Annotated in this window: 46 protein-coding genes and 1 other RNA gene (2 of these 47 cut by a window edge); 26 read left to right on the top strand and 21 right to left on the bottom strand. The window is 42.4% G+C overall.

Annotated elements, in window-relative coordinates; all coding sequences use genetic code 11:
* The 18 genes from FPZ43_RS02565 to FPZ43_RS02480 form a co-directional block, all read left to right on the top strand.
* Positions 1 to 1,537: the 3' portion of an ABC transporter permease gene (locus FPZ43_RS02565; RefSeq protein ID WP_146380274.1), read on the top strand. The gene continues 926 nt to the left of window position 1, outside the view; 1,537 of the gene's 2,463 nt are visible here — the last part of the coding sequence; its start codon lies beyond the left edge, outside the window; its stop codon occupies positions 1,535 to 1,537.
* Between the two features lie 145 nt (positions 1,538 to 1,682).
* On the top strand, positions 1,683 to 4,049 hold the full coding sequence (locus tag FPZ43_RS02560) for an ABC transporter permease (protein ID WP_146380273.1): 2,367 nt from the start codon (positions 1,683 to 1,685) through the stop codon (positions 4,047 to 4,049).
* 74 nt (positions 4,050 to 4,123) lie between these two features.
* Complete coding sequence (recR, locus tag FPZ43_RS02555; protein ID WP_146380272.1) at positions 4,124 to 4,741, top strand: recombination mediator RecR; 618 nt, start codon at positions 4,124 to 4,126, stop codon at positions 4,739 to 4,741.
* A 4-nt stretch (positions 4,742 to 4,745) separates the two neighbouring features.
* Complete coding sequence (locus tag FPZ43_RS02550; RefSeq protein WP_146380271.1) at positions 4,746 to 5,588, top strand: glycosyltransferase family 2 protein; 843 nt, start codon at positions 4,746 to 4,748, stop codon at positions 5,586 to 5,588.
* Positions 5,572 to 6,387, top strand: a complete 816-nt coding sequence (locus FPZ43_RS02545; protein ID WP_146380270.1) for an SDR family oxidoreductase — start codon at positions 5,572 to 5,574, stop codon at positions 6,385 to 6,387. The genes FPZ43_RS02550 and FPZ43_RS02545 overlap by 17 nt, the downstream gene beginning before the upstream one ends.
* A gap of 178 nt (positions 6,388 to 6,565) precedes the next feature.
* Positions 6,566 to 7,555, top strand: coding sequence for an anthranilate phosphoribosyltransferase (gene trpD / locus FPZ43_RS02540; RefSeq protein ID WP_146380269.1), 990 nt, complete (start codon positions 6,566 to 6,568; stop codon positions 7,553 to 7,555).
* A gap of 2 nt (positions 7,556 to 7,557) precedes the next feature.
* Positions 7,558 to 8,178, top strand: a complete 621-nt coding sequence (locus FPZ43_RS02535) for a phosphoribosylanthranilate isomerase (RefSeq protein WP_146380268.1) — start codon at positions 7,558 to 7,560, stop codon at positions 8,176 to 8,178.
* A 2-nt stretch (positions 8,179 to 8,180) separates the two neighbouring features.
* A complete protein-coding gene (gene trpB, locus FPZ43_RS02530) occupies positions 8,181 to 9,362 on the top strand; it encodes a tryptophan synthase subunit beta (RefSeq protein WP_186461743.1) in 1,182 nt (393 codons plus the stop codon).
* 184 nt (positions 9,363 to 9,546) lie between these two features.
* The gene (locus tag FPZ43_RS02525; RefSeq protein WP_146380266.1) at positions 9,547 to 11,970 is read left to right on the top strand and encodes an ABC transporter permease; all 2,424 of its coding nucleotides are present in this window, start codon (positions 9,547 to 9,549) and stop codon (positions 11,968 to 11,970) included.
* A gap of 64 nt (positions 11,971 to 12,034) precedes the next feature.
* Positions 12,035 to 14,431: an ABC transporter permease gene (locus tag FPZ43_RS02520; RefSeq protein ID WP_146380265.1), complete on the top strand. Its 2,397-nt coding sequence runs from the start codon at positions 12,035 to 12,037 to the stop codon at positions 14,429 to 14,431.
* 56 nt (positions 14,432 to 14,487) lie between these two features.
* Complete coding sequence (locus FPZ43_RS02515) at positions 14,488 to 16,866, top strand: ABC transporter permease (protein WP_146380264.1); 2,379 nt, start codon at positions 14,488 to 14,490, stop codon at positions 16,864 to 16,866.
* Between the two features lie 48 nt (positions 16,867 to 16,914).
* Positions 16,915 to 19,281 carry an ABC transporter permease gene (locus FPZ43_RS02510; protein WP_146380263.1) on the top strand — a complete coding sequence of 789 codons (2,367 nt, stop codon included), beginning with the start codon at positions 16,915 to 16,917 and terminating at the stop codon, positions 19,279 to 19,281.
* 52 nt (positions 19,282 to 19,333) lie between these two features.
* Positions 19,334 to 20,482, top strand: a complete 1,149-nt coding sequence (locus FPZ43_RS02505; RefSeq protein WP_146380262.1) for an ABC transporter permease — start codon at positions 19,334 to 19,336, stop codon at positions 20,480 to 20,482.
* A 15-nt stretch (positions 20,483 to 20,497) separates the two neighbouring features.
* The gene (locus FPZ43_RS02500; RefSeq protein WP_146380261.1) at positions 20,498 to 21,745 is read left to right on the top strand and encodes an ABC transporter permease; all 1,248 of its coding nucleotides are present in this window, start codon (positions 20,498 to 20,500) and stop codon (positions 21,743 to 21,745) included.
* Between the two features lie 48 nt (positions 21,746 to 21,793).
* Positions 21,794 to 24,205: an ABC transporter permease gene (locus tag FPZ43_RS02495; RefSeq protein WP_146380260.1), complete on the top strand. Its 2,412-nt coding sequence runs from the start codon at positions 21,794 to 21,796 to the stop codon at positions 24,203 to 24,205.
* Between the two features lie 289 nt (positions 24,206 to 24,494).
* Positions 24,495 to 25,172, top strand: a complete 678-nt coding sequence (locus FPZ43_RS02490) for an ABC transporter ATP-binding protein (protein WP_146380259.1) — start codon at positions 24,495 to 24,497, stop codon at positions 25,170 to 25,172.
* 13 nt (positions 25,173 to 25,185) lie between these two features.
* Positions 25,186 to 26,532, top strand: a complete 1,347-nt coding sequence (locus FPZ43_RS02485; RefSeq protein WP_146380258.1) for a TolC family protein — start codon at positions 25,186 to 25,188, stop codon at positions 26,530 to 26,532.
* Positions 26,533 to 26,688: 156 nt separating this feature from the next.
* A complete protein-coding gene (locus FPZ43_RS02480; protein ID WP_146380257.1) occupies positions 26,689 to 27,294 on the top strand; it encodes a porin family protein in 606 nt (201 codons plus the stop codon).
* Positions 27,295 to 27,366: 72 nt separating this feature from the next.
* Here FPZ43_RS02480 and FPZ43_RS02475 read toward each other — a convergent pair whose 3' ends face one another.
* The 4 genes from FPZ43_RS02475 to FPZ43_RS02460 form a co-directional block, all read right to left on the bottom strand.
* Positions 27,367 to 28,626, bottom strand: a complete 1,260-nt coding sequence (locus FPZ43_RS02475) for a nucleoside permease (protein WP_146380256.1) — start codon at positions 28,624 to 28,626, stop codon at positions 27,367 to 27,369.
* A gap of 154 nt (positions 28,627 to 28,780) precedes the next feature.
* Positions 28,781 to 29,383, bottom strand: a complete 603-nt coding sequence (locus tag FPZ43_RS02470; protein ID WP_146380644.1) for a bifunctional nuclease family protein — start codon at positions 29,381 to 29,383, stop codon at positions 28,781 to 28,783.
* A 29-nt stretch (positions 29,384 to 29,412) separates the two neighbouring features.
* The gene (locus tag FPZ43_RS02465; RefSeq protein ID WP_146380255.1) at positions 29,413 to 30,390 is read right to left on the bottom strand and encodes an electron transfer flavoprotein subunit alpha/FixB family protein; all 978 of its coding nucleotides are present in this window, start codon (positions 30,388 to 30,390) and stop codon (positions 29,413 to 29,415) included.
* Positions 30,391 to 30,423: 33 nt separating this feature from the next.
* Positions 30,424 to 31,155, bottom strand: coding sequence for an electron transfer flavoprotein subunit beta/FixA family protein (locus FPZ43_RS02460; protein WP_146380254.1), 732 nt, complete (start codon positions 31,153 to 31,155; stop codon positions 30,424 to 30,426).
* A 76-nt stretch (positions 31,156 to 31,231) separates the two neighbouring features.
* On the opposite strand from FPZ43_RS02460, the gene FPZ43_RS02455 reads away from it, so the two are divergent.
* Positions 31,232 to 31,567, top strand: a complete 336-nt coding sequence (locus FPZ43_RS02455; RefSeq protein WP_146380253.1) for a tetratricopeptide repeat protein — start codon at positions 31,232 to 31,234, stop codon at positions 31,565 to 31,567.
* Between the two features lie 123 nt (positions 31,568 to 31,690).
* Here the strand turns inward: FPZ43_RS02455 and dnaB are convergent, their stop codons facing one another.
* Positions 31,691 to 33,244 (bottom strand): replicative DNA helicase, encoded by a 1,554-nt coding sequence (gene dnaB / locus FPZ43_RS02450; RefSeq protein WP_146380252.1) that lies wholly within the window; start codon positions 33,242 to 33,244, stop codon positions 31,691 to 31,693.
* A 283-nt stretch (positions 33,245 to 33,527) separates the two neighbouring features.
* On the opposite strand from dnaB, the gene rlmB reads away from it, so the two are divergent.
* Positions 33,528 to 34,301: a 23S rRNA (guanosine(2251)-2'-O)-methyltransferase RlmB gene (gene rlmB, locus FPZ43_RS02445; RefSeq protein ID WP_261380971.1), complete on the top strand. Its 774-nt coding sequence runs from the start codon at positions 33,528 to 33,530 to the stop codon at positions 34,299 to 34,301.
* A gap of 73 nt (positions 34,302 to 34,374) precedes the next feature.
* Here rlmB and FPZ43_RS02440 read toward each other — a convergent pair whose 3' ends face one another.
* A complete protein-coding gene (locus FPZ43_RS02440) occupies positions 34,375 to 35,460 on the bottom strand; it encodes a mannose-1-phosphate guanylyltransferase (protein WP_146380251.1) in 1,086 nt (361 codons plus the stop codon).
* Between the two features lie 242 nt (positions 35,461 to 35,702).
* Here FPZ43_RS02440 and recQ point away from each other — a divergent pair, with 242 nt between their 5' ends.
* Complete coding sequence (recQ, locus tag FPZ43_RS02435; protein ID WP_146380642.1) at positions 35,703 to 37,895, top strand: DNA helicase RecQ; 2,193 nt, start codon at positions 35,703 to 35,705, stop codon at positions 37,893 to 37,895.
* Between the two features lie 67 nt (positions 37,896 to 37,962).
* Here recQ and FPZ43_RS02430 read toward each other — a convergent pair whose 3' ends face one another.
* Positions 37,963 to 38,742: a hypothetical protein gene (locus FPZ43_RS02430; protein ID WP_146380250.1), complete on the bottom strand. Its 780-nt coding sequence runs from the start codon at positions 38,740 to 38,742 to the stop codon at positions 37,963 to 37,965.
* A 157-nt stretch (positions 38,743 to 38,899) separates the two neighbouring features.
* On the opposite strand from FPZ43_RS02430, the gene FPZ43_RS02425 reads away from it, so the two are divergent.
* On the top strand, positions 38,900 to 39,523 hold the full coding sequence (locus FPZ43_RS02425) for a 7-carboxy-7-deazaguanine synthase QueE (protein ID WP_146380249.1): 624 nt from the start codon (positions 38,900 to 38,902) through the stop codon (positions 39,521 to 39,523).
* A 38-nt stretch (positions 39,524 to 39,561) separates the two neighbouring features.
* Positions 39,562 to 41,466, top strand: coding sequence for an OmpA family protein (locus tag FPZ43_RS02420; protein WP_146380248.1), 1,905 nt, complete (start codon positions 39,562 to 39,564; stop codon positions 41,464 to 41,466).
* A gap of 338 nt (positions 41,467 to 41,804) precedes the next feature.
* Here the strand turns inward: FPZ43_RS02420 and FPZ43_RS02415 are convergent, their stop codons facing one another.
* Both FPZ43_RS02415 and lepA read right to left on the bottom strand, forming a co-directional pair.
* A complete protein-coding gene (locus FPZ43_RS02415) occupies positions 41,805 to 42,686 on the bottom strand; it encodes a bifunctional 5,10-methylenetetrahydrofolate dehydrogenase/5,10-methenyltetrahydrofolate cyclohydrolase (protein WP_146380247.1) in 882 nt (293 codons plus the stop codon).
* Positions 42,687 to 42,768: 82 nt separating this feature from the next.
* Positions 42,769 to 44,556 (bottom strand): translation elongation factor 4, encoded by a 1,788-nt coding sequence (lepA, locus tag FPZ43_RS02410; protein ID WP_146380246.1) that lies wholly within the window; start codon positions 44,554 to 44,556, stop codon positions 42,769 to 42,771.
* 75 nt (positions 44,557 to 44,631) lie between these two features.
* Here lepA and FPZ43_RS02405 point away from each other — a divergent pair, with 75 nt between their 5' ends.
* The gene (locus FPZ43_RS02405; RefSeq protein WP_146380245.1) at positions 44,632 to 45,495 is read left to right on the top strand and encodes a fructosamine kinase family protein; all 864 of its coding nucleotides are present in this window, start codon (positions 44,632 to 44,634) and stop codon (positions 45,493 to 45,495) included.
* Here FPZ43_RS02405 and FPZ43_RS02400 read toward each other — a convergent pair.
* The 5 genes from FPZ43_RS02400 to FPZ43_RS02380 all read right to left on the bottom strand — a co-directional run bounded on the left by FPZ43_RS02400 (position 45,492) and on the right by FPZ43_RS02380 (position 49,651).
* Positions 45,492 to 46,517, bottom strand: a complete 1,026-nt coding sequence (locus FPZ43_RS02400) for a hypothetical protein (protein WP_146380244.1) — start codon at positions 46,515 to 46,517, stop codon at positions 45,492 to 45,494. The two genes, FPZ43_RS02405 and FPZ43_RS02400, sit on opposite strands and share 4 nt — an antisense overlap.
* Positions 46,511 to 47,107, bottom strand: coding sequence for a hypothetical protein (locus FPZ43_RS02395; protein WP_146380243.1), 597 nt, complete (start codon positions 47,105 to 47,107; stop codon positions 46,511 to 46,513). The genes FPZ43_RS02400 and FPZ43_RS02395 overlap by 7 nt, the downstream gene beginning before the upstream one ends.
* An 84-nt stretch (positions 47,108 to 47,191) precedes the next feature.
* Entirely contained in the window at positions 47,192 to 47,713 is a 522-nt protein-coding gene (locus tag FPZ43_RS02390) for a DinB family protein (RefSeq protein WP_146380242.1), read from the bottom strand.
* A gap of 70 nt (positions 47,714 to 47,783) precedes the next feature.
* Complete coding sequence (locus FPZ43_RS02385; protein WP_146380241.1) at positions 47,784 to 48,518, bottom strand: EcsC family protein; 735 nt, start codon at positions 48,516 to 48,518, stop codon at positions 47,784 to 47,786.
* Between the two features lie 11 nt (positions 48,519 to 48,529).
* Positions 48,530 to 49,651 carry a hypothetical protein gene (locus tag FPZ43_RS02380; RefSeq protein WP_146380240.1) on the bottom strand — a complete coding sequence of 374 codons (1,122 nt, stop codon included), beginning with the start codon at positions 49,649 to 49,651 and terminating at the stop codon, positions 48,530 to 48,532.
* A 138-nt stretch (positions 49,652 to 49,789) separates the two neighbouring features.
* On the opposite strand from FPZ43_RS02380, the gene FPZ43_RS02375 reads away from it, so the two are divergent.
* Entirely contained in the window at positions 49,790 to 50,938 is a 1,149-nt protein-coding gene (locus tag FPZ43_RS02375) for a DUF3095 family protein (RefSeq protein ID WP_146380239.1), read from the top strand.
* Between the two features lie 56 nt (positions 50,939 to 50,994).
* On the opposite strand, the gene FPZ43_RS02370 is transcribed toward FPZ43_RS02375, so the two are convergent.
* The 6 genes from FPZ43_RS02370 to FPZ43_RS02345 form a co-directional block, all read right to left on the bottom strand.
* Complete coding sequence (locus FPZ43_RS02370) at positions 50,995 to 52,383, bottom strand: sigma-54-dependent transcriptional regulator (protein ID WP_146380238.1); 1,389 nt, start codon at positions 52,381 to 52,383, stop codon at positions 50,995 to 50,997.
* Between the two features lie 187 nt (positions 52,384 to 52,570).
* Positions 52,571 to 52,945: RNase P RNA component class A (rnpB, locus tag FPZ43_RS02365), an RNA gene on the bottom strand.
* Between the two features lie 49 nt (positions 52,946 to 52,994).
* Entirely contained in the window at positions 52,995 to 53,411 is a 417-nt protein-coding gene (locus tag FPZ43_RS02360) for a c-type cytochrome (RefSeq protein WP_146380237.1), read from the bottom strand.
* Positions 53,408 to 54,073, bottom strand: coding sequence for an SCO family protein (locus tag FPZ43_RS02355; RefSeq protein ID WP_146380236.1), 666 nt, complete (start codon positions 54,071 to 54,073; stop codon positions 53,408 to 53,410). The genes FPZ43_RS02360 and FPZ43_RS02355 overlap by 4 nt, the downstream gene beginning before the upstream one ends.
* Positions 54,070 to 54,480, bottom strand: coding sequence for a hypothetical protein (locus tag FPZ43_RS02350; RefSeq protein WP_146380235.1), 411 nt, complete (start codon positions 54,478 to 54,480; stop codon positions 54,070 to 54,072). The genes FPZ43_RS02355 and FPZ43_RS02350 overlap by 4 nt, the downstream gene beginning before the upstream one ends.
* Before the next feature lie 10 nt (positions 54,481 to 54,490).
* The gene (locus FPZ43_RS02345; protein ID WP_146380234.1) at positions 54,491 to 54,961 is read right to left on the bottom strand and encodes a DinB family protein; all 471 of its coding nucleotides are present in this window, start codon (positions 54,959 to 54,961) and stop codon (positions 54,491 to 54,493) included.
* 294 nt (positions 54,962 to 55,255) lie between these two features.
* On the opposite strand from FPZ43_RS02345, the gene FPZ43_RS02340 reads away from it, so the two are divergent.
* The gene (locus FPZ43_RS02340; protein ID WP_146380233.1) at positions 55,256 to 56,611 is read left to right on the top strand and encodes a GH1 family beta-glucosidase; all 1,356 of its coding nucleotides are present in this window, start codon (positions 55,256 to 55,258) and stop codon (positions 56,609 to 56,611) included.
* Here the strand turns inward: FPZ43_RS02340 and FPZ43_RS02335 are convergent.
* Positions 56,579 to 57,671: the 3' portion of a tetratricopeptide repeat-containing sensor histidine kinase gene (locus tag FPZ43_RS02335; RefSeq protein ID WP_146380232.1), read on the bottom strand. 1,058 nt of this gene lie beyond the right edge of the window; 1,093 of the gene's 2,151 nt are visible here — the last part of the coding sequence; its start codon lies off the right edge, out of view; its stop codon occupies positions 56,579 to 56,581. The genes FPZ43_RS02340 and FPZ43_RS02335 overlap by 33 nt on opposite strands.

The following is a 57,671-nucleotide window of genomic DNA, read 5'->3' as shown; positions in this document are numbered from 1 at the left end:
CTTCCTGCTGCTATTGGGATGCATCAACTTCATCAATTTAACTACCGCACAAGCAGGCCAACGAGCCAAAGAAATAGGCATCCGCAAAACAATGGGCAGCAACCGCCGCCAGTTAATCTTCCAATTTTTGAGTGAAACCTTTTTAATTACATTATTTGCTGTGATTATATCGGTTGCATTAACGCCGGTTATTTTAAAGCTATTTGCAGACTTTATCCCTACCGGCGTATCGTTAAGTTTTGTTCAGCAACCGGGCATAGCAGTGTTCTTACTAATCATGACAATTTTGGTTAGCGTTTTATCAGGCTTTTACCCGGCTTTGGTTCTTTCTGGCTACAAACCTGTCACTGTACTGAAAAACCAGGCTTACAATAGCAGCAGCAAAACGCGTAATGCTTACTTGCGCAAGGGGCTTACGGTAACCCAATTTGTGATAGCGCAGTTTTTTATAATGGCCACTATTTTGGTAACCAAACAGATACACTATGCGCTTACCAAAGATCTTGGGTTTAATAAAGAGGCTGTGCTTAACATAAACACACCATGGAAGTACAGCATGACCAATAAGTACGAAGTTTTCCGCAACAAGATAAGTTCGATACCTCAAATTGCCATGCTTAGCGTTGGTGGAGCAGCACCGTCATCAAATAATACCATGTCTACACAATTTAAATATTTGGACGGTAAAAAAGAGGTAAGCACCGATGTGCAGCTAAAGTATGCGGATAGTAATTACGCTAAGGTTTATAAACTTAAATTTTTGGCAGGCCGTAATTTAACCATTGCAGATACCGGCAAGGCGTTGATTATAAATAACACATATGCAAAAGTGCTTGGCTTTAAACAGCCGCAGAATGCAATTGATAAACTCGTAAAATACAATGATACACAACGACGCATTGTTGGAGTAGTGGGCGACTTCTACCAAAAATCGTTACATGATGCTATCAAGCCATTGGCACTTGTAGAACCGCAACGTTATAACAACCGTACCCTGCACCTTGCGCTTAAACCGCAAACAGCAGGTGGCAATGAATGGAAATTGGCCATCTCCCAAATGGAGAAATACTGGAAAGAGGTTTTCCCTGAAGATGAGTTTAAATACACCTTTTTTGATGAAAGCATAGCCAAGTTTTACACCAGTGAGCAGCAAACATCAAAATTGCTAACCTGGGCTACAGGGTTATCAATATTTATTAGCTGCCTTGGCCTGCTGGGTTTAGCAATTTACACAACCGGACAACGTACAAAGGAAATAGGAGTGCGTAAGGTGCTTGGCGCTTCGGTAGCGCAGATAGTAACATTATTATCAACCGAGATGGTGCTGCTAATTGTGCTCGCATTTGTTTTGGTTACGCCGGTTGCCTGGTGGGCAATGAACAACTGGATGCAAAACTTTACCGATCGCACACCAATTAGCTGGTGGATATTTGCGGTAAGTGGTTTCGGTATGCTTGCAGCAGCATTATTTACCCTTAGTTTCCAAACTGTAAAAGCGGCTATTGCCAATCCGGTTAGGAGCCTTAGGAGCGAATAGCATTAGATTACAAATATGCAAAAGCCGGTAAATAATCTTTACCGGCTTTTTGATTTACTGGCATTTACGGGCAAAAGTTAATAGATGTTAAAAATTAGGCAAGCCGATTTAATGTGCTGATATTGTAGCTATTAAACTGGTAGCTATGCTAAAAAATTACATTAAAACTGCCTGGCGAAATATAGTGCATAACAAAACAGCTGCCCTTATAAATATTGGCGGGCTAGCACTTGGCATGGCTGTTAGCTTTATGCTTTTGCTTTATGTATACAACGAGTGGAGTTTTGATAAATATCACCCCAAAAGCGACAGGCTGTACCAGGTCTTCAAAAACCAACCGTTTAGCGGCGAGATCCGCACAAAGGCCTTTACGCCACAAAAGCTTGCAGCTGTACTAAAAAAGGACTTCCCGGAAGTAGAAAACGTTGCCAGAATAAATGAGGCGAGAGATTTCCTGGTGGCTTATAAGAATAAGGCCATCAAGCTAAATACAGTAGCTGTTGACCCATCTTTGCTGCAAATGTTCAGCTTTGATGTCATTTATGGTAGCGATGCCACCGCTTTAAATGATCCGTCATCCATTATCTTAACGCAGTCGAGCGCTACTGCAATATTTGGCAAGCAAAACCCCGTAGGCCAGGTTGTAAAATTTGCCAACCAGTTTCCATTAAAGGTAAACGCAGTTATAGCAGACAATCCGCAAAACTCCAGCTTTACTTTTAAAGCTGTTATACCCTGGGCTGCCTTTATAGCACAAGCACCCTGGCTTAAAGACGAAAATTGGGATAATTATTCATATTTTACTTATGTGTTGCTGAAAAAAGGGGCAACCGCTGCGACGGTAAATGGCAAAATAGCCAACCTGATAGGAAAGCACTACGCGCCAGATAAAAATATTAAGCTTTTCATATATCCCTTTACACGCTTGCATTTATACGGCGACTTCGAAAACGGCATAAACGTGGGCGGCAGTATCCAGTATGTGCGGCTATTCCTGTTTTTGGCCATAGGTATACTATTTATTGCCTGTGTTAATTTCATGAACTTGTCAACCGCGCAATCGCAGAAACGTGCCCGCGAAGTTGGCGTTCGCAAAGCTATTGGTGCCGGTCGTGCAGGATTAATTGCGCAATTTTTAGGTGAATCTCTACTAATGGCAGTTTGCGCTTTACTTGTCGCAACTATACTTACCATTATATTTTTCCCGGTATTTGCCAGTTTGGTTGGCGTTGATTTACATATACCTTATACCAACTATTGGGTTTGGTTTGCTGCCGTTGCTATAACTATTATAACAGGCTTACTTGCCGGTAGTTATCCCGCTTTATTTTTATCGTCTTTTAACCCTGTTAAAGTATTAAAAGGGCAATTTGCAGGTGGTAAAAAGACGGTTTTGCCAAGGCAAGCGCTTGTTGTAATTCAGTTTACTTTTGCCATATGCCTTATCATTAGCAGCGCTTTTATTTACAGGCAAATACGCTTTATAGCCGACAGGCCAGTAGGCTACAATAAAAACGGACTTATTGAGATGCCTATTGACGGGGCAATGTTTAATAGTTTTGAAAGTTTCAGGCGTGATGCTATCGAAGCCGGGGCTATTACTAATGCCGCAGTTATATCCGAGCCCATTACCAACGTGACAGGTGCATCGTGGAACAACACGTGGCCGGGCCAGTTACCCGGCGAAGAAAAAACTCCTATTGATTGCTTTGGTGTTACTTATCATTTCATTGATACCTATCAATTGAAAATTACCGAAGGCCGCGACTTTTACAAAAGCAGGCCTTCAGATTCAACTGCTGTAGTGCTTAACAGGGCTGCTGTAAAACTCATGCGGCTTATAGAGCCCATTGGCAAAACCATAAACTGGATGGGAGCAAACAGGCAAGTGATAGGGGTAGTTGATGATTTTGTTTGGGGATCGCCTTATGCACCCGTAAAGCCAACCATCATTGGATTTATGAAAGATTGGGTGGGCAATATCGGCTTAAGGCTAAACCCGAAGGCATCTGTAGCGACAAGCCTTTCATCGCTACAATCAATTTATAAGAAATACAATCCCGAATATCCGTTCGACTATAGGTTTACTGATGAAAGCTTCAGCCATAAATTTCATAAGGAAAAGATTTTAGGTACTATGGCCGTAATATTTACCTGTTTGGCAATAGTCATATCCTGCCTGGGCCTCATAGGTCTGGCCACATTCTCTGCCGAGCAGCGCCGCAAGGAAATAAGTATTCGCAAGGTTTTGGGCGCCACTATATCCAACATATGGATAAAACTATCTTTTGAATTTATTTTATTGGTTTTTATAGCATTTGTAATCGGCTCTGCTATAAGCTGGTATGGCGTTAATAAGTGGCTATCGCAATATGCTTACCATACAAGTTTAAATGTTTGGGTATTTATATTAACGCTTGCAACAAGTTTATTAATCTGCATGTTTGCTGTTAGCTGTCAGGCCATAAAAGCTGCTATGGTTAACCCCGTAAAAAACTTACGAGCCGAGTAGGTTAAGTATCCTTTAGATGTAAGGTTGCGTAACTCCGGCCTCAACAAATGCCTTTAAATGCGTAAATTCGCACAATGAATTTTTCATCGAAGTTGCTGGAAGATGCCGTAGCAGAGTTTTCAAAATTACCGGGTATAGGGCAAAAAACAGCTCTGCGCCTTGTATTGCATATGCTTAACCGTGATAAGGAGGAAGTGCAGCGCTTTAGCCACGCAATAACTAAACTGCGTAATGAGATACAGTTTTGCGAAACCTGCCATAATATATCTGATCAGCAGGTTTGTGAGATCTGCTCATCGCATCGCCGCGACCACAGCATGATTTGCGTAGTTGAAGATACCCGCGACGTAATGGCCATTGAAAACACCAATCAGTACAACGGTGTATACCACGTTCTTGGCGGCCTGATATCGCCTATGGACGGTATAGGGCCGACCGATCTGCAGGTTGACTCTTTAATAGAAAGATTAAAAGATGGTACTGTTAAGGAAATAATTTTTGCGTTAAGCGCAACCATGGAAGGCGACACGACAATATTTTATCTTCATAAAAAAGTAAAACAGTTTAATATTAATATCTCAACCATAGCCCGTGGCATAGCGTTTGGAGGAGAGTTGGAGTATGTTGACGAAATAACGTTAGGGCGATCTATCGTGACACGTGTACCATACGAAAACTCAATCTCCGGCTAAGCTTATGAAATTATCGGTTATTATAGTAAACTACAATATGTGTGCGTCATTAAAACAGGCGCTATCAACTTTAGTTAGGGCATGCAAATTTATTGACAGCGAGATTGTTGTGATTGATGATGCTTCTACAGACAGGTCTCTGCAAATGCTTGAATCAGACTTTCCCGAAGTTGAAGTTATCCGTAATGACAAGAACATAGGTATTGCAGCCAGCCGAAACGTTGGTATTGAAAAAGCCACAGGAGAGTATGTTTTAATGGTCAGCCCGGACATTATTACCGGTAAAAAGACATTAGAAAGTATTATTGAATTTATGGATAGTCACCCGGAGGCAGGTGCTGCAGGTGTACGCATGTTAACGCCTCGTGGAGATTTTCTTAAACAATCAAGAACCGGTTTTGTACGCCCATGGGGTACCCTGTTAAAACTTACCGGCCTCGCAAAATACTTCACCAAATCTCGCCTTTATAAGTATGAGCTGGATGCGTGGGATGACGAAGATGATTTTGCAACTACCGAGGTAGATGTGGTTAACGGTTCGTTCATGATGCTTCGTAAATCTGCACTTCAGGAAACAGGCTTACTCGATGAGCGTTTCACCTCTTACGGGCACGATATTGACATTTCGTTCCGCATGCGTTTAGCCGGCTATAAAAATTATTACTACCCACGTACCTACATACTTAATTTCAGCAACAGCTTAAATCCTAAAATCAGCTGGAAACACATCAGGGACTTTTATGGTGCTATGATTATATTCGCGACGAAATACCTGTTTAAAGTTCCCGAGATAAAAATTCCGGGTATACCTCAGGTATTTGCCCCGACATATGAAGTTGAAAGATAAAGTTGTCATTATTACCGGCGCCTCTTCGGGCATCGGCAAATCATTAGCCTACCAACTGGCACATCACGGGGCAAATTTAGTTTTAGGAGCAAGGCAATTTGTTACTTTATGTGAAATTACGCAAGACATTGAAAAACAATTTGATGTGCGGGCTGTGGCAGTAGCTTGTGATGTTACAAAGGAAGATGATTGCGCAGCTTTGATTAAGCAAGCGACGTTAACGTTTGGGCATATTGATATATTAGTCAACAATGCCGGTATCAGTATGCGTGCGCTATTTAAAGATGCCGACGTACAAGTTCTGAAAAACCTAATGGACGTTAACTTTTGGGGAACAGTGTATTGCACCAAGTATGCCCTGCCGGAAATTTTGAAAAGTAAAGGCAGTATAGTTAGCGTATCATCAATTGCTGGCTACAAAGGCCTGCCCGGCCGCTCCGGATATTCTGCATCTAAATATGCTATGAATGGTTTTATGGATGCGTTGCGCGTTGAGAATTTAAAGACGGGCGTACACATCATGGTTGCCTGCCCGGGTTTCACAGCAACCAACATCCGTAACACGGCGCTAAATAATAAAGGCATGCAACAGGGCGAGAGTACGCTTGAAGAAAGTAAAATGATGTCGGCAGATGAGGTGGCGGGTAAAATTATCGATGGAATAATTAACCGCAAACGTACCATTGTTATGACAACGCAGGGCAAGCTAACTGCGTTATTAAGCAAATTTGCACCTGCTTTTTTAGACAAAATGGTTTACAACGTATTTGCCAAAGAAAAAAACTCGTTACTTAAATAATTAAACTGCTTGCATTTATTAAAAACAGTTTCCATATTTGCCGTACAAACAATGATGAACAAATTAAACAACAACTGGTGGTGGCTTAACGAAAATTCGTAAGGCATCCTCATTTTTTGTTTTTTATAATATTATACAGAAGGGTTGCCATACGGTAACCCTTTTTTATTGGTGTAACATGAAACAGATACTTAATCACCTTTTTGAACATAAAACATTTACCCGCGAACAATCAAAAGAGATCTTGAAGGACATTGCACAGGGTAAATTCAACAACTCGCAAATGGCCGCGTTTATGACGGCATACTGCATGCGCAGTATAACCGTGAATGAATTGGAAGGCTTTCGTGATGCAATGCTCGAGCTTTGCTTACCCATAGAGCTTGAGGCCGGCGAAGTTATTGACCTTTGCGGCACCGGCGGTGATGGCAAGGACACGTTTAATATATCAACCCTTGCATCATTTGTCGTTGCCGGGGCAGGTTACAAAGTAGCCAAACATGGTAATTACGGTGTATCATCTGGTTGCGGATCATCAAACGTGATGGAGCATTTGGGCTACCAGTTTACCAATGATACCGATAAGATCAAGTCATCTGTCGACAAAGCCAATATATGCTTTTTGCATGCACCATTGTTCCACCCGGCAATGAAAACCGTAGCACCTATCCGCCGTGAACTTGGTGTAAAAACATTTTTTAATATGCTTGGCCCGTTGGTAAACCCGGCCAAGCCCAAAAACCAGATGGTTGGCGTTTTCAATCTCGAGCTGGCAAGAGTATACGCTTATCTATACCAAAAGTCGGGTATAAAATATACCATTGTAAACGCGTTAGACGGTTACGATGAAGTTTCGCTTACCTGTGATTTTAAAACCTTCTCGGCCGAGGGTGAAAAGATTAACAGCATACAGGCGCTTGGCTTTGATAAGTTGAACGAAGATGAAATTACAGGTGGCCACACGGTCGTAGAATCCGCGGATATTTTCATGAAGGTGCTTAACGATGAAGCCACTACGGCACAAAGCAATGTTGTTTTAAGCAATGCTGCACTGGCTATCAAAACCATAAATCCTGACAAAAGCTTCGCAGATTGCTTTTATGAAGCTGAAGAAGCACTGATTAGCAAAAAAGCATTGCAAAGCTTTAAAACCCTGTTAGCTAACTAAGCATGAAGATTAAGGTTTGCGGTATGAAATATGCCGAGAATATAAGCCGATTAGAAGCGCTTAAAACAGATTACATGGGTTTTATCTTCTATGAAAAGTCGCCGCGCTTTGCAGCAGGTTTATCAGAAGATGTATTAAATGGTTTGTCAGCAGATATAATTAAAACGGGAGTATTTGTTAATGAAGATGCTGATGTAATTAGTAAGCTTATTTACAAGTATAAATTGGATGCAGTACAGCTCCATGGTAGCGAAAACCCTGCTTTTTGTGAATTATTTAAACACGAAGTACAGGTTATTAAAGCCTTTGGTGTCAATGATGACTTCGACTTCGATCAATTAAAACTCTATGTTGGCAAGGTCGACTATTTTTTGTTTGATACAAAAACCAGCGCTCATGGCGGGTCGGGAATTGTGTTTGATTGGTCGGTATTAGATAATTACACCATCGATGTTCCCTTTTTTCTTTCAGGTGGGCTAAGCGTTGAGAATATAGCAGATATTAAAAAGATCAAACACCCTCAGTTTTACGGGGTTGATTTAAACAGCAGGTTTGAAATTGAATCTGGCTTAAAAGACATTGATAAGCTGGAAACGGCTTTTAAAACAATAAAAAATATTTAGTGATGAAATACGGAGTAAACGAGTATGGATATTATGGAGATTTTGGCGGGGCTTATGTGCCCGAGATGCTTTACCCAAACGTTGAAGAATTAAGGCAGGAATATCAAAAAATAATCAACGATGATAGTTTTAAAGCCGAGTTTAATCAGTTGCTGCGCGATTACGTGGGCAGGCCATCTCCATTGTATTATGCAAAACGCTACTCGGAAAAATATGGTGCAAACATCTTTTTTAAGCGGGAAGACCTTAACCATACCGGATCGCACAAAATTAACAATGCAATAGGGCAGATACTATTAGCCAAACGCCTTGGCAAAAAACGCATAATTGCCGAAACAGGAGCGGGCCAGCATGGTGTAGCTACTGCCACGGTTTGTGCCCTCATGGGTATTGAATGTGTAGTTTACATGGGCGAGATTGACATGGAGCGCCAGGCACCAAACGTTGCCAGGATGAAGATGTTGGGCGCCAAAGTTGTTCCGGCAACATCTGGCAGTAAAACGCTTAAGGATGCCACAAATGAGGCCATGCGCGATTGGATTGCTAACCCCGTAGATACGCATTATATTATTGGCTCGGTTGTGGGCCCATATCCTTACCCGGATATGGTTGCGCAGTTTCAGTCCATCATTTCTGCTGAAACAAAAAAACAACTTTTGGAGCAAACAGGCAGCGAACTACCACATTATGTACTTGCCTGTGTAGGCGGTGGCAGCAATGCGATGGGGATGTTTTATCATTTTTTGGATGATGAGGAAGTTAAATTAATTGCTGTTGAAGCTGCCGGCAAGGGTGTTAACAGCGGACACTCTGCAGCTACTACGGCTTTGGGTAAAGAAGGTGTTTTACACGGCAGTCGCACAATATTGATGCAAACAGACGATGGGCAGGTTGTGGAGCCTTATTCAATCTCTGCCGGGCTGGATTACCCCGGCATAGGCCCGCAACACGCTCACCTTTATAAAATTAACCGCGCAGTTTACGTAAGCATTACCGATGATGAAAGCCTTGATGCAGGTTTGCTATGCTCACAACTTGAAGGCATAATTCCGGCTATTGAAACGGCACATGCTTTGGCATACCTTGAAAAAGTTACTTTCCAGCCAACCGACAATGTAGTGATATGCATCTCGGGCCGTGGCGATAAGGACCTGAATACTTACATAAAGCATTTTGGCTTTTAAACTGACCAACTATTTTACAAAAGGCGGTGCTTAACAGCATCGCCTTTTTAGTTGTATCGTAACCGAACACATACTGTTACACTTGCGAACAGCGGACACATTTTAAACACATTTAACTATCTGATTGTCAGAGTATAGTTAATTTGGTATATCTTTAGATTTACGGTGCCAAATACCTGTACTCATGATCAAAAACTACTTCAAGATAGCATGGCGAAATATCTTACGTCATAAGGGTTATTCAATAATCAATATTTCGGGCTTAAGCGTTGGTATAGCTGCTTGCCTGCTCATTTTTGTTGTGCTTAAGTACGAGTTGAGTTACAACACCTTTAATAAAAACTACAAAAGTATTTATCACCTGGTTACCCAGCAAAACCAGGAGGATGGCATAAATTATAACCCGGGCGTTTCCATCCCGGCGCTAAAGGCTTTACGGGTTGATTTTCCAAACATTCAGTTTGCGGCCTTAAACTCATCATACGGAAGCCAGGTAACAGTACCGGGGCCGGATGCAGGCAACGCTGCCGACGACAAAAAATTTATAGAACCATTAGGCGTGCTTTACCTTGAGCCCGAAATGTTCGACATTTTTGACGCAACGTGGCTGTCAGGAAATAAAAACGTTTTATCGCAGCCCAACATGGTGGTGCTTGATCAGGCCACCGCTATCAAATACTTTGGCGACTGGCAAAAGGCCAATGGCAAATCCATAAAGCTGGATAACCAGTTAAACATGCGCGTTGCGGGCGTAATTGCCAATCAGCCGGAAAACTCAGATATGCCGATGAAAGTGCTGATATCTTATATTACAACCAAGCAACTGCCTGATTTTGTAAGTGCAGATAATTGGGGATCGATAGGCAGTAACCATCAGATTTTTTTAAAGCTGCCAAACAATATTTCGCAGGCAACATTTGATAAGCAACTGGTTGCCTTTACTAAAAAACACGTAGATAACCAGGAACGCACACTCCGCACGCATTTTGCACAGCCATTAAGCGAATTGCATTTCGATAAGCGCGTAGGTAATACCCTTGGCGATCACCTTACAAGTAAGGCTACGCTGCGCACGCTTACATTTATTGCCATACTGATCATCATCATGGCGTCTATCAACTTCATAAACCTTTCCACCGCACAATCTGTAGGGCGGTCAAAAGAAGTAGGTATCCGTAAAGTGTTGGGCAGCTCTCGCGGTCAATTGATTGCTCAAACCATTGGCGAAACCACATTAATCGTTCTGTTTTCTGTAGTTATAGCCGCGGTTGTGGCGAAAATTGCGTTGCCATATCTTAAAAATATAGCGAGTGTGCCAGATGATATCTCATTATTTACACCGGTCACAATTTTATTTTTAGCAATCACTATGCTTGTGGTCATCTTACTATCAGGCATTTACCCTGCATTGGTAGTATCCGGCTTTAAACCGGTATTGGCCATTAAAAACAAAATTACAGCAGCATCAATAGGGGGTATCCCGCTGCGCAGGGCATTAGTAGTAGCGCAATTTGCAATTGCACAATTACTTATCATCGGCACAATTGTGGCCGTTAATCAAATGAACTTCGTTAACGAAGCCGACCTTGGTTTTAACAAGGAGGCAGTAATGATTATACCCGGATATGCTGATAGTGTGAGCTTAAGTAAATTGCAGCCATTTAAACAACAATTACTTCAAAACCCTGAGGTTAGATCTGTATCCTTTAGTTCGGATGCACCTTCATCTGATAATAATTGGGGTACAAACTTCTATTACAATAACTCGAACGAAGAGCTAACCTTTAACACATTCCTTAAATACGGCGATAACGATTACTTTAAAACTTATGGCTTGCAATTTTTGGCTGGTAAAGGTTATGACCAAAGCGATACCGTAAGGCAAGCTGTAGTTAATGAAACGCTTATCCATAAACTTGGTATTCAAAAACCACAGGATGCTATAGGTAAAAACATCAAACTTGGCGGCCGCGGCATGTGGGTACCAATTACCGGTGTGGTTAAAGATTTTAAAACAAACTCACTACGTGATGCTGTTAAACCGATCATTATCTCGAGTCGTAAAAAATTCTTCTCGCAGGTTGCGGTAAAAATCAACACCAAACACCTTTCAAAAACGGCACATGATATTCAGGAGCTTTGGGAAGCAACTTACCCTGAGTATGCATATAGCGGTTATTTCTTCGACGAAAACATTGCCAAATTTTATCAGCAGGAAAATCAAATGGCCCTGGTCTACAAAATATTTGCAGCTATAGCCATCTTTATTTCATGCCTGGGCTTATATGGCCTGGTATCTTTCATGGCAGTACAGCGCACCAAGGAAGTTGGCGTACGCAAGGTGTTGGGGGCATCGGTTACCAGTATCGTGTTCTTGTTTTCTAAGGAGTTTATGATCCTTATTGCCATTTCATTTGTAATTGCCATGCCGACGGCCTGGTATATGATGAGCGAATGGCTGCAAAATTTTGCCTACCGTATATCGTTAGGGGCAGGTGTTTTTGTGCTGGCTATTGCATCGTCATTGCTCATCGCTTGGCTAACTGTTGGTTACAAAGCAGTTCGTGCAGCACTGGTAAACCCAGTTAAAAGCCTGCGCAGCGAGTAGATAGTCGTCAATAGCATGAATTTAAGCTTCAATTTATAGTCGTTAGCATTTAGAATTTACACCAATGATCAAGAATTATTTTAAAATAGCTTTCCGTAACCTGTGGAAGAATAGGATATCATCGGCCATCAATATTGTTGGCTTATCTGTAGGCATAGCAGCTTGTATCATTATTATTCTATTTGTATCGTACGAGCGTAGCTTCGATAATTTTCAGGGCGACAATATTTACAGGATAAGCGAAGTCCAAAAATTTCCCGGGATGGCCGCATCTCAAAAAGTTGGCCTGTCAATGGCACCAATGGGCCCGGCTTTAAAAGCAGAATATCCAGAGGTAAAAAATTTTACCCGCGTAAGGTGGAACGATAAATACCAGGTGACATACGGCGAAAAGCGCATGTTTTTGCCTTGTGCTTATGCGGTTGATTCGGCTTTTTTCAAGATCTTTAATTTCAAGATTGTTAAGGGCAGCCCGCAAGGCGATATCTCCAAACCTAACAACATACTTATTACCCAGCAAACTGCCGAAAAACTTTTTGGGAATAGTGACCCTATAGGAAAAGTAATAAATCATTTTGGCAGCGATACAGCAAAATTTACTGTAACAGGTATTTTGGCTAACGTGCCTAAAAATTCACAGATGCAGTTTGATGCCATCTTTTCCATCAACAGCCTGCCCAAAAATCGGATGGAAAGCTGGGGAGGTAATTGGCTTAATACTTATCTTGAAATGGCACCCGAAACAAACATGGCCACGTTTGAAAAAAAGATGCCAGCATTCCTAAAAAAACATATTGAAGGGGAAGGTTCTAAGTTTTATGAACTTTTTTACATGCCATTTAAAGATATACATGCCAACTCAACCGAAATAGGCTTGGATTATGTGAACTTTAGAAAGTTCGATAAAAAGTCAACTAATCTTTTTGCCGTTATAGCCTTGATTGTGCTGGTAATTGCCTGCGTTAACTTCATGAACTTATCTACGGCGCGCTCTGCCGATAGGGCCAAAGAGGTAGGGATACGCAAATCAATAGGAGCCAACAGATCGCAACTCGCATTACAGTTTCTTGGCGAAACGGTGCTGCTCTCATTGTTAGCTTTAGTTATATCAATTATTTTGGTTGAAGTAAGTTTACCATATATTAATAACCTAAGCCAGCGAGAATTAAACTTGCCTATCTTAACTAGTCCCGGGTTCCTTTTTGCAATACTAATGGGAACTATTATGGTTGGCGTGCTATCAGGGATCTATCCGGCGCTATTCCTTTCGTCTTTCCAGCCCGTAAAGGTTTTAAAAGGATCTGTAGATACTGGTAAAAACAAAGGCGCTTTACGTAATGTGCTGGTTGTGGGTCAGTTTATTTGCGCCGTGTTTTTGATGATCGCAACTGTTTTGGTAGTAAAGCAGCTGAACTTTATGCAGCAAAAAGATCCGGGTTTTACGCGCGATCAGATAGTTACAGTACCACTGGACAGGATAACCAGCCGCAATTACGAGTTGTTTAAACAGCAGCTATCGGGCAACACCCTCATAAAAGGTATTACCGGTGCACAAGACCAATTAGGGGGGCATCTGGATCAATCTGGTGTTGAGTTTAAATATAAAGATAATCCACTTCAAAATTTGGCCTCTACGAGGCTTGTTGTAGATGCCAACTATCTTAAGCTCTACAATATCAAGATCGCCGCCGGCACTAACTTCTCTGAAGAAAAATCGGCTAACGGTAGGGAATATGTCATAAACGAAGCTTTGGCGAAAGAACTTTTAAAAGATTATCCCAAAGCCAAAATGGAATCACTTATAGGGCAGCGCTTTGGCTTCGATTCACTGGGCGTTATAACAGGGATTGCCAAGAACTTCAATTTTAATTCGCTACATCATAAAATTGAAACGATGTACATTTTCAATCAAAAGGATTGGGGATTTAATACTGTTTCAATAAAAATTAAGGCTGGCGCATCAAAAGAGGCGATTAATTTTATAAAGCAAACATGGGAAAAACTAAACCCCGACAACCCGTTTGAATACCAATTCCTCGACGATCATTTTGCAGAGGTTTACCGTGCAGATAGCCAGGTAAGTAAAATTGTTGGCATACTGGCAGCGCTTGCTATAGCCATATCTTGCCTGGGCTTGTTTGGTCTTGCATCTTTCTCGGCCGAAAAGCGTGTTAAAGAAATTGGCGTACGCAAAGTACTTGGTGCTTCGGTACAAGGTATAGTGGTATTGCTATCCGGCCACTTTGTAAAGCTGGTACTTATATCAAACATTATTGCATGGCCGCTTGCCTGGTATGTAATGAATAAATGGCTTCAGGATTTTGCATACCGTATCGAAATTACCTGGAGCACTTTTTCGTTGGTGGCGCTGCTATCGGTATTAATCGCCCTGCTAACAATAAGCTATCAATCTGTAAAAGCAGCCATAACAAACCCTATTAAAAGTTTGCGCAGCGAGTAAATCTTAAACAAACTTGGCTTTAAGCCGACCTTGAACTTAGACTTAAGAACATCATCATGATAAAAAACTACTTTAAAATAGCCTTTCGTAACCTGTGGCGGCACAAGGGCTTTTCATTTATAAACATTACAGGTTTGGCCATTGGCATAACCGCATGCTTTTTTATATCCATGTATGTAGCTTTTGAATTAAGCTATGACAGGTTTCATACCAAGGCCGACAGGATTTACAGACTGGCCACAGATATTAAAACACCGTCAGAAACAATCAATACCGAGGTTACATCATGGGCCTTTGCGCCGAATTTGAAGGCCGATTTTCCTGAAATTGAAGCTTACGCCCGAGTGAACCAAAGTGGTGTTTTGGTACGTAAAGACAATATAAAGTTCCAGGAAGACAACGCCATGTTTGCCGACTCGGGCTTTTTTAAGTTGTTTGATTTTAAGTTTATCAGAGGCAACGCTGCAACATCCCTAAGCAAGCCGCTTACTGCAGTGATGAGCAAAAGCACCGCAAAAAAATATTTTGGAGATGCCGACCCGGTTGGTAAGAGCGTATTGATGACCGGCAAAGCAACACCTGTGGAAATCACCGGTGTTATGGAAGACATGCCCGAGAACACCGGAGTTAAAGCCGATATCCTGGTATCAATGAGTACGCTTACACAAATATTTGATAAAGGTATTGATGACCGGTGGGGCAATTATGGCGCTGTAACTTATCTGCTTTTAAAGCCGGGCGTTGATGCAAAGACACTGGAATCAAAGTTCCCTGCATTTATCAAAAAACGAAATGGCGTTGAAGAGGGCAAAAGGCAAATGTTTGCCACTTTGCTGCTGGAGCCACTGAAAGATGTGTATTTATACAGCAAACGTTCACCGCAGGGCAGCATCAACAACGTCTACATTTTCAGCATAGTTGCCGCTTTCATCTTAGTAATAGCAAGCATCAACTTTATAAATCTTACCACGGCACGATCTGTAGAGCGGGCAAAGGAGGTGGGCATACGCAAGGTTGTGGGCGCTTTAAAAGGCGAACTGGCCGGCCAGTTTTTGGGCGAATCGGTGTTGATTTGCTTAATGGCATTTGTGTTGACAATTATCTTGTCGGTAGTGTTATTACCTGCATTTAATCAGTTATCGGGTAAGGTTATTAGCACGGGTATATTTAGCAATCTGCTTTACATTGCCATTTTATTCATAACGTCTGTAGGTATTGGTTTATTAGCCGGTTTATATCCTGCTGCTGTATTGTCATCATTTAAACCTGTTTCGGTGTTAAAGGGCCGCTTCTCGGCAGGTAACAAAGGTAATGCATTGCGTAAAACGCTTGTTGTTGCACAGTTCAGCATCTCTATTGCGCTCATCATCGGCACCATCATCGTTTATACGCAAATGAACTACATGCAAACGCAGGACCTTGGTTTTTCGAAAGATCAAACGCTTGTGCTCGATACCAATAACGACCCGGGTAAGGAATCATTTGTACAAGCTGTAAAATCTATGCCTGGTGTTAAATCTGTTACCTTGTCTGCAGCCATACCAGGCGGAGGTAATGCCGGCGCATATTCTGAAATTGAAAACAGTAAAGGTGATTTGCAGGTGGCTAACCTTGACCTTTATTTTGTCGATTTTGATTACGTTAAGCAATACGGGATAAAGATAATTGCCGGCAGACCGTTTCAACGCGAATTTATGCAAACAGATACCGCGCAGGCTATGCTGATAAACGAAGAAGCTGCAAAACTCTTTGGTTACAGCTCGCCGCAACAGGCAATAGGCAAACGGTTTAAACAATGGGGGCGCGAAGGTAAAATTGTTGGGGTAATGAAAGATTTTCACTACCGCTCGCTACAATCAAAAATAAGCCCGCTTACCATGCGGGTAGAGCTGAACGCGCTTAACCTTGCATCTATAAAAGTATCATCAGCCAACCTGAAAAGTACGCTTGCCGGTATCGAAAGCAAATGGAAAGTTGCCATGCCCGACAGGCCGTACAGCTTCTTCTTCCTGGATGAATTCTTCGATAAGCAATATCGCTCCGAGCAGCGTTTTGGCAAATTGTTCTTAAACTTTGCGGTGCTGGCCATATTTATATCATGCCTTGGCTTGCTTGGCCTTGCATCGTACAGCACTTACCAACGTACACGCGAGATTGGCATACGTAAGGTTTTAGGTGCATCAACAACCGGCATTGTAAATATGCTATCAAAAGACTTTATAAAACTGGTAGGCCTCTCATTCTTGATTGCCACACCAGTTGCATGGTATTTTATGCAAAAGTGGCTGCAGGACTTTGCCTATCGTATTAACATACAATGGTGGGTGCCTGCACTAGCAGGTTCATTAGCGCTTATCATAGCTTTGGCTACCGTGAGCTTCCAGGCTGTAAAGGCGGCACTAAGCAACCCCGTTAAAAGCTTACGAAGTGAGTAACATTTAGTTGACACAGATTCACGAGAGAGAAATTTAATTTGAAAACTCATGTTTAAAAATTATTTGAAAATTGCCTGGCGCAGCCTGTTAACCAATAAGGTTTACAGTTTGCTCAATATCCTCGGACTTGCTGTGGGTATGGCGACCGCTTTACTTATAGGCGTGTGGGTGGTAAACGAGTACTCGTACGATAGGTTTTTGCCTGGCTACGAAACAGCATACCAGGTAAAACGAAACTTTAATAGTAATGGGGACACGCTAACTTTTGCCAGTACATCATTAAAACTGGCTGATGCTCTGCGCCAGGTTCCCGGCATTGAATATGTTGCCGAAACCGACAACGGTAAAGCCCATGGTTTGGCAGTGGCCAATACCAAACTTTCAGCAGAAGGGTTTCAGGCTGGCAGCGATTTCCTGAAGATTTTTCAATTTCCGTTGCTTCAAGGCAATAAGGATGCGGCGCTGACAGAAACATACTCCATTGTATTAACCGAGTCGATAGCTAAAGCATTGTTTGGCAACAAAAATGCCGTTGGTCAAATGGTAAGGATTGATAACCTGAACAATTTAAAAGTAACAGGCATATTGAAAGACTTGCCGCTTAACTCGTCATTCAAATTTAAATACATCATCCCATTCAGCTACTTTGAAACTGTTGATGGCGGTGTTAAAGCTGCACGTACACAAAGCTTTGGTGCAAACGGATTTGCGGAGTTTGTAAAACTAAAAGATGGCGTTGAAGCTGCTAAAGTTTCTACACGTATAAAGGATATTGAAAAAGCAGAGGATAACCTAAATGCGAAAAATTCCGATGTAATATTACAGCCGCTTGCCGATTGGCACTTATACGGGACTTACACCAACGGCAAAGCTTTGGGCGGTTTTATTGACTATGTGCGCATGTTTAGTGTAATAGGTATATTGGTATTGGTGATTGCCTGCATTAACTTTGTAAACCTGACCACCGCCCGGTCAGAAAAACGGGCCCGTGAGGTTGGAATACGCAAAGCAATTGGTTCTGTTCGTAAACAGTTAATCTTCCAATTTTTAACTGAGTCGGCATTGTTAACGTTCCTGTCATTCATGGTATCGCTTGCCCTGGTCCAATTGGCTATGCCATATTTTAACAGCTTAACGGGTACTACGCTAACTTTACCATACGGCAACCCTTTGTTCTGGCTGGTCACTTTAAGTTGTGTTGCCATTACCGGGATTTTGGCAGGCAGTCGCCCGGCGTTCTACCTTTCTTCTTTTAACCCGGTAAAGGTTTTAAAAGGTACTATGCAGGTGGGGAAGTCGGCTTCTTTCTCTCGCAAAAGCTTGGTTGTAATACAGTTCAGCTGCTCAATAGCACTTATTATCAGCACCATTATTATCTACCAGCAAATACAACACGCCCGTAACAGGCCGACAGGGTATAGCGTAAATATGTTACTGAGCACGGTTGTTAGCAATGATATGGCTCAGCATTACGAAGCACTTAAAAACGATTTGCTTCAAAGTGGTTTAGTGAACAGTGTAACCAGCGCAACCAGCCCGGCTACTGGTGTGTACTGGCATTCCGACCTGGATAATTTTCCCGGAAAACAACCGGGTGAAACCGTAGAGATGGGCACTATTTTAACCGATGCCGGTTACTTCAAGACACTCGGTATGCAATTTAAGGAAGGCAGCAACTTTACCGGTAATATAGCCGCCGATACCAACAGCGTTATATTGAACGAGGCCGCAGTGAAACGCCTGCGATTAAAACAGCCCGTTGGCCAATCGGTAAAGCAATTTGGCCGAAACATGCAGATAGTCGGCGTTGTTAAAGACGCCCTGATGGATTCGCCATTTGCAGCTGCCGACCCAACGACGTTTTACTATGGCAGCGGTAGCTTCCTGATGTACCGCTTATCGCCAAATGCAAACCCTCATACAGCGGTCGAAAAAATCGGGGCTATTTTTAATAAATACAATCCGGGTAATCCTTATACATACACTTTTGCTGATGCAGATTATGCGAGCAAGTTTAACCTGGAGGTATTGGTAGGCAAGCTTTCAGGCATATTTGCAGCACTGGCAATTTTTATTTCGTGCCTGGGCTTATTTGGATTGGCGGCTTACATTGCCGAGCAGCGTACCAAAGAGGTTGGTGTACGCAAGGTGCTTGGCGCAACTGTTGCCCAAATATGGTTATTACTTTCTAAGGAGTTTATATTATTGGTATTGATAAGCTCCGTTATAGCCTCACCAATAGCACTTTACTTATTAAATAACTGGCTTCAAAAATATAGTTACCGCATTAGTGTTGGCCCGGGTGTGTTTATGCTGGCAGCTATAGCAGCTTTGGCAATAACGCTGGTTACCATAAGTTTTCAATCGATTAAGGCGGCTCTAAGCAACCCAATTAAAAGCTTGAGAAGTGAATAGTGCAAACAGATATAAGAATCTATGGCTTTAGCCTGCTAACATTTTAATTACTATGATCAAAAATTATTTAAAAACCGCGTGGCGCAATTTGGTACAAAACAGGAGTACATCTATAATTAGTGTGGCTGGTCTTGCCGTAGGGATATGTTGCTTTTTATTGCTGGCAACTTATTTAATAAACGAGTTGCGCTATGACCGTTTTCACGCCAAAGCAGATCGTATTGTACGGATGGTATTCAGCTACCAATCAGCCGATGATAAAGAGCCTCGGAATACAGCTATGACGCAAACTGCGCCGTTGCCATTGTTTAAACAGCAGTTTAGCGAGATTGAAGGCGGCGTACGCATATTTGGCTATGACAACGAGCGTGGAGCGGCCGTGCAATATAGCAACAAACTATTTAGTGAGAAAAAGATGCTTTTAGCCGACGACGGCTTTTTTGATATCTTCAGTTTTAAGTTTTTATCCGGCAGTGCTACAAAGGCACTTTCAGATCCTTCTTCGGTAGTGCTATCAGCATCAACGGCCAAGAAATACTTTGGCGATGAAGCACCGGTGGGCAAGGTTTTAAAGGTAAACCAAAAAGATCTGATGGTTACCGGAGTTATAGAAGATGTACCTGCCTATTCGCAGATGAAGTTTGACATGATAGCTAGCTCTGCCATTTCAACGCGCTCAAAAGAACTGCGATGGGATGCCGCTAATAATTATTCATACTTTTTGCTAAAACCGGAAGCAAGTTATAAAGCTGTTGAAGGTAAGATCAACGCGTACTTTAACAATCTTTTCAAGAGTGAAAATAATAGAGGCGGCAAAGCCTGGTACACGCTGGAGCCACTTGCCGATGTGCATTTAAAATCGAATTTTCAGGGCGGTTTAGAGCCATCGGGCAATATAAAATATATTTATATATTAGGCTCCGTAGCGGTGATACTGCTATTGCTTGCCTGTGTTAACTTTTTGAATTTGGTTACAGCACGCTCGGCAGAGCGTGCCCGTGAAATAGGCGTCCGTAAAGTAATGGGAGCTCGCCGCGGTCAGTTATTCTTTCAATTCATTACAGAAGCAGGCATCATTACCATGTTTTCGATAGGGTTAGGCCTACTGTTATTAAAACTATGCTTTCCTTGGTTTAGCAACTTTACCGGGCAGCAGCTGGCTTTAATACCTGGGATACTACATGGTTGGCCGGTGCATTAGTAACGTTGCTTATTGTTGCCAACATTGTTGGCAGGTACTTATCCGTCACTTTACTTATCTGCCTTTAAACCGATAGTTACACTTAAAGGTAAGTCTTCAGCACAGCCGGGCGGGGCAATAGTGCGTAAATCATTGGTCGTTTTTCAATTTGTGGTATCAGTGTTCTTTATCATCAGTACCCTTATTGCGGGCAACCAATTAAAGTATATACAGGAAATGAATACCGGCCTTAACCGTGAGCAGGTTTTGGTGATCAATACCGGTGGTTCGCCTTATCAAAAAATAGAAGTGCTTAAAAACGATGTGCTGCAACAGGAGGGCGTTTTAAGCGTAACGGCAAGTTATGACTCGCCGGTTAACGTAGGCGGTGGTTATACCATTAACCAGGCCGACGGTAAAAACGCTGATTTTAACCTGTCCGTTACCGCTATTCCTATCGAAAAGAGCTTTATTAAAACCCTGGGTATAAAGATAATTGCTGGCGCCGACCTTGATATGGGCGATGAGCAACAAGTACGTACCGAAAAGGAAGAAGATCGCAAATACGGATTTGTATTGAACGAGATGGCGGTTAAAGCAATGGGATGGTCGCCACAGCAGGCTATTGGCAAGCGTATTGGCCTTAACGGGCGTATGGGTACAATTAAGGCTGTAACCAATAATTTTAATTTTGCATCGCTACATGAAGCGGTAACACCAATCGTGATGTTTCCCGAATACGATTGGTTTGGTAAACTACTTATTAAAACGTCTGGTAAAAACACCGCCAAAGTTATTGCAGCCATACAAAGCAGGTGGAAGACATTTAGCCCGAATACCCCGTTCGAGTATCATTTCCTTGATGAGGAGTTTGACCAAATGTACAAAACGGATCAGCGTACCGGCGAAATATTGAAGGTGTTTACTTTAGTAACCATATTTATTTCCTGCCTTGGCTTATTTGGATTGGCAGTATTTACTACCCGCCAGCGCGTAAAGGAAATTGGCATAAGAAAGGTGTTGGGTGCCGGTGTATTGAACATTGTGGGCCTTATCTCATCAGATTTCCTTAAATTGGTTATTATAGCAATTGTAATATCATCACCTTTGGCTTACTACTTTATGCACCAATGGCTGGAGGATTTTGCTTACCGCATAAACATACAATTGTGGGTATTTGCACTTGCAGGCGGCATGGCTGTGCTCATTGCGTTTGTAACGGTAAGTTACCAATCTATCAAGGCGGCTTTAAGCAATCCGGTAAATAGCCTCAGAAGTGAGTAATTGTTGCAGCTTATCTTCGATAAAATTCAGCTTTTAACATAACATTACATGTTTAAAATCAACATCAAATTAGCGTGGCGCAACTTATGGAAACATAAATCATATTCGCTGATAAATATTGTAGGCCTGACCACCGGGTTATTGGCTTGCCTGATAGTTGCTACAGTTGTAATTGACGAATTGTCTTACGATACCAATTGGCAAAAAGGCGATAACATATATCGCATTATTCAGCAAAACAGTCATATTAAAGGTAGCAAGCCTATGTCTGCTGCGTTTTCGGGACTGGCACCATCGCTTAAGAGAGATATGCCAGAGGTAACCGGCTACTGCCGCATGTCGGTAATAACGGAGCGTGTAAAATTTGGACTTGATCCCGAAGGGGTAGCCGTGAAAAACCTGCGTGCTGAACCGGGCATTTGGGACCTGCTTGATTTTAAAGTGTTACAGGGCGATCCGAAGAAATACGTCAGCGGTTATACCAATGTTGTCATCAGCCGTAAATTACAAGCGCGGTATTTTAATGGCCAAAATGTAGTTGGCAAAATAGTGGAGGCCTTGCTCGACTTTGGTAAGCCAACGCAATACCTGGTCACCGGGGTGATAGAAAATATCCCGCAAAACACACATTTGCGCGCAGATATGATCACCGTGCAAGAGTATCGTGCGTCAGATAATATAATTCCGACTAACGGTGCCTATACATTCGAAACACAGTACATTTTACTAAAATCGGGCACAGATGTACCAGCGTTTACAGCAAAAGTCAATAAGTGGTACAAAAAGCACAATGCACCCAAGCCTGCAGACTACATATACCAGTTCCAGCCAATGAAAGATATTTACCTTAAGTCTGATTTCGGCGGTTGGCAGTCCGTACGCGGCAGCATACAAAACGTTTACATTTTTTCGGCCGTAGCTGTATTGTTACTGCTTATTGCATGTATCAACTTCGTAAACCTAACCATATCAAGAGTATTTAATCGAGCAAAAGAAACAGGTATACGCAAAGTTTTAGGGGCGGGGAAAGGTCAATTAATGCTCCGGTTTTTAACAGAGTCGGTATTATTTTTCGCCATATCATTTGTCATTGCGTTAACACTTTATCCCTTTCTTATAAAATATGTTGAGGAATTTATGGGGCATAAGCTGGCTATAAACCTATACAGCTCAGCATTCCTGTTAGGCGTTATACTTGTGGTGCTACTTGTAAGTTTGGGTACAGGATTATACCCGGCATGGTACCTTTCGAAACCTAAACCCGTTGTAATCTTAAGGGACAAAGTATCATCCGGCATGCAGCTTAATATCCTTAAAAAGGCTTTGGTTGTTGGTCAGTTTGCCATATCGGTATCTATAATTATCATAACAATAGTTGTACAAAAGCAGCTCAATTTTATGAACACCAAGGATTTAGGTTTCGACAAAAATAATCTTATCAATATAGATTACAACGATTGGGGAAAGTACGGGCAGGCTTTTAAAAAGCGCGTCAAAGCTATTCCGGGTGTACAAAATGCAAGCATAACTAATTGGTATCCGTCATCCGGAACCGGTTCGATGTCAATAGAAATGCCGATAGGAAAAGAAAAGAAAGAAGTTTTTTTTATAATGGCCGATGCAGATCTGGCTGATGTTTTAAAATTTAAAACAAAGTCGGGAAGGCTTTTAAGCTCAGCAAATGTCAGCGACGCAATGAATGCGGATTCGCTTATGTATGGAATGAGCGATATTGCCGTTGCTCAAAAAGGCGCATTGCCTTTAATAACTACACAATATACTGCAAATTTGCTTGATCTAAAGTTGAATAAAAAGGGTGACAAAATGTTTGGTGTAATGGTTGGCGTTATAAACGACTTTTACAGTGAGTCGTTACATAACAAACTTAAGCCTACCATTATTCAGGCTATAAGCGACCCCAACTTTGGTGCAATGCTCATCAGGGTGACACCGGGTGCGGGGAAACAGGTGTTGAGCAAGGTCAATAAAATTTTTAAGGAACTTTATCCTGCTAAGGCTTTTGAATATAAATGGGTAGGCGATTTAATTGATGAACAATATAAAACCGAACATAAGTTGCAGCAGCTCTTTACAGTCTTTAGTGTACTTATCATCTTCCTGGCTTGCCTTGGCTTATTCGGGCTGGTAACTTTTACAGCCGAGCAGCGCATTAAAGAGATTGGCATACGTAAAGTGTTAGGTGCAGGTGTGCCCGATATTGTTGCCCTGATATCAAAAGACTATCTATGGCTCATTGCAATCGCCATTGTTGTAGCATCGCCGGTAGCCTGGTATGCCATGAGCAAATGGCTTCAGGATTTTGCTTATCGCATAAACATCCAATGGTGGATGTTTGCACTTGGCGGTGTTGTGGCTGTACTTATATCGCTGTTAACCATCAGCGTACAATCTGTAAAAGCAGCGATAGCGAATCCTGTTAAGAGCTTACGAAGCGAATAATTGATTCCCCTTAATTTGAAACGAAAGGTTAGCCCATAAAAGGGCCTAACCTTTTTTAATATCCGGCTATTTCAAAACGCCACAACTACTATCCTTCAATACGCATTGAAACTGTATCGAAAACGAACACATCTTGTGCATAAGCGAACAGTGTAAAGCAAAAATATTTTCATAAAGTATTAACAAACAAACAGTTAACACTTTGGTATGTAATTGATACTTTGATGGTCAAATCAATTTTAGAAATTGCAGCAAGTAAACAATAAACTATTCATCACAAATCATTAAAATGTTATCACTACAGCATATTTCAAAGTACTACCAAGCGGGCGGAAACAAAACTTTCGTATTGAACGATATTAACCTTGAGGTTGACGAAGGCGAGTTTGTGTCTATCATGGGCCCATCAGGTTCCGGCAAATCAACCCTGCTTAACGTTATAGGTATGTTGGACGAGCCATCTGAAGGGTACCACTACTTTGTAAACCAGCCGGTGCATCAGTTAAAGGAAAAACAACGTTCGGCACTTTACAAACAATACATCGGTTTTGTATTCCAGGCGTACCACTTAATTGATGAGCTTACCGTTTACGAAAACATCGAAACGCCGCTTATTTACCAGGATGTAAAAGGATCTGAACGTAAGGCCATGGTTGCCGATATGCTCGACCGTTTCCAGATGGTTGGTAAAAAGGACCTTTTCCCTGCGCAGTTGTCGGGCGGGCAGCAGCAGCTGGTAGGCATTGCACGTGCACTTATTGCAAAACCAAAATTAATACTGGCCGATGAGCCTACCGGTAACCTTAACTCAAAACAAGGGGAGGAGATCATGGAACTTTTCCGCAAGCTTAATAAAGAGGACGGCGTTACCATCATCCAGGTAACACACTCCGAGAAAAACGCCGAGTATGGTTCGCGCATCATTAACCTGTTGGATGGAAGGATTGAATCTTCAAAGAAATTCTGAACTGTAACCCAAAATGCGATACTTTAAACTATTAATAATTGGCCTTATTTCTACAGCGCCTGCAATGGCACTTGGCCAAACAGCAGATACGCTTCTTACATTACCGCAATGCATCGAGATTGCAATTAAAAACAACCTTGATGTGCGCAAAAGTGAGTTGCTGATGCAAACAGCCAAGGTTGACAGGAATCAGGCCAGAGAAAACCTGCTGCCGTTTATAACCGGCCAGGTAGATCATAGCATAAATAACGGCCGAAGCCTTAACCCTACAACCTACCAGTACATTAACCAACAGCAAAAGTTTGCCAGTTACAATGTAAACGCTGATCTTACTTTATTCTCAGGCTTACAAAACCTCAACAAGATAAAGCAAACAACCCTGGCTTACCAGGCCGGCCAAATGGATTTGCAGCAGGCAAAAGACCAGGTAACCATTAACACCATTACGGCTTACTTGCTTGTATTAAACAATGCCGAACTGTTAACACAGGTAGCCAACCAGGTGCAGGTATCAAAAGAGCAACTGAACAGGCTGGAGGTACTCGAAAAACAAGGGGCCAATAAGACACCGTCGGACTTGTTCGACCTTCGTGGTATTTATTCTGATAACCAGGTTAGTTATGTAAATGCTAAAGCTACTTTGCAAACGTCTAAGTTAAATCTGTTACAGATCCTGAACATACCATACCGTCCAAATATCAGCTTCGCCAAAATTGGTGCGGGGGACGGCATCGAAATCACTAACCAAAACACAACGTCTGACGAGCTTTATAAAACGGCACTGCAACAGCTGGCCTTTGTGAAAGCTGCCACCCTACGCCGCCAAAGTGCCGAAAAAGGTGTAGCCGCGGCAAAAGGTGCATTGTCGCCCACCATATCGCTGTTTGGCGGTATTAATACCCAGTATTCGAGCGCAGCAACCATTAATGACAGGCCAATAGGCTACTGGGATCAGTTTAAAAACAACTACAACAACCAGGTAGGCATTAGCTTGCGGGTACCGATACTAAACTACTGGCAAAACCGTAACCGCATTGCCAAGGCCAAAATTGATTTGCTTACTACGCGTTATGTTGAAGATAATACAAAGATACAACTGCAGCAAAATGTTGAGCAGGCTTATCTCGACCTGCAAAACGCGTTGGAACGCTATACGACCCTGCAGGAGCAGGTAAAAGCATATTCCGAATCATTCCGCATAGCGCAGATCAGGTTTAATGCCGGTGTGCTAACATCTGTGGACTTTGTACTTGTGAAAAACTACCTTGACAGGGCAAACCTGAACGTGATCAATGCCCGCTATCAGTGTTTTATTTATAACAAGATATTGGATTACTACCAGGGAAAATTATCACTGTAGCAACATATAGCAGATATATAAAATATTATACTTTTGCGGCAGATATGCTAAGTATCCGGATATGGTTAACAACCCATCCGGATATTTATTTTGTAAACAATATTAACCATAAAACAGAAAAACACATTTACTGTTATCACTAAAATTCAAGAACCTATGAAAAAAATTTTCCTCTCATTGGCAATACTGGTAGCGGCAGCTACTGCATCGCAGGCCCAAATCATCCCGAGTGTACAAGTGGGTGTAAAAGGTGGCGTTAACTTAAGCAGCCTTTCAAACAATCAGGGTACTTTTAGCAGCTCGAACAGGGCAGGTTATCTTGGCGGCCTTTGGGCTCGTTTTGGCGCGTTAGGCTTCAACGTACAGCCCGAGCTTTATTACACCAGTAAAAACGTGAATATTCAAAAAAGTACCACTGAATCTGCCAATGCTTCTTTCAAAAGCATCGATATTCCAATTTTGTTGGGTACCAAAATTGGTGCATTCGGCTTAGGTGGTAGATTTTATGCTGGTCCGCTTTTGTCATTCGCTATCGATAAAGATAACAGCTTAGGTAATGCTTTAGGCAGCGCTACCCGTTTTGATTATAAAAGCTCAAACTTTGCACTAACAGCAGGTGCAGGCGTTGACATCCGCAGAATATCTATTGATTTGCGTTATGAAGCTGGCTTAACTAAGCAAACTTACATACTTGATGGTTCAACAAATTACAAAACCCGTGTTAGCTTATTCAACTTAACATTGGGTTACGCCTTTTTGTAAGCTGAACAATATCTGTTAAACAAAGAAAGCCGGCTAAATAGTCGGCTTTCTTTGTTTACAATGTTTCTTTAACTAAGCGTGTTCAATAGCATACTTTAATGCCGCGTTGTGCTTGTATTTAAATACAAACGGGAATATAACGGCTATTACCAGCGCATAGCCAGCAAAGCTTAGCCATATCCCATGCCAGTCTTTAGAGCCATCCGGCAACATAAAATATTTGTCAATCAACCAGCCGCTTATGTTGCTTCCCATAAATGCACCAAAGCCATTAACCATCATCATAAACAAACCCTGCGCGCTGCCACGAATTTCGGGAGATGCCTGGGTTTCGACGAATAACGAACCTGAAATATTGAAGAAATCGAAAGCCATACCGTAAACAATACACGAGAGCACGATCATCCATAAACCGTCGGCCGGGTCGCCAAAGGCAAACAGTCCAAATCGCAATACCCATGCAATCATGCTGAAAAGCATTACGTATTTAATGCCAAACTTGCGCAGGAAGAATGGAATAGCCAGGATAAATAGGGTTTCTGATATCTGGCTGATGGACATGATGATAGCCGGATACTTTACCGCTATGGTGTCTTTATAAGCCGGATTGCTGTTAAAATCATGAATGTAAGTATCGCCATAAGCATTGGTTAGTTGTAATGCAGCGCCAAGCAGCAATGAGAAGGCGAAAAATATAGCAAACCTGGACGACTTAAATAATGCAAATGCGTTCAAGCCCAAAGCTGTGGTGAACGACTTTGCAGTTTGCTTGTTAAGCATCGGCGGCGCTTTAGGCAATGTAAACGAATAAATGCCTAAAGCGGCAGACACAGCTGCAGAGATATAAAACTGGTTGGCAGATGTTTCGTTATGCGTTAAGCTCACTGTCCACAAGGCAACAATGAAACCTACAGTACCCCAGGTGCGTATTGGGGGATACTCTTTGACAGCATCCAACGCCTGGCTTTTAAGCGCAGAATATGCAACGGTTATTGAGAGTGATAGGGTAGGCATATAAAATGCCATGTTAAGCAGCAGTACCCAAAAAAACGTGGTTGGGTTAGTAACCATGGGTAATGAACATAGCGTTAGCGCGCCCAATAAGTGCATAATCCCGTAAAGCTTTTCCGCATTTATAAACCTGTCCGACAGGATACCGGTAAGCGTGGGGGTAAATATAGAGGCAATGCCCATGGTTGAGAATATCGCCGCAAATTGCGAGGTCGACCATTGTTTATTTTGAAACCAATATGCACCAATGGTAAGCAGCCAGGCTCCCCATATAAAAAACTGCATAAAGTTCATTAGTATTAAGCGAAACTTAATATTCATACACCCAGCTTTTGTCAGTAAAAATCAACGTTAAATTAAAGGCGGAAAGTAGTGAAATAATGCCACATGGTAAAACAAAACAGGGCAGATTTACCGTTAAATGAAAATATTATTTTGCCGAAAGCTTTGTTTACAGCTTATAAAGCCATATTCATTAAGAAGATTTACGTTTATTAAGCTCGTCACGTATTTTGGCAGCCTTCTCATATGCTTCTTCGATTAGGGCTTCCTGCAACTTGCTTTTCAATTCATCTTCACTTAATGATGTATAGGTACCGGCAGCAGCTGCTGTGCTTGACTTCTCATCGGCTGCTTCATTTATATTTTCAAGATAAACAAAGTCATTACCTTCAATAACAATACCGGCTGTTGAGAGGATAAATTCATAAGTGTAAATAGGGCAGTCGAAACGTACCGACACTGCAATCGCATCAGATGTACGTGCATCAATCTCTACAGTCTTTTTACCGTCGAAGCAAATCAGCTTCGCATAAAAAATGCCGTCTACCAGGTTATATATAACAACCTCTTGTACCGATATATTGAATGCCTGCCCAAGGCTCTTAAAAAGATCATGCGTTAGGGGGCGGCTCGGTGTCATCTTCTCAATTTCGATGGCTATCGCCTGCGCCTCAAAACTCCCTATAATTATTGGGAGCCGGCGGCGCCCGCTTACCTCGCCCAATACCAATGCATACGCGCCCGACTGGGTTTGACTGTAGGATAGGCCCACAATATCCAGTTTGATCTTTTTTATATCGTTACCCATCACAACTGTTTCTCTATTTAGGCTGATGCCTTAAGTTCTTTTACCGCAGCTATTAATTGCGGCAGCACTTCAAATACATCGCCAACAATACCATAATCTGCTACTTTAAAAAACGGCGCTTCGGCATCTTTGTTTATTACAACAATAACTTTTGATGAACTAATACCAGCCAGGTGCTGTATTGCACCCGAAATACCGACTGCAATATACAAATTTGGGCTCACAGCTATACCAGTTTGGCCAACATGTTCGCTGTGCGGACGCCATCCGGCGTCTGATACTGGCTTAGAGCAGGCAGTTGCGGCACCTAATACATCAGCCAACTCCTCTATAAGTGCCCAATTTTCAGGACCTTTCATGCCGCGTCCGCCTGATACAACAATCTCTGCATCCGGTAACGAAACTTTATCGGTAGATCGTACGATATCTTTGATGATAGCCTTAAAATCTGTTGACTTAACTTCGGGCTCAAAGTTTTCTATCTGTGCAGTGCCACCTGTTTCAACCAACTTGTAAGCATTGGGTGTAAGCGATATTACCTTATTGGCAGATGTTAATTCAACAACTGCAAACGCTTTTCCCGAAAAGGCTGTTTTTTTAACGGTAAATTTTCCGTCCGCCTGTTCCGGCAACGCGGTAGCACCATCTGCAACTGCCGCCTGCAATTTAATGCCGATACGAGGCGCAAGTCCTCTGCCCGAAAACGAGTTTGACAATACAACAATATCTGCCCCTTCGGCTTTAGCAGCTTCGGCAATAACGGCAGCATAGGCCTGGTTAACAAAATTTGTAAGCTTACCGCTGCTTACATTTAAAACCTTCTCGGCTCCGTAATTTCCTAAAACTGCTAATTGGTCTTCAGCAACGTTGCCAATTGATATAGCTGTAAGTGTTGTATTGTTTTGCTGAGCAATTGCCTTTGCATATGATACAGCTTCAAAAGTTGATTTTTTGAATTTGCCATTAGCGTTTTCGGCATATATTAAAACTGACATGATCTGAGTTTCTTTTGGTAGTAAAATAATCGGTTAAATAACCTTTGCTTCGGTGTGCAATAATTCAACCAGTTTATCGGCATCGGTAACCAATGTTACCTGGCCGCGGGGAGCAGGGGTTTCATAGCTGATAACATTTGATGACGTTTGCACTCCAACAGCCTCAACCACAGCCAATGGTTTGGTACGCGCACCCATTATACCGCGCATGTTCGGTATCTTCGGCTCGGCAACGCCTTCAGCACAACCTGCAACAAATGGGAAAGGGATAGTAAGCACCTCTTTGCCACCCTCAATTTCGCGCTCTACGGTTCCTTCCGCATCGCTTATGTCAAGTTTTTTAATGATCGAAACTGATGGCAGGTCCAGCAATTCGCCCAACATGCCGGCAACTTTTGATCCGTTATAGTCTATCGATTCGCGGCCGGTTAGTATCAAATCGTAAGGATTGGCTTTTACATATTCGGCTATCTGATATGCCACAAACCAGGCATCATGCGGTTTGGCATTGATACGAATAGCATCAGTTGCACCAATGGCCAATGCCTTGCGAATGGTAGCTTCTGTAGATGCATCGCCAACGTTAGTTACAGTTACCGTGCCTTTGCCGCCATCTGTAAGTTCGATAGCGCGGGCAAGGGCAATTTCATCATACGGATTCAATATAAACTGTACACCGTTGGTATTAAATTGCGTGTTATTATCAGTAAAGGTTATTTTTGTGGTGGTATCCGGGACATTGCTAATACATACCAGTATTTTCATAGAGCTAATTGGTTAGTTTTTACAGGTATTTGTTTATAGGGTGCAACAAATTTAGTTAAAAAACAGAGAGTTTAAAATGGACACGAGCAGATTAGATAAGCTATTGGCGTTTTTGGAGAACGAGCCAAATGACGAATTTTTGAAATATGCACTGGCTACCGAGTACCTGCGTTTGAACGATACCAGCAAAGCGTTGGCATATTATGAGGAGCTTGTAACCAACCACCCCAACTACACCGGCACCTACTACCACTTAGGTAAACTTTACGAAGCGCTGCAGCGCAAAGACGATGCAATTGCTACCTATGAAAAGGGTATGGAGATAACCAAAGCCAAACGCGATATGCACGCATTTAGCGAACTGCAAGGCGTTTATATGAACCTGAAAGGCTTTGATGACGACGATTATTAGCCCCCCAGCCCCCTGAAGGGGGAGTTGAAGATTAATCAATGGATCAAAAAAAGAGCGGCGAAGGATAAATTCCTTCGCCGCTCTTTTTATAAATTTCCGCTCCCCCTTCAGGGGGCTGGGGGGCTAAAACGGTGGCTCATCTTCTAAATCATCCATACGGGATGGGCGGATAATAAAGTTGTTTGGCTTATCGTAATCTTGCGAAGGGGCAAGGCCGGCAAATGGGTTGGCACCTTCAAAGCCATCAATACTTTGCTCCAGATCCTGGAATTTCACATATTTACCCACAAACTTAAGCCTTACGCGGCCGGTTTCACCGTTACGGTGCTTGGCAATAATTACCTCGCCAACGCCTTGTGTTGGGTTGTTATCTTCATCCACATCAAGTCCGTAATATTCGGGGCGGTAAAGGAACAATACCATATCTGCATCCTGCTCAATTGAACCAGATTCACGCAAATCTGATAGCATTGGCCTTTTTGAACCGCCTGGCCTGCTTTCTACAGCACGACTTAACTGCGAAAGCGCAATCACCGGCACGTTAAGTTCTTTGGCTACAGTTTTCAGCGCACGTGATATACTACCAATTTCCTGCTCGCGGTTACCGCCTTTGCCATCGGCCTTGCCATGCATTAATTGCAGGTAGTCAATGATGATTAGCTGTATATCATATTGTGATTTTAAGCGGCGACACTTGGCCCTGAATTCAAATATATTTAATGAGGGGGTGTCATCCAAAATCAACGGTGCCTGCTCCAAACGGCCAACCTTCGAGTGGATCTGTTGCCATTCCCATTCCTCCAAAGTTCCTTTACGGATCTTTTCCTGCTCGATTTCTGTCTCACCGGAAATCAAACGATTAACCAATTGTACAGACGACATCTCAAGCGAGAACACCACTACGGGTTTATCAAAATCTACAGCTGCATTACGCGCGCAACTTAACACAAACGCGGTTTTACCCATCGCGGGGCGGGCAGCTATAATTACAAGGTCAGACTTTTGCCAACCCGATGTAATACGGTCAAGATCGGTAAATCCCGAAGGCACGCCTGTTAAGCCATCTTTTTTATCTTTAAGTGCCTCGATGTCGCGAAGCGCCTCATGCATCAGGTCATCCATCTTGCGTGAGTCGCGGCGAAGGTTGTTCTGCGCTATTTCGAAAAGGTTCTTCTCTGCTTTGTCGAGCAAGTCAAACACGTCACTTGTGTCTTCATAAGCATTACTTATCACATCTGTAGAGATGCGGATAAGCTCACGCTGTATAAATTTCTGAATTACGATACGTGCGTGGTACTCAATATTGGCTGCGGATGCAACGCGATTGGTAAGCTCTGTAATATAGTATGCACCGCCTATCAGTTCCAATTCACCTTGCTGGCGCAATTGTGCAGTCACAGTGAGGATATCTACCGGTGACGTTTTTTCGAACAGTGTATGTATGGCTTGAAAAATCCGCTTGTGTTTTTCTTCATAAAAAACTTCGGGCTTTAAAACATCAATTACAGAGGATAGTGCATCTTTTTCAAGCATCAATGCGCCCAATATGGCCTCTTCCAAATCAACAGCCTGCGGCTGCAGTTTTCCGTTCCCCATGTATTGCTGCGGGGCGGTGAAACGGCTGCGGCGATCATTGGTGCCGGCTTTGTAATTAGGGGAGTCATTCTCGAACATCATAACGAAACAAAAGTAAATAAAATAAGCCGTCGCCTGTTTTATAATTAGTCCACATAGTGTATTAAGGACTTTAAGCAAAACATTATCAACACAATAAAAAAACGCGTTCTTTATTAACAACCGATGTTTATAACGTGTTAATTACGCTGCAAGTAATTGATTCACAATTATGTTAATAAAGTTAAGCGATGTTAACGGATGTTAAAGCCAACCTAACTAACGCTTTTAGTATTCTGTTAAATCAGTTAATATAGCTACTTTTGGCGAAAATATTTTTATCGCAATGACATACAATTCCAGGCCTCCCCGCGAGGGTAATCAGATGGTATTTGGCATCAGAGCCGTTATTGAAGCCATACTGGCAGGGAAAGAGATTGAAGCGCTTTACATACAACGTGGTTTAGGCGGCGGCTTGCTAAACGAGTTAAAGGATGTATTGCAGGAATATCAGATACAGGCTCAGCAGGTACCGGTTGAAAAACTCAACCGCATCACTATGAAAAACCACCAGGGTGTGGTTGCCTTTATTTCGCCAATTGTATATCAAAAAGTAGAAAACATTATCCCGGAAATATTCGAAAAAGGGGAGGTGCCGCTTATTTTAGTGTTGGATAGCATAACCGATGTGCGCAACATGGGTGCCATAGCCCGCACAGCGGAGTGCTCGGGAGTACATGCTATTGTAATACCGGCCAAAGGTTCGGCACAGATCAACCCTGATGCAATAAAAACATCAGCCGGGGCCCTATATAAAATACCTGTGTGCCGCCACGAGAATTTTATGCAAACGGTTAGATTTTTACAGGAATCGGGCTTGCAATTGGTAAGCTGCACCGAAAAAACAAACGATTACCTTTACACGCCGGACTATACCGCGCCAACAGCTATCATTATGGGCTCGGAGGAAGATGGTATCCGTAACGACATTATCCGCATTTCCGACCATTTGGCAAAAATACCCATGTACGGTGAAATCGAGTCACTAAACGTATCTGTGTCAGCTGGCATTATTTTATATGAAGCCGTCAGGCAACGCTTCAGCGCATCAAACAGTTAAGAGCTACATATTACCTCATAAAAAAACGCATTGCTAAAACAGCAATGCGTTTTTTTACGCCTATCGGAAATGCTTAGATAAACTTGGTTCCGAATTTGCTTTTCACATCTGCAACCACTTGTTTAATGTTTTGCTCCTGATCACGAGGGCAAATCAACAGGGAGTTGTTCGACTCAACTACGATATAGTCGTGCAGGCCCTGCAAAATCACCAACTTGTCCGATGGTACATTAACCATGCAATTACTGCTATCATACATAATTACCTTTTCGGACGGTATCACAGCATTACCAACATAGTCTTTATCAGCCAATTGGTAAATAGAAGCCCATGTGCCAAGATCGCTCCATCCAAACTCTGATGGCAATACATAAACATTTGAGGCCTTTTCCATGATACCGTAGTCGATAGAAATGTTTATGCAACGCTGATATATACGGTGTACAAATTCTTTTTCCTCGTCGCTGTTATAAACCGACCGCGCCTCAGCAAATATCTCATGCATCTCTGGCAGGTAGTTGTTAAACGCATCGACAATAGCACCTGCCGACCATACAAATATCCCAGCGTTCCATAAAAAATCGCCGCTTTGGATGAATGTCTTGGCTATATCTAAGGTTGGTTTTTCCGTAAAGGTCTTCACTTTATGAAATTCGCCATTGATTACGTTATCGGTATATTGAATATACCCGTATCCTGTATCTGGGCGCGATGGCTTAATACCTAATGTAATAAGACAATGTTGCTCTTCAGCAGTTTTTAGGGCCTTTTCAATAGCGGTTATAAATGCATTCTCGTCAAGTATCAAGTGATCTGAAGGAGCGACTACGATAGAAGCGTCTGGATTAAGCGACTCGATTTTAAAACAACCATAAGCCACACATGGCGCAGTATTGCGCATCACAGGCTCGGTAAGTATCTGTTGATCCTGCATATCAGGCAATTGCTCTTTTACCAGGCTTGTATAGTTTTCGTTGGTTACAACGTAAATGTTTTCTTTAGGGCAAATCTTTAAAAAACGCTCGTACGTATTTTGAATTAAAGTTTTACCTGTACCAAGGATGTCAATAAATTGTTTAGGATAAGAAGTACGACTTATTGGCCAAAAACGGCTGCCGATGCCGCCCGCCATGATGATGGCATAGTGGTTTTTATTCATTGTGTGGTTTGAAGAATTTTAGCAGTATAAATCCTTGCTAAATATGTATAAAATTTTGTAAACTTAATTTAAACTTACAGCAAATTGTTTGGATAAAAATTAACGTGCAATTTAAAGGAATAGACTTGATAAATGTTTGCGAATAAATAATCATTTTAATATAAAATTTTAGAATGAACATGCCGTTTAGTTATTAAATTTTGTTATTTTGACACATATTTTCAAACGCACAAGTACTAATGATAGAGACTAAAAAGTCGCTTTTTGATAACCTGCAAAATTTTTTCGGGTTTGACAACTTCAAAGGAGAGCAAGAAGCGATTATTACCAACATACTGGCTGGTAATGACACATTTGTAATTATGCCCACAGGTGGCGGTAAATCAATGTGTTATCAACTACCGGCCCTTATGAGCGAAGGCACTGCGATAGTGATCTCTCCGCTTATTGCACTAATGAAAAATCAGGTAGATCAGCTTAGGGCCTTCGGCGGTTCAGACAGCATTGCTCACTTCTTAAATTCATCACTCAGCAAATCAGACATATTAAGGGTTAAAGACGACGTATTAAGCGGTAAAACAAAGTTGCTTTACGTAGCGCCTGAATCATTAACCAAACAGGAAAACATTGATTTTTTAAGGCTCAACCATGTATCATTCGTGGCAGTGGACGAAGCACACTGTATATCTGAATGGGGACACGATTTCCGACCGGAGTATCGTAAAATTCGCCAGGTAATCAGCAACATAGGCGATGCTATCCCGATCATCGCTTTGACGGCCACAGCTACCCCAAAAGTTCAGCAGGATATTCAGAAGAACCTGCAAATGAATAATGCTACTGTTTTTAAATCATCGTTCAACAGGGCCAACCTGTTTTATGAGGTTAAAGCAAAGCGTAACGTTATTAAGGAGATTGTTAGGTTCGTTAAGCAAAACCAAGGCAAATCGGGCATTATATATTGCCTTAGCCGTAAAAAGGTTGAGGAAGTGGCCGAGGTTTTAAACCTGAACGGTGTTAAGGCCCTGCCTTACCATGCCGGTTTGGATCCAAAGGTGCGTGCCGACACGCAAGACAAGTTCCTGATGGAAGATGTTGATGTGATTGTTGCTACTATAGCCTTTGGTATGGGTATAGATAAGCCCGACGTTCGCTATGTAATTCACCATGATATGCCAAAGAGCATGGAGGGGTATTATCAGGAAACAGGCCGTGCAGGCCGCGATGGCGGCGAAGGTGTATGTGTTGCTTTTTATTCGGGAAAAGACATTGATAAGCTGCAGAAGTTTATGAAAGATAAACCTGTAGCCGAGCGCGAAATTGGTACTCAGATATTAAAGGAGGTTATTGACTATGCCGAGTCGTCAGTTTGCCGCCGCAAGCAATTATTACATTACTTTGGCGAAAACTTTAACGAAGCAGGTTGTAACAACATGTGCGATAACTGCTGCGCCCCTAAAACCAATTTTGATGGCGAAGAACACCTGCACCGCGTTTTAAGCCTTATCAAAAATATTGGTGAAAAGTTTGACGATTGCCACATCATCAACATTCTGATGGGTAAAGATGATGCCCAGGTGAAAAACTACGAGCACGATCAGATTGATTGCTTTGGCTCTGGTAAGGAAGCCGGGGAGAACCTTTGGAACTCTTTATTGCGCCAGGCATTACTCAATAATTTTATCTCAAAAGATATAGATCACTATGGCTTACTGAGATTAACTAAAAGTGGTAACGATTTCTTGGAAAATCCATACAGCATCAGGTTTATACTTAACCGCGATATGGGGCCTACAGACGAAGCTGAAGGCGACGAAGGGCCAAAACAGGCAGGAGCCGCTTTAGATACGCAACTGCTGCAAATGCTTAAGGATTTACGCAAGAAGCTTGCTAAGCAAAAAGGTTTGCCGCCGTTTGTAATATTCCAGGATCCATCGTTAGAGGAGATGTGTACGCATTATCCTGTAAGTACCGATGAGCTTAAGCAGATATCTGGCGTGGGAGCAGGAAAGGCCATAAAATTTGGTGCGCCTTTTATTGACCTGATCTCTAAATATGTGGAAGATAACGACATCGACCGGCCTATTGATATGGTTATTAAAAGCGCGGCCAACAAGTCGGCTCTAAAAGTTTTCATCATTCAAAACATCGATAGGCACCTTAACCTGGATGACATTGCGGCATCAAAGGGGCTTACCTATGAAGAGATTTTGAAAGAAGTTGAAACTATAGTAAACTCTGGTACTAAACTTAACCTTAACTATTACATTGATGAAATAATTGATGAAGATAAGCAGGAAGAGGTTTTCGATTACTTTAAAACTGCCGAAGTCGACTCGATAGACGATGCTTTGGTTGAATTGGGTACAGACGATTACACACGTGAAGAAGTCCAGCTAATGCGCATTAAGTTTCTTTCGGAAGTAGGTAATTAATATCGCTTAGTAATAGACACAAGAAAGGCTTTAACAAACGTTGAAGCCTTTTTTATATATCATATATTTACAGATCGATCTGCAAATTCATCACAGCAGGGTTTTTAATCACGTCATCCATACTGGTTTCGAGGGTGACCTGTCTTCTATCGGCTGAGATAACTGCTTTAGGGTTGTTTATCTTTCTGACAGGTTTTGTAAAGTTAAGAACCACCTTGTAAGGCATATCAATAAACATAGCTTTTGCCACCGCAAGCTTAGCACCGGCCTTTTTTAAAAACAAGCTGAATTTGCTTTTGTCAACCGTACGGTAAAATTTTTTATCAGTAATTTCATAAGCGTAATAATCCTGCCCGAGGGTTAAAGACGTTTCTTTGGCGGCGGCTGCGCGTGTAATAATCTTCTTGTCCTTATCCGGCCCTACAAACTCAATAGGATTATTAACTGGTATGGTTGATATATGCTGTACGTAGTATTGCAGATCAGCATTGTTCTTTGCTTCATGCTTAACGCTGACTTTCATAACATTGCGCTTAAGATCCATATTTACAGCAAGCTTACTTGCAGATGCCATGCGCATTTCCTCTGCACTTAGTTTTGCGGCAGAACTATCGGGAAGGGCAGCATATAAATTTAGCGACGTATCTTTGGCAATAGCAAATTGTGGGGTAGCTTTTACGCTATCTGTTAGCAAATTGGTTAATATTGATACTGCCTTGCTCATGTCAAATCCGTAAGTAATATTGCATGAACCATCCGGCCTAAAGTCATAACGCTCTTCAATATCAACACATGAGCTTAACAGGCAAATGCCGCATAAGATGAGTAAAAGGCGCAAACTTTTCATGTGTGATACGGGCGTTAAAAGCTATACATAAAGTTAAATGCTTTTTATCCAAATATAATACTAACCACGGTTAAACGTTCTATTAATCACCTCAATATCACTTTTGGCGATAGGTTTTAAGGTTTGGCTATAAAAAAGTAATTTTGCACCCTTAATTATGGCACACCAGGTACCCGACGATGGCTCATTGCTTCCTTTAATGGAAGAATTTTATACAATACAGGGCGAAGGCTACAATACGGGCAAAGCTGCGTATTTTATTCGCCTTGGCGGCTGCGACGTAGGTTGCCACTGGTGCGATGTAAAGGAAAGCTGGGATGCCGAGCTGCACCCGCTTACAGCTGCCGACCGAATTGTTGAAAATGCATCGCTTCATCCCGCAAAGGCCGTGGTAATTACCGGCGGTGAGCCTTTGATATACAATCTCGACTATCTAACTCAAACACTTCATCAACGCGGCATCAGAACATTTATAGAAACTTCCGGAGCGTATCCACTATCTGGTAGCTGGGACTGGATTTGTTTATCGCCCAAAAAATTTAAGGCACCGATGCAGCAAGTGGCAGATAAGGCCAATGAGCTTAAAGTGATTATTTTTAACAAATCGGACTTTGCCTTTGCCGAGCACAACGCCAAGTTGGTTGGGCCAAACTGTAAATTGTACCTGCAGCCCGAGTGGTCGAAACATCAGGAAATGACGCCGCTTATTGTGGAGTATGTGATGAACAACCCGCACTGGGAGATATCATTACAGACGCATAAATATCTTAATATACCGTAATAGTGTAACTTAGTGTACCGATAAACGTATCAGTACACATGCGTCTGCTATTTCTATCCATTCTTTTCCTTGTAGTTACTTGCTTGCAATCATTTGCGCAGAATAACAGGTACTCAACTACTAACAAAAAAGCTATAGAACATTTCTTGAAGGGCAACAGCCTCATCGACGAGCATTTGTACGATGAGGCAGCTGCTGAGTTTCAGGAAGCAATAAAAGACGACAACAAGTTTACCGAAGCGTACGCCATGCTGGGCGATTTATATCGCATGAAACGTCAACATGGATCAGCCGTAGTAAATTACCAAAAGGTATTATCAATTGCACCGGATTATAACCGGGCCATCTACCTTAAGATTGGCGATTCGGAAATAAGTGACGGGAAATACGCCCCAGCGCAGCAACACCTCGAAAAGTATTTAACCTATCAGGACATAAGCCCTCAAAATAAAAGCCTTGCGGAAAAGCTAATTGCGGACTGTAAATTTGCCATAAATGCAATGCAGCATCCGGTAACCTTCAAGCCGGTAAATATGGGGTCCGCAATAAATACGGCAGATGACGAGTACCTGCCGGTTGCCACTGCGGATGAAGCGCAGATTATCTTCACGCGCAAGGTCAACAAAAACGAAGATTTTTATAAAAGCCTGAAACAGGCCGACCAATGGCAACCAGCCGTATACTTAAGCGATGTAATCAACACGCCAAAATATAATGAGGGAGCACAATCGATATCGCAAGATGGGCGCTACCTGTTTTTTACGGGATGTAATCGCCCGGATGGGTTGGGTCGTTGTGATATTTACATTGCTCAAAAGGACGGCAATGATTGGAAGAAGCCTTTTAGCTTAAGTGCCCCGTTAAATACTGGCGGGTGGGAGGCGCAACCGTCCATAAGTGCTGATGGACGAACATTATATTTTGTAAGTAACCGTAAAGGTGGATACGGCGGCTATGATATATGGAAATCAAAGTTAACCGAACAGGGTTGGGGTGAGCCAGAAAACATGGGGCCAAACATCAATACGCCGTATGATGAGCAATCGCCATTTATTCACCCCGATGATAATACGTTTTACTTTTGCTCAAGTGGCTGGCCGGGCATGGGCGGGCGCGATTTATTTGTTAGCCGCCTGGGAAAAGATGGTAAGTGGCAAAAACCGGAAAACTTGGGTTACCCGATCAACTCGAGCGGCGATGAAAACGGCCTTACCTTGACCGCAAACGGCGCCTATGCCTTTTTTTCATCTGATAACCTAAAAGGGTTTGGCGGGTTTGACATATACACTTTTGAGATGCCCGCTGCAATACGGCCAAATATTGTGACGTATGTAAAAGGCACGGTAAGAGATATTAAAACAAAGCAACCATTGGAGGCTGCAGTAGAGATTGTTGACTTACAAAGAGACGCAGCCGTTTACCAGGATTACAGTTCGGCCGATGAAGGCAAGTTTTTGGCTACTTTGCCTGCAGGTAAAAACTATGGTTTGAATATTTCGAGGGAAGGTTACTTATTTTATTCTGATAACTTTTCGCTGATAAACCTGAAAGATAAGCGGGCATTTAACATTGAAGTAATGCTGTCGCCAATAGAGGTGGGCAACAAGGTAGTTTTAAAGAACATATTTTTCGACACCAACAAGTTCGATTTAAAGGATGAATCAAAAACCGAACTGCAAAAACTGATGGAGTTTTTAAAACTTAATCCGTCTGTTAAGATTGAAATTTCCGGCTATACAGATGATGTAGGAAATGATGAATTGAACACCAAGTTATCCGAGAACAGGGCGAAAGCAGTTTATCAGTACTTAACAATGCATCAAATAAACGCGTCACGGCTGGTTTACAAAGGGTATGGCAAAGCCGACCCAATAGCGCCAAACACTAATGACGATAACCGCAGCAAAAACCGCAGAACAGAATTTAAGATTATTGGTATGTAAATGAATCGAAGAGCTGAATGATCTGCAAGAGTATCGACGGTAACATAGGATGTAACTACAGACATGTGTCATGCCGATGCATATCGGCATCTTATCAGATCGGTAAGATGGGATGCTGAAACAAGTTCAGCATGACCTATTTATTTAACATGAGTCAGTCTGAGCCTGTCGAAGACCTTACCAAGTGGCGAGTGTTTCGACAGGCTCAACATGACACTTACTATCTACATTGGTCTGAGTTTAAAAGGCACGTCACATTCCAACTAAAGACTTTTATAAAATACAAATGGCCATTCTCAAATATGAGAATGGCCATTTATAATATATTGTCATTTAATTTAAGCGTAAACTTCCTTGTTTGCAGAAGCCAGTGTGTTTTTTAATAATCCAATAATTGTCATCAAACCAACGCCACCTGGTACAGGAGTGATCCATGACGCTTTTTGAGACACACCTTCAAAATCAACGTCACCAAATAACTTAAATCCAGATTTGCTTGTTGCTGAAGTTTCGCGGTTCATGCCCACGTCAATAACTACCACGCCATCTTTAACCATATCGGCAGTAATAAAATTCTTTTTGCCAATGGCTACGATCAATATATCGGCATCAAGTGTAAATTTTTTAATATCGGGTGTGCGGCTATGGCAAATGGTAACCGTGCAGTTACCGGGTGCAGTATTACGCGCCATTAATATGCTCATTGGCGAACCTACTATGTTGCTGCGGCCTACCACTACGCAATGCTTACCGGCGGTTTCGATGCCGTACTCTTTAAGCATCAGGGTGATACCGTATGGCGTTGCCGGGATAAAGGATGGCAAATTACGCTGCATACGGCCCAGGTTAACAGGGTGGAAGCCGTCAACATCCTTGCGATGGTCGATACGCTCTGTTACCTTCTCCGGATCAATGTGTTTCGGCAATGGTAACTGAACAATAATTCCATCAATATCGGCATCAGCATTCAGCTCGCTTACCTTTTCCAATAGTTCATCTTCCGTAACAGTATCCTCGTAGCGCACCAGGGTTGATTTAAAGCCAACCTTTTCGCAATTTTTCATTTTGCTGGCCACATAGGTTTCGCTACCACCATCATGGCCAACCAATACCGCAACCAAATGCGGCTTGCGGCCAGTGCGCTCCAATATTTTTGCTGCTTCTTCAGCAATTTCGCCCTTAAGTTTTTCTGAAACGTATTTTCCGTCTAATAACTGCATGAGAGAGTTGAGATATAAGAATCAAGAATCAAGATAATACGAAAAACGTCTTGAATCTTGACTCTTAACTCTTGGTTCTGTATTAATCCAATTTTAACACCGCCATAAATGCGCTTTGCGGTATCTCCACGTTACCCACCTGGCGCATGCGCTTTTTACCGGCTTTTTGTTTTTCCAATAATTTACGCTTACGGGAAATATCACCACCGTAACATTTAGCCGTTACATCCTTACGGATTGCTTTAACGGTTTCGCGTGCAATGATCTTGGCACCAATTGATGCCTGTATAATAATTTCGAACTGTTGACGTGGTAAAAGCTCCTTCAGTTTCTCACAAATCTTTTTACCAAAGTCGTATGAGTTGCCACGGAATATCAATGATGACAAAGCATCCACAGGTTCGCTGTTTAATTTAATATCAAGCTTCACCAAATCACTTTGGCGGTAACCTATCTGGTGATAATCAAAAGATGCATAGCCTTTTGATATTGTTTTAAGCTTATCATAAAAGTCAAATACAATCTCGCCCATTGGCATTTCAAAAATCAACTCAACCCTGTCTGACGTTAAGTAAGACTGGTTTGTAATGCTACCACGTTTTTGAATACATAACGACATTACTGGCCCAACAAACTCAGCTTTGGTGATGATTGTTGCTTTTATATATGGTTCTTCTACAAAATCTATTTTGCTCGGATCGGGTAGGTCTGAAGGGTTATTAACTATGATAGCCTCACCACGAGTATTGTGCGCAACGTACGATACGTTGGGAACGGTAGTAATAACCGTCATGTTAAACTCGCGCTCCAGGCGTTCCTGAATAATTTCCATGTGCAGCATACCCAGGAAACCGCAGCGGAAACCAAAGCCTAAAGCGGCAGATGATTCCGGTTCGAATACAAGCGAAGCATCATTTAATTGAAGCTTTGCCATCGATTCGCGCAGCTCTTCGTAATCTTCGGTATCAACCGGGTATATACCGGCAAATACCATTGGTTTCACTTCTTCAAAGCCTTGAATACCTTGCTCACAGGGGCGGTTTATCGTTGTGATAGTATCACCAACCTTAACCTCGCGCGATTCTTTTATACCCGAGATTATGTAACCCACATCACCGGTTTTAATAACATCTTTAGGTTGTTGTTTAAGTTTAAGCGTACCAACTTCCTCAGCAATGTATTGCTTCTCTGTAGCGAAGAATTTTACCCTGTCGCCTTTGCGGATCTCGCCATTTACCACCTTGAAGTAGGCAACAATACCACGGAAAGAGTTATAAACAGAGTCGAAGATCAAGGCCTGCAAAGGAGCTTCAGGATCGCCAACGGGGGCTGGCACACGCTCAACAATTGCACGCAAAACATCATAAACACCCATACCGGTTTTACCGGATGCGGCTAAAATATCTTCGCGCTTACAACCAATCAAGTCAACAATCTGGTCTTTAACTTCCTCTGGCATAGCACCAGGAAGGTCCATTTTATTCAACACCGGAATAATCTCCAAGTCGTTCTCAAGTGCAAGGTAAAGGTTTGATATAGTTTGCGCCTGGATACCTTGTGCAGCGTCAACAATAAGCAAAGCGCCCTCGCAAGCCGCAATTGAACGTGATACCTCGTAAGAAAAATCTACGTGGCCGGGCGTGTCAATCAGGTTAAGAATATATTTTTGGCCGTCCAGTTCGTAATCCATCTGGATGGCGTGGCTTTTAATGGTAATGCCGCGCTCACGCTCAAGGTCCATATCGTCAAGCAATTGGGCCTGGCTTTCGCGCTGGGTAATGGTGTTGGTGTATTCCAATAACCTATCGGCAAGTGTGCTTTTACCGTGGTCAATATGGGCTATTATACAAAAGTTACGTATGTGCTTCATTCAGCCGCAAAAATAACTTTTTAAGCTGATAATTTGTTATGGTTTTAAGCGAATTAGCTAACTTGATACACACATATGCTCAACCCTGCAGTTAAGGCGCACATCAGTTCCAAAATATCAGTTAATATACAAGCTGCCACACCTGTAAGCGGCGGCGATATTAATGCTGCCTTTAAACTCGAAACGGATCGTGGTCCATACTTCCTTAAACTAAACAACTCTAGTAAATTTCCTGAAATGTTTCTGCGTGAGCAAGAAGGTTTGAATGCTATTATTGCGACAAATGAAATAAAGGCTCCAAGGGTAGTTTTACAAGACGAAGCTGATGGTCTTACATTCTTACTTTTAGAATGGATTGAGAGGAGCAAAGCAACACCGGCAGCGCTAGCTAAACTTGGCGCACAACTGGCCGCTTTTCACAAACATAATAATGGGGAGTTCGGGTGGCGAAACAACAACTTTGTAGGCTCACTTGTTCAAATTAATAAGAATGAGAGCACTTGGTCGACTTTCTTCATCAACCAACGACTGCAGCCTCTTGTGAAAAACGCTTTTGATAACGGTTTGCTTGGCAAGTTGGATATCCGCAACTTTGAGCTACTTTACAAACAGCTAAATAATTTATTTGGAGAAGAAAAACCATCAATAGTGCATGGCGACCTGTGGGGAGGCAATTATCTTTTAGACATCAATGAAGACCCATGGCTTATTGACCCAGCCATTTATTACGGGCACCGGGAAATGGATATTGCCTTGACTCAATTGTTCGGCGGCTTTGGTAACGATTTTTGTCTGTCGTATAATGAAGTGAATCCGCTTCTACCGGGCTGGCAGCAACGGGTGGATCTGTGGAATTTATACCCTTTACTGGTTCACTTAAATTTATTTGGAGCCAGCTACGCTGGGCAATTAAGACATAATTTATCTCAGTATATTTAATCAACCAATTCTACAAAGACCGGCGTTTCGGACACTTTTAGTAATAACTTACCATCTACGGGTGATACCTTGCTTGTGTTCATCATATTGCTGCCAGCCTGCGGTATGTGCACCAACGATGTTTTATGGCCAGTCATATCAAGTTTATAATCAGTCACCTTGCTTTGCTGATCGGGAACCACAAGTACGTACATGGTTTTGCTTCCCAACTTATACCTGTCAACCAATGGGTTGGCTGATACAGTGCCTGCATACCGGTAATTGCCCATAAGTTTATTTACCTGCAAAATAAAGTCGGCGGCGGGGCGACGCTTTGGGCTTTCGGCCAGGCCCGACGTCATGTACTGTTCTTCGCCATTTTTTTCGGCATCAAATAATTGGTAAAAGAAAAGCCTGTCAATACCATGCCTTTTATACATCAGGGCGGTACGCAGTATCCAATCTGCCTGGGTTTGCAGCACAGTTTTATTGCCAATAGCCGGCGCATGCTGGTAACTTTTAGGATTGATATCGTATCCTGTTTCTGTTAACCAAACCGGCATACCATTGGCAATCTTGACAAAGCCATCGGCTACTTTGCAAGCTCCGGATAGTTCTGGTGCAACACCGGTTGTAGCTCGCTGATGGGAAAATATGTCGCCATCGTTTACGTACCAATGGTAATTGATCACATCAAAACAAAGGTTTACTTTGCCGTTTGGCAAATAGCCACGATTGGTTTTACACCAGTTTATCATACGGCGCACATAGCTGGTATCGGCCGTTGCAAGGCCGCCCATAACAACTCTCATTGCCGGGTCGGCAGTTTTAACACCTGCGTTTTTGCCCAGCGTACCTTTATGCCCATCATAAAATGCCGACATGTTTGCGGCATATTCTTCCGGCGTTTGCGTGGCGTTATTGCCCTTCCACCAGCGGTCGTTCTCATTTCCGCATTCTATGTACTTTATATAACCAAGGCCAATTTTTAATGCATTTACCGAGTCATTTGCCCAGCGTGGCCGGGCATCAACCTTTACCAATGCAGGGTCAACATTTTATTATAGCCATAACGGGCCGCAAACTGAAAGGCCGTGCGCGCTTGTATAATATAGGATGCCGGTTTGCTTCTGTCTGCTCCAAAATCAGCCGGCACGTTTTCGTCATCCCGCTCATCGGCAGGGTAGGTGTTCATCATCCAAGCCGGCAAATTTTTCAAGTCTGCCAACACCAGGATACTATCCTGTTTGCACCGGGCATACATTACATCGTAGTACCAACCGCCATCGTAAGTTGGGTTGTAAGTGTAATTGCCCTCACTATTTTCCAGCTTGTTCCAATTCATGTAATGCCTTACGGCGCTAAAGCATTTAATAAGCGCCATGTTGGCCTCGTATATTTTGTCTCTTTTGTTTGGTTCCGCAGGATTTTCCTCAAAGTTCCATTCATAGCTGTTTACGCCAAACATGTTTTTAAGCGGCACGGTATCCATCGTAGCGCCTGTATCTGCCCAACTAATTATGCTCACGCTATCTGCAACAAGATTTTTGGACTTGTTACTGCGGCAGCCAGATAAGCCCACCAAAACAATAAGCAAAAGAGTAAACAAATTATGCAAGGCGGCAGATTTCATAAAGTAACTATGAATGTGAAACAATGAAGTGCTATTTAATAACAAAGCCGCCTAGGGGCGGCTTAAGTACTTTAACTGTTTATTTTAAAACAGCATTTCGTTAGGAGGAGTAGCGCCTTTTAAACGCAGGTAAACGGTAGTTTGGCCACGGTGGTGTGTTTGGTGCTCAAAGCCTTTAAGTAATAATATGCCGCTTTGCACTTTCATATCCTTACCCATGGTAACGGTTTCTTTAAGCTTAGCATCAGGCATGGCTTTAATGGTAGTAATAACCCAGTCATAGCCATCCATTACCGCTTTGGTAACTGCTTCTTTATTTTGAGGTGTAGTTTTCTCTAATGATGTTCTGCCAAGCGGGCTTTCCTTTCCTGTTGCTACGCCTACGAAAAAGTAATCGGCATCAGCTAAGTGCAGCATTTGTTCAGCAAATGATTTCATTTCGGCGCTTGGCTTAAAGGTGTATCCATCAGCAGGCATAGCATCCAAATAAGCCTTTGTGTAAGCTTTGCCACGAGTAAAATCGGCAACCAGTTGCTCTTTTGTTTGGGCAAACAGGCTTGTACAAGCAAGGGTAAGTACAAGCGCTACTAAGTAAAATTTTTTCATAATTGCTTTATTGGTTTTAGTGTATTAACTGCTAAGTTAGGTAATTTTTCCTCAATCAAACTTGCAGAGTTTATTGAGATTGTTGGCCGCCGATGATACGCATTCTGAAGCAATTCATGGCCGTTTCGCCAAGGCGCGCAACAAGTTTGTAATTAGCAATTGCACCCACAGCTGCACCAACAACGGGCAGTAGTTGGGCCATCTTGGCAAGGTCAATATAATCACGGTACTCTTGCTGAAAGGTGCGCCAATCGAAACTGTTCATATCAACAGGGAGTGTAGCGGTATAAGTTTCCCAGCTTTCTAATATCTTAAATATCTGCACTTGCCGTTGCTTACTGCAATAGGCTAACTGAAACACGTACAAGAGGTATAGGCGCTCTTTGTAATCTTTTACATCAAAGCCATAAAGCGACGCAATATTGAAAAGCAGTTTCATCTTGATAGCTATCAGCGCCGTGAAATCTGCCAGACCAATCAAAATGCCGCCCGCGCCGGTAACTGCACCTTCAACACTGGCTGTTTTGCGATAGAAATTAATTTCCTTTTTAACATAGCTTTCCCGCAGAATAAGCGACGCTTCAGCAGGCATTTTAAAGCCGGTAGTATACTTTACGCCGAACATCATAGCCTTAACCATTTTTTCAATGGCGATAGTTACAGCGTTATGCACTTTATCGGGAATGTAATTGTTCACCTTGTTTTGCAGGGCCTGAGCAAGGCGGCCCGCAACCGACGGCTTCTGCAATATCTTATGCTTCCACAGCGCTAATTCAGCCGTTACTTGTTGCTCATACGATTCCATTGATTGTCTGGTTACGAATTGGTATAATATTTCTCGCTCATGTACTTATTAGGCTTTAAGTACAGGTAATCATTTTTAAAATCTATGATGATATTAAAGCGTTTTAAAACATCGTTGCCAAGGTAATTAATTTCGATGCCTAAAGGGTTTTGCCTGTTTAAGATAAGTGTCGGTACGTTTGTCAGACTCAAACCATTAAGCATTAACTGCGGTACCGACACTACTTTGATCTCATACTTTACCCCGCGAGGATCACTTATGTATGACGACTTTATTACCTTTAAGCTTACCATTTGCTTTTGTGTGGCAGCCCAGCTGCTATCTAAAATCACGGCCTGTTCAGATCCCGTATCCATAGCAAAATTACCGGTAATCCTTTTGCCGCCTATCACTATAAAGCCGGTAGCATAGGGAAACGAACGTACAAAGCAAAGTTTCGACCTACCGTACTCACGGCCAACTTTTGCGGGTTTCGACCGAACGATTATCAAGCCTTTGTCGTAATCAAGCGCAATCTGTTTGCCTTCAAATACGTTCCAGCCAAAACGGCCATCCATTTCCTTTGCGGTTATATTAGTTGATAAAACAGGAGCATCGTTTAACACCATGGTACCCATCTGCAGGGTTTTAGTGGCATTCAATCTCCTGTAATCTGGCGCAGATGTGTTAGCCAGCAAATGTGTTTTATTTAAGATAGCATCTTTGGTTAAATGGAAATCAAATGAACTTAAATCAAAATGCAATTTTAAGGTATCTGTCTTATTTAATACTGCTTTTACAGCTATTGCGTTGTAGGCGGTAAGTGTAAAAGGTATGGTATCTATCTTGTTTGTGGGCGAATGCGCATTGGCGGGTATAGCGCTTGCAATCTGTGTATAGCACGAATCTTTCCCGTTAAGCAATACCACAAAGTTGAATTTTGAGCCGGGCTTAACTTTTACTTTTATCGAATCAATGTCTGTATAAAAGGTGACCCACTTTGTTTCACGGGTACGATCGGCCGTATAAACATCAGGTTTTATGCCGGGCGAAAGCGACCATGCGTTTCTATCCAGATAGCCGCCATCATTAATTGCTACGCGCCTTGAAGTAGCCCTTATAACGGATAGTTTATGCTGTGCGTAAGTATTCAAAGAAAAAAGAAGTAGAAGTGACGATAGGCAGGCCAGTTTCATAATTGTAGAATATGTATTGATAAAAATAGCATTTTAGTGTCGGTTATTTTTGATGTCAATTAAAACAGGCAACATAATTTATACGTATGTTTAGACATGCCAACTAAGGATAACCGCTTTTATACTGATTTGCCGGCAAGCGATTTATCACTTTGCCAACTATTTGCTACGCCGGGCCTGTTTGCAGATGTACCGGATAGCTGGTCGGTAATTATTACGGACATCAAAGGTTCAACAAATGCCATATTAAATGGCCGGCACCATGATGTTAACCTTATTGCAACGGGTACTATTGTTACTGTTTTAAATATAGTTTATGCTGCAGATATAACCATTCCGTTTTTCTTTGGGGGCGATGGGGCAACCTTTATAGTACCCGCGCATATTGCAGACAATGTTATGCAGGCACTATCAGCATTTAAGACAAACACCTACAACAACTTTAAGCTCGATCTTCGTGCAGGAATAGTAAGTGTGGAGGATGTTTATAAAAATAATGCCGGTTTACATATAGCTAAACACAGCATATCCAAGTCCTTTACCATTCCGGTATTGTTGGGCAGTGGCTTAAGCTATGCCGAACAACTGATTAAAGGCCCCCAGGCGCTTCTTTCGACGGAGGTATCAGAAATCGAGGAGTTTGACCTTACCGGTATGCAATGCCGTTGGGATCGCATTGGTCCGCCTAAAAACAAAGAAGAAATTGTGACGCTGTTGGTTGTTGCCAAAAATGCAGAACAGTCTGAAGCGTTTGGCAAAGTAATGGACGCCATAGATAACATTTATGGGCCCCTGTTTAAAAGGCAACCCATATCCATAAGCAAATTAAGGCTCAATGCTACCTTCGCGCGGCTCGGTATTGAAATGAGGGCTAAGCTTGGCAAGGTGAATTGGCTGCAGCTTATTAAAGAGTGGTTTATTATGGCTTATGGGCGGATTTATTTTCGCACAGCAAGCGGGCGCCGTTATCTTAAAAGCCTTGTAGAAGCTGCGGATACGCTGGTGATAGACGGCAGAATTAACACCGTAATATCCGGCACGGTGCAACAGCGCAAAGCTTTGCAGGATGTACTTGATAAGCTGGAGGCCGAAGGATCCATAACTTTTGGCATGCATATCAGTAACGCCTCCATCATGTCATGCTATGTGCGAAATCTTAAAGATGGGCACATCCACTTTGTGGATGGTTCTGAAGGTGGTTATACCCAGGCAGCCAGGATGCTTAAAAGTAAGCTAAACCATTAAAATAAGAATGCCCGATATGTTTTAGATACCGGGCATTTGTTTATGGCTTAATGTTGTTACTCTCCACGTTTTAAACCAAATTTCTCAATCTTGCTATATAAGTGACTGCGTTGAATATCTATATCATCCGCAGTTTTTGATACGTTCCAATTGTTCTTCTCCAGCTTGAACTTGATGTATTCGCGTTCGGCGTAATCTTTATACTCCTGGAAATTGGTAAATTGATCATAGTTGGTTTGCGGTGCCGGTGCGGTTGCTGCATCTGCAGGGGCTGCAACAGCGGGGGCAGACGGATTGGCAAAAGCCTTTACATCGCTATCTGTGATAATCTTATCACTCAAGATAATTAAGCGCTCAACCATGTTGCGCAATTCACGGATGTTACCTGTCCATGGTAGTGATTTTAGCGCTTCAAGTGCCGCGTCAGATATTTTTTTAGTAGGCATACCATACTCTGTGCATATCTCTTCAAGAAACGCTTGCGTAAGTAAACCAATATCGTCGCGACGCTCCGTAAGTGGTGGGACGTGTATCAAAATAACACTTAAGCGGTGGTACAAGTCCATACGGAAATTACCGGCTTCAATTTCTTTCAGCAAATCCTTGTTTGTGGCCGCTACTACACGTACATCAACATCAATTTCCTTTTCGCCACCTACACGCGTAATTTTATTTTCCTGCAAGGCGCGCAGTACTTTGGCCTGTGCCGATTGGCTCATATCACCAATCTCATCCAGGAATAAAGTACCTCCATTGGCTGATTCAAACTTACCAATACGTTGTTTTATTGCCGATGTAAATGAGCCCTTTTCGTGCCCAAACAACTCGCTTTCAATTAACTCGGAAGGGATAGCGGCACAGTTTACCTCGATGATAGGCCCGTTTGAACGGTTCGATTTTTCATGCAGCCAACGTGCTACAAGCTCTTTACCGCTACCATTTGCACCGGTAACCAATACACGTGCATCTGTAGGGCCAACGCGCTCGATGGTTTCTTTAATCCTTACTATACCCTGAGACTCGCCAAGGATGGGGCGTACCTTTGATACTTTACGTTTTAATACTTTGGCTTCAACAACCAGGCTTCCCCTGTCAAGGGCGTTACGAACGGTAATTAATAAGCGGTTCAAATCAGGTGGTTTAGATATAAAATCAAATGCACCTTTTTTGCTGGCTTCAACGGCTGTTTCCACGGTTCCGTGGCCGGATATCATGATGAAAGGCAGATCGGGCTTTATGTTTAAACCTTCGGTTAGTACTTCCATACCATCCATGCGGTTCATTTTTATGTCGCAAAGCACCAGGTCGTAATCGTTCTTGCGGATCATCTCAAGGCCGTCCACGCCATTATCCACATCTTCAACCGTATAATCTTCGTACTCTAATATTTCACGAAGTGTACTACGGATAGACCGTTCATCATCAATTATTAAAATTTTAGCCATGTGTTTTAAACTGAATTGGAGGTAGAATGTTTGCGCCTAATATATAAAAATGTATAGTTTTTTAAACACTGTGGTTCAGTGAGTGGAGAGTGGTTGAATTGGAGGATGGTTGTTAGCGCGATAGCACAAATATTTAAATTTTTAGCACTTTTTCTAAACAATAAAATCCCCCTTGCGGGGGATTTTATACAGCAGCAAATCTGTAAGCCGGGTTCTGTACTCTTTACAGAGCTTCTATCATTAATCTGGTTTTACCGTCGCCGGCAAATTCAATCAACCTACCCATTCTGAACTTTACAGCCAAAGCCGTAAGTGGGAGCGAGCAGCCCCGCTTTCAGAACCTATTTGGTTTTTCAACTCCTGAGGTTTACCGCAATTCCGGTCGCCCGGAAAAGCCGTGAGCTCTTACCTCACGTTTTCACCCTTACCCTTGCGGGCGGTATATTCTCTGTGGCACTTGCTGTCGCCGGCTGCCGGCGCCTTCCCGTTAGGAAGCAGGATGCTCTGTGTTGCCCGGACTTTCCTCCGCCCCAAACAGGGCAGCGATAGAACGTTTTGCGGTACAAAGATAGGTAATTTATACTTGTGTACTCTCCGTTAAATCAATACGATTACTTACAGGCGGCAAGGTGTTTTTCTACGGTTTCAACATTAATCAACCCCAACTTATTACCAAATGAATTGTTTATATAAGTGAGCACTTTGGCAATATCAACAGGAGGCAGATCCGTTGCGGGCATACTGCCCTGGTAGGCTTTTTTATTGATAACCACCACATTTTCCTCAATTCCATAATTAACCAAGCATGAAAGTTTCTCACGATTAGTTTTCAGGTAAACAGAATCTGTTAGGGGAGGGATAAGTTGCGATAACCCCTGACCTTGCGCCCCATGGCAGTTTTGGCAATGCTGCTTGTAAAGCAAATTGCCGCCGTTATAATAACGCATAAATTCTTGTTGCTCATCGCTTTTGCATGCAGCAATCAGCGATATGAAAGCAACCAATAAAGCTATTACCTTGAATTTCATTCGGGTTTTTCGGCAGTGTTATACTCATCCAATAATATTTTGATGTCGCCGCTTAGTTTTTCAACCTGCTTTTCGTCAGTGCCATCGTAGTATCCACGGATGCGTTTATCTTTATCTATCAACACAAACCAGCCTTGGTGTACGTAACCGCCGGGGGCGCCATTGTCTTGCATTACAGCCACCAGGTAATCTTTTTGGCCAAGGGTGTAGGTTTCTTCTTTTTTACCTTGTAACAACCACCAATTATTACCACTAATGCCAAGTTTATCAGCGTATTTTTTCAATACCTCAACACTGTCATGCTTCGGATCGATGGTGTGCGATATGATCTTAAAATCCTTTACATCTTTGTAGGTATCGTAAATTTTAAGCATGTTACGATGCATAACCGGGCATATGGAAGGGCAGGTGGTAAAAAAGAAATCGGCAACATAAACGTATCCGTCGAGGCTTTTATTGGTTATGCTATCGCCGTATTGGTTTACAAATTTAAAGGCCGGGATAGTTTTATATACGGTATCAACTACTTCCTTACCGTTAACCACGCGGGTAACGGCATCACGCTGTCCCATTATTGGTAGTTTCGGTTTCTCGGGGTCGTTAAATTTACAGGCGGTAAATGTGGTTAGCAGCACTAATGCTGCCAGGGTAACATTTCTCATTTGGTAGGGTTTTCTTTAATAAAATCGGCAGCCTTTTTTATTGAGATGTTAAACAAGCTGTCGATGTGTTCTATCTCCTTTTTCTGAGCGGTAAGGTATGCCATAACCTCGTCATGCGACTTGCCTTTGTTTTCGGCATCAAACTTATGCATCCAGCCTTCCATGCGGGTATCGGCACTATCTAAAGAAGCATCCAGCACCCGGGCCTTCTCGGTAACACCGGTGCTTATGTTTTTAAGGATCAAAGCATCTAGCATCATCTTGTTTACAATGATGAGTTCATCTTTGGCCATAACACGGTCATGTACTTTAATAACTTCTTTAAGCAGGTTTTGCTCTTCAACTTTATTGTCAGTACATGATGCTAACACGAAACTCAGAGCGGCAAGGGTAAATAGTTTCTTCATGATAAGTATATTATAAGTTTTGGTCTGCCTCACGGCGATAAATTACATAGTCGGTTGGTGGCAATGTTACTAACTGGTTTAGCTTGAGCTGCTGCCCAATTTTTGACCGGTGATGTGTACCATGATTAATAACATGCGCTATTATATCGCTTAAAATGTTTTCATAAAACTCACCTGTTGTACGGGTGTAGGTTATAACCCTGCTATAATCAGCTTCCTTTAAACCGCTCAAAAATTCTGTCCAGTCGGTATGGTTTTGCTCAATTATAGCCGCGAAAGACTCCACGGGCAGGTCGGGCCATACGGGGCCGGTGTGTGCCTGCACTGATTTACAACGCTGTAACCATACCTGTGGTGTAGTAAGCAAATGCGCCATAAGCGTGGCTGAGTTACCCGGAGCTCCATATTTCACAATCAATTCATTCATTGCGCGGTTAGCGTAACAGTCATAATCGAACAGGCGTAAGAAATGGCTTTTCATCACAGGGCAAATGTAGTCAACCTTTGGGCAATAACACGGCCTCGGTATTCAAAACTGTGTTAATAATTACATAATATAAACGTTACCATAAGCTTATAAGCGGCCATTATCTTTATAACAATTAAAACAATGCACCATGAAAATCATCACTTTGCTCTCACAACTGGTTAGCGATTTCCGCGAATGGTTATTTCTTAAAAGCATGCGTTCGTCATTTAAGCACTAAGTATTTTTACTTTAAGCTTTACTAATACAATTATATTGCACATTTTGGGCGTATATCAGCCCACGTAAATGACAAGCGAAACTCCCGACACTACTTTTACCAGGCAACTTTTTGGAGAAGACTTTGCCTGGGGCGTATCAACCGCTGCCCTGCAAACCGAAGGCTCATGCGACGCCGATGGCAAAAGCCCCTCGATATGGGATACATTTACTGCTAAAAAAGGTAGGGTTTTGAATGGCGATACACCTGTACACGCCTGTCGTTTTTATGAGGACTATAAAAGAGACATAGATCTTGTAAAGCAGCTCAACATTCCAAATTTTCGGTTTTCAATCGCCTGGACCCGCATTTTACCAAACGGCACCGGGGAAATAAATCAGGCCGGCATAGCACATTACAATAAGGTTATTAATTATTGCCTTGAAGTTGGCGTTGAGCCATGGCTCACCATTTACCATTGGGATTTACCGCAAGTTTTGGAAGACAAAGGCGGATGGACAAATCGCGAGTCGATAACCTGGTTTACCGAGTTTGCAACAGTTTGTGCCAAAAGCTTTGGCGATCGTGTAAAACACTGGATGGTTATGAACGAACCTGCCGTATTTAGCGGCGCCGGTTACTTTTTTGGCATACATGCACCGGGCCGCACAGGGCTACGTAACTTTTTACCGGTAGTGCATCATGTGGTGTTAAGCATTGTTGCCGGTGCAAAAGTGTTACGCAAATTACTGCCGCAGGCAATTTTGGGAACTACGTTCTCGTGCTCGCACATTGAGCCTTACAATGATAAACCCCGCAATGTTGCCGCCGCAAAACGTGCCGATGCCTTAATAAACCGCCTTTTTATTGAACCCATTCTCGGCCTTGGATATCCAACAACGGAGATTAGTTCGCTTAAGGGCATTTTTAAATATTTCAAGCCCGGCGATGAGGATAACCTCAGTTTTGATTTTGATTTTATCGGGCTACAAAACTACACACGCGAAATTGTAAAGTATTCATTTTTTACGCCGTACATAGGTGCCCGGTTAGTGAAAGCCGAAAACCGCAACGTTGAACTTACCACCATGAAATGGGAAGTGTATCCGCAATCTGTGTACGAGATATTAAAGAAATTCAACGCTTATAAACAAATAAAAAAGATTATCATAACAGAAAATGGTGCGGCTTTCCCGGATGAATTTGCTAACGGTGAGATTAATGACACCAAGCGCCTTAATTATATACAAGCTGCCTTAAAGCAATTGTTAAAAGCAAAGAATGAAGGGTGTAAAGTAAGCGGTTACTTTGTTTGGACGCTTACCGATAATTTTGAATGGGCCGAAGGCTTCCACCCGCGCTTTGGCCTGGTGCATATTGATTTTGAGACCCAAAAACGCACCATTAAAGCTTCAGGACACTGGTATCGTAACTTTTTGGGGTAATCCGTTTTGCTGAACGCCGGGGATATTAAAAGGTAAGCTTATAAAAAAGGTTGTACCGGCGTCCTGGTTACTTTCAAACCAAATTTTACCATTATGCTTCTCCATTATTTGCTTACAAATGGATAAACCTAATCCAAATGATTTTTCGCCGGAAGTACCCGGGCGTTGGGCATTGGTGAAGGTGTTAAATATTTGATCTTTAAGCTTGTCCGGTATGCCTATACCGTTGTCTTTAACAGCGACCACAATACGGTGCCCAACCTCGGCAACCCTTACCTGTATCAAGCCGCCAACAGGGCTAAACTTAATGGCATTACTTATTAAGTTGCTGATAACGCGCCATATTTTTTCACGACTTATAAAAAGTTCCTGCTGCCTGTCCAATTGATCAAATAATATCTGCTGGCCCTTTTCTGAAGCCTTAAAGCGTAATAACTCAACACTATTGCTCACCAGCGAATTTATTTCAACATTTTCGCGATTCATCTCAACCGATGAAATATTTGCTGCTTCTAAAATTTCATTAATCAACTCAAGCGAATTGTTCGAGGTGTCCTTAACCAGATTTATCAATTCCTTTTGATCTTCTGTATAATCATCCTCGACCATAATAGATGTAAGCGCAGCTATGCCACCAATCGGATTACGAAGATCGTGAGCTACGGTGCGCAAAATGCGGTCCTTTTCCTGGCTGCTTTGGTTGAGGTCGCTAAGCGTATTCTCTAAAATGGCGTTCTGTTTGTTTATCTGCTTATTAAGCTCATTTACCGTTTTCACATCTTTTTTTGATCGCTGCCAGTTGCGCAGTATCAAAAAGATAATGATCACCGCCATTGCCGAAAAAAAGACGGTTACATACAGGTAAATGGTTTGTAGTTTATTATTGGTGCTTAGCGCGTCTATCTGATGCTGCTTGTCGTAATTGGCCAATTGCTGGTTTACATCCGTCTCCATCAATAGGCTTGCTCTTTTTGTCAATGAATCATTTAATACGTTATACTTTTGCAAATAATCCAAAGCCTTTTCCGGTTGCTTTTTATCCGCATAGTAATCGCTCAGC

Origin of the sequence: Mucilaginibacter pallidiroseus (genome assembly GCF_007846085.1) — a bacterium.
GTDB classification, from domain to species: Bacteria; Bacteroidota; Bacteroidia; order Sphingobacteriales; family Sphingobacteriaceae; genus Mucilaginibacter; species Mucilaginibacter pallidiroseus.
This window is presented reverse-complemented; position numbering and strand designations above follow the sequence as displayed.

Coding starts and splice junctions, on each gene's coding strand:
- FPZ43_RS02460 (WP_146380254.1), bottom strand. CDS start 31,155: ATGAAAATACTGGTATGTATTAGCAATGTCCCGGATACCACCACAAAA.
- FPZ43_RS02480 (WP_146380257.1), top strand. CDS start 26,689: ATGAAAAAAATTTTCCTCTCATTGGCAATACTGGTAGCGGCAGCTACT.
- FPZ43_RS02535 (WP_146380268.1), top strand. CDS start 7,558: ATGAAGATTAAGGTTTGCGGTATGAAATATGCCGAGAATATAAGCCGA.
- FPZ43_RS02350 (WP_146380235.1), bottom strand. CDS start 54,480: ATGAAGAAACTATTTACCCTTGCCGCTCTGAGTTTCGTGTTAGCATCA.
- FPZ43_RS02395 (WP_146380243.1), bottom strand. CDS start 47,107: ATGAAATCTGCCGCCTTGCATAATTTGTTTACTCTTTTGCTTATTGTT.
- FPZ43_RS02465 (WP_146380255.1), bottom strand. CDS start 30,390: ATGTCAGTTTTAATATATGCCGAAAACGCTAATGGCAAATTCAAAAAA.
- FPZ43_RS02560 (WP_146380273.1), top strand. CDS start 1,683: ATGCTAAAAAATTACATTAAAACTGCCTGGCGAAATATAGTGCATAAC.
- FPZ43_RS02495 (WP_146380260.1), top strand. CDS start 21,794: ATGTTTAAAATCAACATCAAATTAGCGTGGCGCAACTTATGGAAACAT.
- FPZ43_RS02525 (WP_146380266.1), top strand. CDS start 9,547: ATGATCAAAAACTACTTCAAGATAGCATGGCGAAATATCTTACGTCAT.
- FPZ43_RS02515 (WP_146380264.1), top strand. CDS start 14,488: ATGATAAAAAACTACTTTAAAATAGCCTTTCGTAACCTGTGGCGGCAC.
- FPZ43_RS02345 (WP_146380234.1), bottom strand. CDS start 54,961: ATGAAAAGCCATTTCTTACGCCTGTTCGATTATGACTGTTACGCTAAC.
- FPZ43_RS02370 (WP_146380238.1), bottom strand. CDS start 52,383: ATGGCTAAAATTTTAATAATTGATGATGAACGGTCTATCCGTAGTACA.
- trpD (WP_146380269.1), top strand. CDS start 6,566: ATGAAACAGATACTTAATCACCTTTTTGAACATAAAACATTTACCCGC.
- trpB (WP_186461743.1), top strand. CDS start 8,181: ATGAAATACGGAGTAAACGAGTATGGATATTATGGAGATTTTGGCGGG.
- FPZ43_RS02405 (WP_146380245.1), top strand. CDS start 44,632: ATGCTCAACCCTGCAGTTAAGGCGCACATCAGTTCCAAAATATCAGTT.
- FPZ43_RS02430 (WP_146380250.1), bottom strand. CDS start 38,742: ATGAAAAGTTTGCGCCTTTTACTCATCTTATGCGGCATTTGCCTGTTA.
- FPZ43_RS02505 (WP_146380262.1), top strand. CDS start 19,334: ATGATCAAAAATTATTTAAAAACCGCGTGGCGCAATTTGGTACAAAAC.
- FPZ43_RS02485 (WP_146380258.1), top strand. CDS start 25,186: ATGCGATACTTTAAACTATTAATAATTGGCCTTATTTCTACAGCGCCT.
- FPZ43_RS02340 (WP_146380233.1), top strand. CDS start 55,256: ATGACAAGCGAAACTCCCGACACTACTTTTACCAGGCAACTTTTTGGA.
- FPZ43_RS02425 (WP_146380249.1), top strand. CDS start 38,900: ATGGCACACCAGGTACCCGACGATGGCTCATTGCTTCCTTTAATGGAA.
- FPZ43_RS02355 (WP_146380236.1), bottom strand. CDS start 54,073: ATGAGAAATGTTACCCTGGCAGCATTAGTGCTGCTAACCACATTTACC.
- FPZ43_RS02390 (WP_146380242.1), bottom strand. CDS start 47,713: ATGAAAAAATTTTACTTAGTAGCGCTTGTACTTACCCTTGCTTGTACA.
- FPZ43_RS02475 (WP_146380256.1), bottom strand. CDS start 28,626: ATGAATATTAAGTTTCGCTTAATACTAATGAACTTTATGCAGTTTTTT.
- FPZ43_RS02360 (WP_146380237.1), bottom strand. CDS start 53,411: ATGAAATTCAAGGTAATAGCTTTATTGGTTGCTTTCATATCGCTGATT.
- lepA (WP_146380246.1), bottom strand. CDS start 44,556: ATGAAGCACATACGTAACTTTTGTATAATAGCCCATATTGACCACGGT.
- FPZ43_RS02545 (WP_146380270.1), top strand. CDS start 5,572: ATGAAGTTGAAAGATAAAGTTGTCATTATTACCGGCGCCTCTTCGGGC.
- FPZ43_RS02420 (WP_146380248.1), top strand. CDS start 39,562: ATGCGTCTGCTATTTCTATCCATTCTTTTCCTTGTAGTTACTTGCTTG.
- FPZ43_RS02510 (WP_146380263.1), top strand. CDS start 16,915: ATGTTTAAAAATTATTTGAAAATTGCCTGGCGCAGCCTGTTAACCAAT.
- FPZ43_RS02520 (WP_146380265.1), top strand. CDS start 12,035: ATGATCAAGAATTATTTTAAAATAGCTTTCCGTAACCTGTGGAAGAAT.
- FPZ43_RS02415 (WP_146380247.1), bottom strand. CDS start 42,686: ATGCAGTTATTAGACGGAAAATACGTTTCAGAAAAACTTAAGGGCGAA.
- FPZ43_RS02455 (WP_146380253.1), top strand. CDS start 31,232: ATGGACACGAGCAGATTAGATAAGCTATTGGCGTTTTTGGAGAACGAG.
- FPZ43_RS02550 (WP_146380271.1), top strand. CDS start 4,746: ATGAAATTATCGGTTATTATAGTAAACTACAATATGTGTGCGTCATTA.
- recR (WP_146380272.1), top strand. CDS start 4,124: ATGAATTTTTCATCGAAGTTGCTGGAAGATGCCGTAGCAGAGTTTTCA.
- FPZ43_RS02490 (WP_146380259.1), top strand. CDS start 24,495: ATGTTATCACTACAGCATATTTCAAAGTACTACCAAGCGGGCGGAAAC.
- rlmB (WP_261380971.1), top strand. CDS start 33,528: ATGACATACAATTCCAGGCCTCCCCGCGAGGGTAATCAGATGGTATTT.
- FPZ43_RS02385 (WP_146380241.1), bottom strand. CDS start 48,518: ATGGAATCGTATGAGCAACAAGTAACGGCTGAATTAGCGCTGTGGAAG.
- FPZ43_RS02375 (WP_146380239.1), top strand. CDS start 49,790: ATGCCAACTAAGGATAACCGCTTTTATACTGATTTGCCGGCAAGCGAT.
- dnaB (WP_146380252.1), bottom strand. CDS start 33,244: ATGATGTTCGAGAATGACTCCCCTAATTACAAAGCCGGCACCAATGAT.
- FPZ43_RS02440 (WP_146380251.1), bottom strand. CDS start 35,460: ATGAATAAAAACCACTATGCCATCATCATGGCGGGCGGCATCGGCAGC.